At 29.8% G+C, this 57,671-nt stretch carries 65 protein-coding genes (2 of these 65 only partly in view); 59 read left to right on the plus strand and 6 right to left on the minus strand.

All coding sequences use genetic code 11. From position 1 onward, the window contains the following. The 32 genes from dapF to spo0A form a co-directional block, all read left to right on the plus strand. Nucleotides 1-404 carry the final stretch of a diaminopimelate epimerase gene (dapF, locus tag ACWJJT_RS00825; RefSeq protein WP_462956715.1) on the plus strand. 418 nt of this gene lie to the left of the window's left edge, so 404 of the gene's 822 nt are visible here — the last part of the coding sequence; the start codon falls outside the window, past its left edge; it ends in the stop codon at nucleotides 402-404. 148 nt (nucleotides 405-552) lie between these two features. Further along, a complete protein-coding gene (locus ACWJJT_RS00830; RefSeq protein WP_462955696.1) occupies nucleotides 553-2,232 on the plus strand; it encodes a GspE/PulE family protein in 1,680 nt (559 codons plus the stop codon). 54 nt (nucleotides 2,233-2,286) lie between these two features. Then, nucleotides 2,287-3,483, plus strand: coding sequence for a type II secretion system F family protein (locus ACWJJT_RS00835; RefSeq protein WP_462955697.1), 1,197 nt, complete (start codon nucleotides 2,287-2,289; stop codon nucleotides 3,481-3,483). Between the two features lie 145 nt (nucleotides 3,484-3,628). Then, the gene (locus ACWJJT_RS00840; protein ID WP_216302493.1) at nucleotides 3,629-4,072 is read left to right on the plus strand and encodes a prepilin-type N-terminal cleavage/methylation domain-containing protein; all 444 of its coding nucleotides are present in this window, start codon (nucleotides 3,629-3,631) and stop codon (nucleotides 4,070-4,072) included. Next, nucleotides 4,065-4,499, plus strand: coding sequence for a prepilin-type N-terminal cleavage/methylation domain-containing protein (locus tag ACWJJT_RS00845; protein ID WP_462955698.1), 435 nt, complete (start codon nucleotides 4,065-4,067; stop codon nucleotides 4,497-4,499). The genes ACWJJT_RS00840 and ACWJJT_RS00845 overlap by 8 nt, the downstream gene beginning before the upstream one ends. Then, nucleotides 4,496-4,939, plus strand: coding sequence for a prepilin-type N-terminal cleavage/methylation domain-containing protein (locus ACWJJT_RS00850; RefSeq protein ID WP_462955699.1), 444 nt, complete (start codon nucleotides 4,496-4,498; stop codon nucleotides 4,937-4,939). The genes ACWJJT_RS00845 and ACWJJT_RS00850 overlap by 4 nt, the downstream gene beginning before the upstream one ends. 13 nt (nucleotides 4,940-4,952) lie before the next feature. Further along, nucleotides 4,953-5,375 carry a hypothetical protein gene (locus tag ACWJJT_RS00855; protein WP_462955700.1) on the plus strand — a complete coding sequence of 141 codons (423 nt, stop codon included), beginning with the start codon at nucleotides 4,953-4,955 and terminating at the stop codon, nucleotides 5,373-5,375. A 27-nt stretch (nucleotides 5,376-5,402) separates the two neighbouring features. Then, on the plus strand, nucleotides 5,403-6,179 hold the full coding sequence (locus tag ACWJJT_RS00860) for a hypothetical protein (RefSeq protein ID WP_220285925.1): 777 nt from the start codon (nucleotides 5,403-5,405) through the stop codon (nucleotides 6,177-6,179). A gap of 6 nt (nucleotides 6,180-6,185) precedes the next feature. Then, the gene (locus tag ACWJJT_RS00865; protein WP_462955701.1) at nucleotides 6,186-6,635 is read left to right on the plus strand and encodes a hypothetical protein; all 450 of its coding nucleotides are present in this window, start codon (nucleotides 6,186-6,188) and stop codon (nucleotides 6,633-6,635) included. 2 nt (nucleotides 6,636-6,637) lie between these two features. Beyond that, nucleotides 6,638-7,060 carry a hypothetical protein gene (locus ACWJJT_RS00870; protein WP_462955702.1) on the plus strand — a complete coding sequence of 141 codons (423 nt, stop codon included), beginning with the start codon at nucleotides 6,638-6,640 and terminating at the stop codon, nucleotides 7,058-7,060. A gap of 275 nt (nucleotides 7,061-7,335) precedes the next feature. Beyond that, entirely contained in the window at nucleotides 7,336-7,893 is a 558-nt protein-coding gene (gene efp / locus ACWJJT_RS00875) for an elongation factor P (protein ID WP_165412085.1), read from the plus strand. A 265-nt stretch (nucleotides 7,894-8,158) separates the two neighbouring features. Further along, entirely contained in the window at nucleotides 8,159-9,076 is a 918-nt protein-coding gene (spoIIIAA, locus tag ACWJJT_RS00880; RefSeq protein WP_462956716.1) for a stage III sporulation protein AA, read from the plus strand. A 1-nt stretch (nucleotide 9,077) separates the two neighbouring features. After that, a complete protein-coding gene (gene spoIIIAB / locus ACWJJT_RS00885) occupies nucleotides 9,078-9,596 on the plus strand; it encodes a stage III sporulation protein SpoIIIAB (protein ID WP_216302500.1) in 519 nt (172 codons plus the stop codon). Between the two features lie 15 nt (nucleotides 9,597-9,611). Continuing rightward, nucleotides 9,612-9,809 carry a stage III sporulation protein AC gene (gene spoIIIAC / locus ACWJJT_RS00890; RefSeq protein ID WP_216302501.1) on the plus strand — a complete coding sequence of 66 codons (198 nt, stop codon included), beginning with the start codon at nucleotides 9,612-9,614 and terminating at the stop codon, nucleotides 9,807-9,809. Nucleotides 9,810-9,818: 9 nt separating this feature from the next. Then, complete coding sequence (gene spoIIIAD, locus ACWJJT_RS00895; protein ID WP_165412082.1) at nucleotides 9,819-10,202, plus strand: stage III sporulation protein AD; 384 nt, start codon at nucleotides 9,819-9,821, stop codon at nucleotides 10,200-10,202. A 48-nt stretch (nucleotides 10,203-10,250) separates the two neighbouring features. Next, nucleotides 10,251-11,396 (plus strand): stage III sporulation protein AE, encoded by a 1,146-nt coding sequence (spoIIIAE, locus tag ACWJJT_RS00900; RefSeq protein ID WP_462955703.1) that lies wholly within the window; start codon nucleotides 10,251-10,253, stop codon nucleotides 11,394-11,396. Nucleotides 11,397-11,463: 67 nt separating this feature from the next. Next, entirely contained in the window at nucleotides 11,464-12,057 is a 594-nt protein-coding gene (spoIIIAF, locus tag ACWJJT_RS00905) for a stage III sporulation protein AF (protein WP_462955704.1), read from the plus strand. 50 nt (nucleotides 12,058-12,107) lie between these two features. Next, entirely contained in the window at nucleotides 12,108-12,761 is a 654-nt protein-coding gene (spoIIIAG, locus tag ACWJJT_RS00910; protein ID WP_216302505.1) for a stage III sporulation protein AG, read from the plus strand. Between the two features lie 38 nt (nucleotides 12,762-12,799). Continuing rightward, nucleotides 12,800-13,303, plus strand: coding sequence for a SpoIIIAH-like family protein (locus tag ACWJJT_RS00915; protein WP_165412079.1), 504 nt, complete (start codon nucleotides 12,800-12,802; stop codon nucleotides 13,301-13,303). Between the two features lie 81 nt (nucleotides 13,304-13,384). Then, a complete protein-coding gene (locus ACWJJT_RS00920; protein ID WP_165412078.1) occupies nucleotides 13,385-13,774 on the plus strand; it encodes an Asp23/Gls24 family envelope stress response protein in 390 nt (129 codons plus the stop codon). A 96-nt stretch (nucleotides 13,775-13,870) separates the two neighbouring features. Beyond that, nucleotides 13,871-14,266, plus strand: coding sequence for a transcription antitermination factor NusB (gene nusB / locus ACWJJT_RS00925; RefSeq protein ID WP_462955705.1), 396 nt, complete (start codon nucleotides 13,871-13,873; stop codon nucleotides 14,264-14,266). 145 nt (nucleotides 14,267-14,411) lie between these two features. After that, nucleotides 14,412-15,260: a bifunctional 5,10-methylenetetrahydrofolate dehydrogenase/5,10-methenyltetrahydrofolate cyclohydrolase gene (locus ACWJJT_RS00930; protein ID WP_462955706.1), complete on the plus strand. Its 849-nt coding sequence runs from the start codon at nucleotides 14,412-14,414 to the stop codon at nucleotides 15,258-15,260. Further along, complete coding sequence (gene xseA / locus ACWJJT_RS00935; RefSeq protein ID WP_462955707.1) at nucleotides 15,250-16,455, plus strand: exodeoxyribonuclease VII large subunit; 1,206 nt, start codon at nucleotides 15,250-15,252, stop codon at nucleotides 16,453-16,455. Before ACWJJT_RS00930 ends, xseA begins: the two co-directional genes overlap by 11 nt. Then, nucleotides 16,455-16,688, plus strand: coding sequence for an exodeoxyribonuclease VII small subunit (locus tag ACWJJT_RS00940; RefSeq protein WP_462955708.1), 234 nt, complete (start codon nucleotides 16,455-16,457; stop codon nucleotides 16,686-16,688). Before xseA ends, ACWJJT_RS00940 begins: the two co-directional genes overlap by 1 nt. A gap of 44 nt (nucleotides 16,689-16,732) precedes the next feature. Continuing rightward, entirely contained in the window at nucleotides 16,733-17,605 is an 873-nt protein-coding gene (locus ACWJJT_RS00945) for a polyprenyl synthetase family protein (RefSeq protein WP_462956717.1), read from the plus strand. A gap of 157 nt (nucleotides 17,606-17,762) precedes the next feature. Continuing rightward, nucleotides 17,763-19,625 carry a 1-deoxy-D-xylulose-5-phosphate synthase gene (dxs, locus tag ACWJJT_RS00950; RefSeq protein ID WP_462955709.1) on the plus strand — a complete coding sequence of 621 codons (1,863 nt, stop codon included), beginning with the start codon at nucleotides 17,763-17,765 and terminating at the stop codon, nucleotides 19,623-19,625. Between the two features lie 35 nt (nucleotides 19,626-19,660). Further along, the gene (locus ACWJJT_RS00955; RefSeq protein ID WP_462955710.1) at nucleotides 19,661-20,500 is read left to right on the plus strand and encodes a TlyA family RNA methyltransferase; all 840 of its coding nucleotides are present in this window, start codon (nucleotides 19,661-19,663) and stop codon (nucleotides 20,498-20,500) included. Nucleotides 20,501-20,531: 31 nt separating this feature from the next. Next, nucleotides 20,532-21,413 carry an NAD(+)/NADH kinase gene (locus ACWJJT_RS00960; protein ID WP_462955711.1) on the plus strand — a complete coding sequence of 294 codons (882 nt, stop codon included), beginning with the start codon at nucleotides 20,532-20,534 and terminating at the stop codon, nucleotides 21,411-21,413. After that, nucleotides 21,382-21,834: an arginine repressor gene (locus tag ACWJJT_RS00965; protein ID WP_165412069.1), complete on the plus strand. Its 453-nt coding sequence runs from the start codon at nucleotides 21,382-21,384 to the stop codon at nucleotides 21,832-21,834. Before ACWJJT_RS00960 ends, ACWJJT_RS00965 begins: the two co-directional genes overlap by 32 nt. 11 nt (nucleotides 21,835-21,845) lie before the next feature. Next, the gene (gene recN / locus ACWJJT_RS00970) at nucleotides 21,846-23,534 is read left to right on the plus strand and encodes a DNA repair protein RecN (RefSeq protein WP_462955712.1); all 1,689 of its coding nucleotides are present in this window, start codon (nucleotides 21,846-21,848) and stop codon (nucleotides 23,532-23,534) included. Nucleotides 23,535-23,823: 289 nt separating this feature from the next. After that, the gene (spoIVB, locus tag ACWJJT_RS00975; RefSeq protein ID WP_462955713.1) at nucleotides 23,824-25,053 is read left to right on the plus strand and encodes a SpoIVB peptidase; all 1,230 of its coding nucleotides are present in this window, start codon (nucleotides 23,824-23,826) and stop codon (nucleotides 25,051-25,053) included. A 205-nt stretch (nucleotides 25,054-25,258) separates the two neighbouring features. Further along, entirely contained in the window at nucleotides 25,259-26,074 is an 816-nt protein-coding gene (gene spo0A, locus ACWJJT_RS00980; protein ID WP_165412066.1) for a sporulation transcription factor Spo0A, read from the plus strand. 207 nt (nucleotides 26,075-26,281) lie between these two features. On the opposite strand, the gene ACWJJT_RS00985 is transcribed toward spo0A, so the two are convergent. Next, nucleotides 26,282-27,094 (minus strand): YncE family protein, encoded by an 813-nt coding sequence (locus tag ACWJJT_RS00985; RefSeq protein WP_462955714.1) that lies wholly within the window; start codon nucleotides 27,092-27,094, stop codon nucleotides 26,282-26,284. 293 nt (nucleotides 27,095-27,387) lie between these two features. Between ACWJJT_RS00985 and spoIIM the strand changes: the two genes are divergently transcribed. The 5 genes from spoIIM (at nucleotide 27,388) to scpB (ending at nucleotide 32,231) form a co-directional block, all read left to right on the plus strand. Beyond that, entirely contained in the window at nucleotides 27,388-28,038 is a 651-nt protein-coding gene (spoIIM, locus tag ACWJJT_RS00990; protein ID WP_462955715.1) for a stage II sporulation protein M, read from the plus strand. Between the two features lie 267 nt (nucleotides 28,039-28,305). Continuing rightward, complete coding sequence (locus tag ACWJJT_RS00995; RefSeq protein WP_462955716.1) at nucleotides 28,306-29,184, plus strand: tyrosine recombinase; 879 nt, start codon at nucleotides 28,306-28,308, stop codon at nucleotides 29,182-29,184. Nucleotides 29,185-29,409: 225 nt separating this feature from the next. After that, nucleotides 29,410-30,591, plus strand: coding sequence for a serine hydrolase (locus ACWJJT_RS01000; protein ID WP_462955717.1), 1,182 nt, complete (start codon nucleotides 29,410-29,412; stop codon nucleotides 30,589-30,591). Between the two features lie 301 nt (nucleotides 30,592-30,892). Beyond that, entirely contained in the window at nucleotides 30,893-31,630 is a 738-nt protein-coding gene (locus ACWJJT_RS01005; protein ID WP_462955718.1) for a segregation/condensation protein A, read from the plus strand. Nucleotide 31,631: 1 nt separating this feature from the next. Beyond that, nucleotides 31,632-32,231: an SMC-Scp complex subunit ScpB gene (gene scpB / locus ACWJJT_RS01010; protein WP_462955719.1), complete on the plus strand. Its 600-nt coding sequence runs from the start codon at nucleotides 31,632-31,634 to the stop codon at nucleotides 32,229-32,231. A gap of 133 nt (nucleotides 32,232-32,364) precedes the next feature. Here the strand turns inward: scpB and ytfJ are convergent, their stop codons facing one another. Together ytfJ and ACWJJT_RS01020 are read right to left on the minus strand one after the other, a co-directional pair. Then, on the minus strand, nucleotides 32,365-32,787 hold the full coding sequence (ytfJ, locus tag ACWJJT_RS01015; protein ID WP_462955720.1) for a GerW family sporulation protein: 423 nt from the start codon (nucleotides 32,785-32,787) through the stop codon (nucleotides 32,365-32,367). Beyond that, nucleotides 32,780-33,352: a DUF2953 domain-containing protein gene (locus ACWJJT_RS01020; protein WP_462955721.1), complete on the minus strand. Its 573-nt coding sequence runs from the start codon at nucleotides 33,350-33,352 to the stop codon at nucleotides 32,780-32,782. The genes ytfJ and ACWJJT_RS01020 overlap by 8 nt, the downstream gene beginning before the upstream one ends. 99 nt (nucleotides 33,353-33,451) lie before the next feature. On the opposite strand from ACWJJT_RS01020, the gene ACWJJT_RS01025 reads away from it, so the two are divergent. After that, nucleotides 33,452-34,582 carry a D-alanyl-D-alanine carboxypeptidase family protein gene (locus ACWJJT_RS01025; protein WP_462955722.1) on the plus strand — a complete coding sequence of 377 codons (1,131 nt, stop codon included), beginning with the start codon at nucleotides 33,452-33,454 and terminating at the stop codon, nucleotides 34,580-34,582. Between the two features lie 291 nt (nucleotides 34,583-34,873). Here the strand turns inward: ACWJJT_RS01025 and ACWJJT_RS01030 are convergent, their stop codons facing one another. Beyond that, nucleotides 34,874-36,466: a recombinase family protein gene (locus tag ACWJJT_RS01030; protein ID WP_462955723.1), complete on the minus strand. Its 1,593-nt coding sequence runs from the start codon at nucleotides 36,464-36,466 to the stop codon at nucleotides 34,874-34,876. A 207-nt stretch (nucleotides 36,467-36,673) separates the two neighbouring features. Between ACWJJT_RS01030 and ACWJJT_RS01035 the strand changes: the two genes are divergently transcribed. Both ACWJJT_RS01035 and ACWJJT_RS01040 read left to right on the plus strand, forming a co-directional pair. Next, the gene (locus tag ACWJJT_RS01035) at nucleotides 36,674-36,826 is read left to right on the plus strand and encodes a hypothetical protein (protein WP_462955724.1); all 153 of its coding nucleotides are present in this window, start codon (nucleotides 36,674-36,676) and stop codon (nucleotides 36,824-36,826) included. 212 nt (nucleotides 36,827-37,038) lie between these two features. Continuing rightward, a complete protein-coding gene (locus ACWJJT_RS01040) occupies nucleotides 37,039-39,357 on the plus strand; it encodes an ATP-dependent Clp protease ATP-binding subunit (RefSeq protein WP_462955725.1) in 2,319 nt (772 codons plus the stop codon). A 48-nt stretch (nucleotides 39,358-39,405) separates the two neighbouring features. Here ACWJJT_RS01040 and ACWJJT_RS01045 read toward each other — a convergent pair whose 3' ends face one another. Then, a complete protein-coding gene (locus ACWJJT_RS01045; RefSeq protein ID WP_462956718.1) occupies nucleotides 39,406-40,092 on the minus strand; it encodes a phosphatase PAP2 family protein in 687 nt (228 codons plus the stop codon). A 127-nt stretch (nucleotides 40,093-40,219) separates the two neighbouring features. Between ACWJJT_RS01045 and ACWJJT_RS01050 the strand changes: the two genes are divergently transcribed. The 3 genes from ACWJJT_RS01050 to ACWJJT_RS01060 are packed head-to-tail and all read left to right on the plus strand — an operon-like array spanning nucleotide 40,220 to nucleotide 42,926. Continuing rightward, nucleotides 40,220-41,182, plus strand: coding sequence for a sulfide/dihydroorotate dehydrogenase-like FAD/NAD-binding protein (locus ACWJJT_RS01050; RefSeq protein ID WP_462955726.1), 963 nt, complete (start codon nucleotides 40,220-40,222; stop codon nucleotides 41,180-41,182). Beyond that, entirely contained in the window at nucleotides 41,179-42,456 is a 1,278-nt protein-coding gene (locus ACWJJT_RS01055; protein WP_220285915.1) for an FAD-dependent oxidoreductase, read from the plus strand. The genes ACWJJT_RS01050 and ACWJJT_RS01055 overlap by 4 nt, the downstream gene beginning before the upstream one ends. Before the next feature lie 47 nt (nucleotides 42,457-42,503). Further along, a complete protein-coding gene (locus ACWJJT_RS01060; RefSeq protein WP_462955727.1) occupies nucleotides 42,504-42,926 on the plus strand; it encodes a putative ABC transporter permease in 423 nt (140 codons plus the stop codon). Nucleotides 42,927-43,054: 128 nt separating this feature from the next. Here the strand turns inward: ACWJJT_RS01060 and ACWJJT_RS01065 are convergent, their stop codons facing one another. Next, nucleotides 43,055-43,240 carry a hypothetical protein gene (locus ACWJJT_RS01065; protein WP_462955728.1) on the minus strand — a complete coding sequence of 62 codons (186 nt, stop codon included), beginning with the start codon at nucleotides 43,238-43,240 and terminating at the stop codon, nucleotides 43,055-43,057. A 320-nt stretch (nucleotides 43,241-43,560) separates the two neighbouring features. On the opposite strand from ACWJJT_RS01065, the gene ACWJJT_RS01070 reads away from it, so the two are divergent. The 16 genes from ACWJJT_RS01070 to rlmN all read left to right on the plus strand — a co-directional run. Then, complete coding sequence (locus ACWJJT_RS01070; RefSeq protein ID WP_165413676.1) at nucleotides 43,561-43,704, plus strand: hypothetical protein; 144 nt, start codon at nucleotides 43,561-43,563, stop codon at nucleotides 43,702-43,704. A gap of 276 nt (nucleotides 43,705-43,980) precedes the next feature. After that, nucleotides 43,981-44,181 carry a hypothetical protein gene (locus ACWJJT_RS01075; RefSeq protein WP_165413677.1) on the plus strand — a complete coding sequence of 67 codons (201 nt, stop codon included), beginning with the start codon at nucleotides 43,981-43,983 and terminating at the stop codon, nucleotides 44,179-44,181. A 257-nt stretch (nucleotides 44,182-44,438) separates the two neighbouring features. Continuing rightward, on the plus strand, nucleotides 44,439-45,434 hold the full coding sequence (locus tag ACWJJT_RS01080; RefSeq protein ID WP_462955729.1) for an asparaginase: 996 nt from the start codon (nucleotides 44,439-44,441) through the stop codon (nucleotides 45,432-45,434). Nucleotides 45,435-45,583: 149 nt separating this feature from the next. Next, nucleotides 45,584-46,939, plus strand: coding sequence for an NCS2 family permease (locus ACWJJT_RS01085; protein ID WP_462955730.1), 1,356 nt, complete (start codon nucleotides 45,584-45,586; stop codon nucleotides 46,937-46,939). Nucleotides 46,940-47,172: 233 nt separating this feature from the next. Beyond that, nucleotides 47,173-48,327 carry an aminotransferase class I/II-fold pyridoxal phosphate-dependent enzyme gene (locus ACWJJT_RS01090; RefSeq protein ID WP_462955731.1) on the plus strand — a complete coding sequence of 385 codons (1,155 nt, stop codon included), beginning with the start codon at nucleotides 47,173-47,175 and terminating at the stop codon, nucleotides 48,325-48,327. Between the two features lie 340 nt (nucleotides 48,328-48,667). Continuing rightward, entirely contained in the window at nucleotides 48,668-49,546 is an 879-nt protein-coding gene (locus ACWJJT_RS01095) for a YicC/YloC family endoribonuclease (RefSeq protein ID WP_462955732.1), read from the plus strand. 14 nt (nucleotides 49,547-49,560) lie between these two features. Continuing rightward, nucleotides 49,561-49,833, plus strand: a complete 273-nt coding sequence (remA, locus tag ACWJJT_RS01100) for an extracellular matrix/biofilm regulator RemA (protein WP_165413681.1) — start codon at nucleotides 49,561-49,563, stop codon at nucleotides 49,831-49,833. Further along, complete coding sequence (gene gmk, locus ACWJJT_RS01105) at nucleotides 49,833-50,444, plus strand: guanylate kinase (protein WP_462955733.1); 612 nt, start codon at nucleotides 49,833-49,835, stop codon at nucleotides 50,442-50,444. Before remA ends, gmk begins: the two co-directional genes overlap by 1 nt. Further along, nucleotides 50,437-50,655 carry a DNA-directed RNA polymerase subunit omega gene (gene rpoZ, locus ACWJJT_RS01110; protein ID WP_165413683.1) on the plus strand — a complete coding sequence of 73 codons (219 nt, stop codon included), beginning with the start codon at nucleotides 50,437-50,439 and terminating at the stop codon, nucleotides 50,653-50,655. The genes gmk and rpoZ overlap by 8 nt, the downstream gene beginning before the upstream one ends. Before the next feature lies 1 nt (nucleotide 50,656). Beyond that, nucleotides 50,657-51,847 carry a bifunctional phosphopantothenoylcysteine decarboxylase/phosphopantothenate--cysteine ligase CoaBC gene (gene coaBC / locus ACWJJT_RS01115; RefSeq protein WP_462955734.1) on the plus strand — a complete coding sequence of 397 codons (1,191 nt, stop codon included), beginning with the start codon at nucleotides 50,657-50,659 and terminating at the stop codon, nucleotides 51,845-51,847. A 48-nt stretch (nucleotides 51,848-51,895) separates the two neighbouring features. After that, a complete protein-coding gene (priA, locus tag ACWJJT_RS01120) occupies nucleotides 51,896-54,097 on the plus strand; it encodes a primosomal protein N' (protein WP_462955735.1) in 2,202 nt (733 codons plus the stop codon). A 40-nt stretch (nucleotides 54,098-54,137) separates the two neighbouring features. Next, entirely contained in the window at nucleotides 54,138-54,590 is a 453-nt protein-coding gene (gene def, locus ACWJJT_RS01125) for a peptide deformylase (protein WP_462955736.1), read from the plus strand. A 1-nt stretch (nucleotide 54,591) separates the two neighbouring features. Next, on the plus strand, nucleotides 54,592-55,521 hold the full coding sequence (fmt, locus tag ACWJJT_RS01130) for a methionyl-tRNA formyltransferase (protein ID WP_462955737.1): 930 nt from the start codon (nucleotides 54,592-54,594) through the stop codon (nucleotides 55,519-55,521). A 15-nt stretch (nucleotides 55,522-55,536) separates the two neighbouring features. Further along, a complete protein-coding gene (locus ACWJJT_RS01135) occupies nucleotides 55,537-56,214 on the plus strand; it encodes a zinc metallopeptidase (protein ID WP_462955738.1) in 678 nt (225 codons plus the stop codon). A 27-nt stretch (nucleotides 56,215-56,241) separates the two neighbouring features. Next, the gene (gene rsmB / locus ACWJJT_RS01140) at nucleotides 56,242-57,570 is read left to right on the plus strand and encodes a 16S rRNA (cytosine(967)-C(5))-methyltransferase RsmB (protein ID WP_462955739.1); all 1,329 of its coding nucleotides are present in this window, start codon (nucleotides 56,242-56,244) and stop codon (nucleotides 57,568-57,570) included. Nucleotides 57,571-57,582: 12 nt separating this feature from the next. Continuing rightward, a protein-coding gene (rlmN, locus tag ACWJJT_RS01145; protein WP_462955740.1) for a dual-specificity RNA methyltransferase RlmN crosses the window boundary here: on the plus strand, nucleotides 57,583-57,671 show its beginning. The gene runs 958 nt beyond the window's last position; 89 of the gene's 1,047 nt are visible here — the first part of the coding sequence; its start codon is at nucleotides 57,583-57,585; its stop codon lies beyond the right edge, outside the window.

The following is a 57,671-nucleotide window of genomic DNA, read 5'->3' on the forward strand; positions in this document are numbered from 1 at the left end:
ATAAAAAGTTAGAGATTAACAATAAGGAGTACTATATTACGTCATTGCTTATGGGTGTACCACATACTATTGTTTTTGGGAAACATGAAGATTATAAGGTAGAGGAAGGGAAATTAATTGAGAATTACGGTTTATTTCCTGAAAAAACAAATGTAAACTTTTGTGAAATAGTATCTAAAAACATGATAAAGGTTAAAACTTGGGAAAGAGGTGCAGGGCCAACTCTCGCCTGTGGCACGGGTAGTTGTGCATCAGTGGTAGCAGCCAATAGATTAGGGTATATAGAGAAAAAAGTATCGGTACAGGTTCCAGGTGGATTACTTAATATAGAGATTGTTAAAGAAGAGGTTCTAATGGAAGGGCCTGCAGAAATTACATTCGACGGAAAATTTTTTCTAAATTAATTTGCATACAACTGTCTATTTACTAATAGCGCAGTTGTTTTTTTATTTTATTTGTTTTTTTAAAAGTGAATATAATTTCTAAAAGTGACAATCATTACAAATGTGATACGCTTTATAAAGTTTACATATTAAGGAAAGGTAAAATAACATGAAAAAAAATTTACTAAAGTTATTATTAGATAAAAACCTAATTACCGCAGAGAGTTATAAAGAGGTAAAGGAGATTTCACTTAAGAAAAATTGTAGTGAAGAACAAATAATACTGTATGACATTAAGATAGATTTAAATGATCTTATTTCAATAGTAGAGAATGATTTTAGCATACCATATGTTGATTTAGAATCTATTTGCACAAAGAATAGAGCATTTAATCTAGTTTCAAAAGAAATAGCAAAAAGATATTGTTTAATACCTTTTTATGATAAGAACAATGAAGTATATGTGGCTTTTTCAAATCCCTTTGAAATAAAAGTTCTTGATGAACTAAAATTTATAACGAATAAAAAGATTAAAATATTCTTTGGCCGAGCTAGCCAAATCTCGGATGCTATCGAAAATTGTTATGGAAAACAAATTGTCGATGTTGCAATTGAAGAAATGAAACAAGAATATATGCTAGAAGCCAAGCAAAAAAATGAAGATGGTAATTCAACATTTTCTATTGAAAACGCACCTGTTATAAGGATAACAAAATCCTTGCTAAAACAGGCTGTAAATGAAGAAGCAAGCGATATTCATCTGGAGCCTTTTAAGAATTTCACTATAATCCGAATGAGAGTAGATGGAATATTAAATGAAATAAACCAAATTCCTAGTAATGTATATAAATCCTTATGTACAAGAGTGAAAATAATGGCGAATATGGATATAGCCACTAAGTTAATCCCATTAGATGGAAAGATAACTGAAAATATAGATGGAGTAGACTACGATTTTAGGGTGTCCTCGTTGCCAACAATGTATGGAGAAAAACTAGTTATAAGGGTTTTATATAAAGCGGAAAGATTCATTAATTTGGACTCACTAGGATTTAGCCCTGATAAAGTTATGATCTTAAGGGATACATTAAAACTTTCTCATGGAATGATAGTGGTAGCGGGACCTACAGGAAGCGGGAAATCAACAACATTATATGCGCTGCTAAATGAAATCAATAGTAAAAGTAAAAATATTATTACTATAGAGGATCCTATAGAATATAATATGCCTAGAATTAATCAAGTAAATGTAAATAATAAAGCGGGTCTTACTTTCTCAAATGGGCTCAGAAGCATATTAAGGCAAGATCCAGATGTAATAATGATTGGAGAAATACGAGATGAAGAAACAGCACAAATAGCTGTGAGGGCATCAATAACGGGACATTTAGTTTTATCAACGCTACACACGAATAATGCCAATGCTTCAATATCTAGGCTTATAGACATGGGTATTCCATCATATTTGGTTGCGGATTCATTAGTTGTGGTAGTAGCTCAGAGATTAGTAAGAAAATTATGCCCTTTTTGTAAAATCGAATATGAGATTGCTTATGAGAAATCTAAGCATTTAGGATTTAAGGGCGGAGAAAAAGCATATACTGCTTTAGGATGTAATAAGTGCAATGAGACTGGATATAAAGGGAGAACTGTGATATATGAATTATTAAAATTAGATAGTAATCATAAATCTATTATAGCAAGAAGTGGAATAAATGATGAGCTTTGGAAATATTGCAATGAAAAAAAATCAAGTTCGTTTATGGAGAGTTGTAAAGAGCTAGTGATTAATGGTGTAACCTCAATAGAAGAATTTGTAAATGCTACTTATAGCTATAATTTAAAATAAGGTAGCTGAAACTAATAACAAGTCAAGTATGACAAGTGATAGGTGAAATATAATATGAGATATAAATACACAGCTAAAACATCAAATGGAACTTTAATAAAGGGCAGTACTGAAAGCGACAGTGCTTACGAATTAGCATTAAGCTTACGTGAAAAAGAAATATTTTTAATAAAAAGTAAGAGGATAAAAAAAATAACTCGTATCTCAAGTAAACCTAATTTGAAAATGATATCTATATTTTGCAAGCAATTCTCAATATGTATTAAATCGGGTATACCAATATGTGATATTCTTAATTTGCTTTACGAGCAAATGATTCATAAATCCATAAAAAAGAGTCTTATTAGCATTAGAGAAAATGTACAAAAAGGTAATTCACTATTTGTAAGTATGAAGAAGACTGTAAATGTATACCCTGAGTTTATGTTAAACATGATTTATTTGGGTGAGGAGAGTGGAAAACTGGATACAATTCTAGGGGAATTGTCTAAGTATTATGAAAAGGAGTATAAGCTCTTAAAAAAGTTTACTAATTCTATGATTTATCCCTGCACAGTATTCCTAACATTAATGGTTGTATCATTGTTTTTGATTCTAAAGATAATCCCAGTATTTATATCAAACTTAAATTCTCTTGATGCAGATATTCCACTAATAACTAGACTTGTTTTAGAATTCAGTAATTTTGTGCGTAGCAATTCATTAGGGATTTTAATAACTTTTTTAATTCTTATTTTTGTTTTTATCGAATGTCTTAAAACTGAAAGTGGAAAGGTTATTTTTGACAAATTTAAATTTATGTGTCCAATAGTAGGTCCGGTGCATAAAAGGATTATTTATACAAAGTTTTCTAGAGGACTTAATATTTTATTAAGCAGTGGAGTGGGGTTACTTAAAGCGTTTGAAATAATTGATGATGTTATTGGTGATAGATATTTTAAGTTAAAGCTTAAAACAGTTTTTAATGATATAAAAAAAGGAGAAAGTTTATCGAATTCATTAGATGCAATGAACCTATTCCCACAATTTTTTGTGGCTATGATAAAAATAGGCGAAGAAACGGGGAATTTAGATGAAATGTTTTTAACAGCTGCCGATATATTCTATGAAGATGCTCAGGAAAATGTAGAGAAAGCCACAGTACTATTAGAGCCAATTCTAATAATATTTTTAGGAATTATGATTGGCACAATAATACTCGCTGTTATGCTACCTATGCTTAATGCTATGGACTCTGCGGGTAAATTTTAACGACTTCAGAAGGAAAGTCTCCCACTTCTATAAGTGAGAGTTACATACTATAATAAAGAGAAAACTTCAGTGAGAGTATAAATTTCCTTCTGAAGTCGTTAATTCATCTTCTAAGAAGATGAGCAGCTCCACAGGAGATGATTTAATGATGAAAAAGAGTGGATTTACATTAATTGAGACGATAATAGTTATATCGATTATGAGTATAATTGGTGGATGTAGCGCTATTTCTGTTAGGTATTATAAAACAATAAGAAACAAAATAGATGCGGATTATTATTGTAATGCTGTAGTAGGTTTTATTAATAATTCAAAAATGTATTGCAAAGAAAATTCTTGTAGTGCCGTTATAACTTTTGATATACCAGGAAATCAAATGATGTTACATGCTGATGGTGTGCCGATAAACAATCTAGCATTATCAAATAAGATAGTATTAGATAATGTAAATGTGGACCAAAGTAAAATGGGTATAGATAATGAGGGCTATATTAAGGAGGCGTACACAATAACCTTAAAGGAAAATAATTTAGTGAAACATAAAATTACAGTGAGAGTAGGTACGGAATATATTAAAATTATTGAGTAAAAGGGGATTTACATTAGTGGAGGTATTGTGTAGCCTCGCAGTATTCTCCATCATTTTCATTTGCATGATGTCCTATGAAATAGCTTCTTTAAATATAAAAAAGGATATTAAAACTATGAATAATAATGTGCTTCTAATGGAAAGTTTAAAAAACAATATTATATACTCTATGACATATGAAGAATTAGAGCAGTTAAAGACAGATAAGAAATTTTTCGTAAACAAAGAAAATCTAAGCTTTTATAAGAGTGAAACTGATGTAAGGAATGTGTTTTCAAATCAGCGGCCTGTTTCGAGTCCGTATATGGAATTAACATTTTCAGGTCCAGATAAGAATGTTTATAAGCTAAATCTTTCATTATATTCTGGAAAGCTAAACAATGTTTCAGAATTACAGTGCAGTTTCTATAAAGGTGACCATAAATGAAGAAAAAGGGATTTACACTTATAGAAATAGTAGTTGTTATGGCATTGGCATTTCTAATGATAGGGGTAATAGGTAGTTTGCTTATATCTTATGTGAAAAGCTATAAAAATAGTATATTACAAAACAGGGGGTTTAATTATTTGAATGATGCCATATGTATAATAGAAAAAGGAGTAAATCAGAATGTCAGAGAAGTAGAAACATCTAGAAATATTATTACGATAAATTATTACAAAGGAAGTAGTCCCAAATATATAAAACTGCTTAATGAGAAACTTGTTGTTTCTTCTAACAAAACGAGTAATTTGCGCAATAATACAATTATTGATGATGTGAAAGAATTTGTGGCTATAAAATCCGGGAAAATTCTTTATATTAAAGTGGTTTGGTACAATGGGCAAAGTATTGAGAGGTGTTTAGCGATAGAAAATGCAAACTAAAAAGGGGTTTATATTGATTTATACGATTTTGTTAGGGATTATCTGCTTAACTATCATGATGTATATATTTGATATTCAAATGTCAGAAGTGGAGTATTCTGCAAGTAATAAAAAACATATATTAAAAGAGGATAATTATCAAAGAGACAAAGAATATTTAATGACTTTATTTTTTACTTATATTAATGAAAATAAGGAGAAAATAAAAACAGATGGAACAACTAAGGTTTTTAGTGATTCTACAGGCGACATACCAGAGTATAAAATAATAGAGTATGATACAGCTAAGGCGATTTACTCTAAAAAAACAAATGAATTAATTATTAAAACAGTTGACCAATATAGAACAACTAGAAATGATTATTTTAAATTAGAAATTATTGATGAAAAATTTCAGATTATATTTATAGAAACTGAATATATTTATAAAATCTGATTATTTTGTAAATAAAGGAGGTAAAAAATGAAATTTAGAAAAAATATGATTTTAGAAGTTTCAAAGCAAAGAGTATCAGGTATAGAATTTTCTAAAAGATCTATATTAAATAAAGCTGTAAAGATTGCTTGTGAAAATACATATTATAAGGATACGCTAAATATAAAAGATTTCAAAATTGATATAAAAGATAAAAATTTATATGTTCTTGTTGAAGGAGAGACAGTATATATTAAGCTGGTAAAATTGCCTTTAGTTAAAAAATATCTAATTAATGATATGATTAAAAATGAATTAAGATATTATTATAAGGACATAGATCATATTGCATATACTTATAAGTTGATTAAACAAGACAAATTCAATATGGAAATATTAGTTTTTTGCCTAAATGGAAATAGATTAGATATCTTAGAAGACAGCATTAATAATAATATTAATCTGAAAAAAGTAAACTTAATTCAGTTTTGCTTTAAAAACTATTATTCTAACCAAATGAATATGGAAAACTATGTTCTAGTTTTCTATTATAATTCCAATTTGTATTTTTTAATATGTCATAATGATGAAATCGTGGTTAATAATATTATAGGGGTTAAGGACTTACTATTATTTAAATTTTCAAATGTAATGAACAAATTTTTAGAAAAGTACAATGACTACGCAAAACTATGTGAGAAGATATATTATGCAAATATTGAGGAATTGAATATTGATGAATTTAAATATTTAGGATTAAATCATCAAATATTAGGTGAGTTAAATCGAGAAGAATTGCTGAAATATATAGTAATAAGAGGGTAGAAATGTATGGTAAAAAGAACATTCATTCCAAATTGGTACATAGATAAAAAAGATAAAATAAGGAATAAAAAAATAAAAGTATGTATTATAATAACTTTAGTAGCAGATGTTTTTTTAACATTCCGTATACTAAATATTTCCAATAAAATAAAGATTATAGAGCAAGAGCAAGTTAAAGAAAATAAAAATAACATTAGTGTTGTAGAAACTGCTGAGACTGATATAATTACTAGAGAAAAATACAAAGAACTCAGTGATTTTTTTGGGGAAAACAAGTTTAGTTACAAAAATATTATTATAACTAAAGCTGGTTTGGAAATAGATATTGAAGTTAAGAGTTATGAGGAATATGTTGATGTGATAAGATATATAGAAAATAAGTATTCAATAAAAAATTTAACTCCAAATAATAAAGATGAAGGGGATTTTAACTTCAAAGTTATATTAGAGGTATAAAAATGTGTAAAACTAGAAAATTCAAGGGAATATTAGCTATGTTATTAATGTTAATGGCAATGTTATCTTTTAAACTTATGTTTGTGAAGGATAAATTTATTGCATATAAAAAACAGGTCATATCTAATGTTGCAAAAAATGGAAATGTTACGAAGGACGAAAATGATAATAATGTAGAGAAATATGGATACAGTGATATTTTGGAATGTCTAATAGAAAACAAAGATTTTGAAATGAAATCCATTAATATGTTGGAAAATGAGAAATGTAATGTTGAAGTGAATTACAACGGAGATATAAAATTATTGAGAAGTTCTTTATCTGCTTTAAATGAAAGTGAAAATTTTTTAGGGGTTAAGAGTATTAGTATTAATAAAGATACTAATACTACAAATATAAGTATTGATTTTAAAAAGAATAAGTAAGTTATAAACATATCTAATTTTTTTATAAAAAGAATTGGATATGTTTGTTTTTATGAAGCTATATGGAATTAAAATGGTGTTTTTATAAAAAAGATGCAACATTTTCAAATAATATATAATTATATTTGCAAATGTCATTAAGTTTTGATAAAATAACATTGTTCCACTGTAATGTTTTTATCTAGAGTGGTTATAGAAATTGGTATTAATTTATCGAGTAAGGTTATAATATAAATGGTTAATTGAATTACTAATGAATTTTGGAGGGATACACAATGATATCAGCGGGAGACATAAGAAAAGGAACTACATTTGATGAAGGTGGACAAGTTTACACCGTAATAGATTTTTTACATGTAAAACCAGGTAAGGGAGCTGCATTTGTTAGAACTAAATTAAGAAACGTTATTAATCAAGGGGTTACGGAAAAAACGTTTAACCCAACTACAAAATTACAAGAAGCAGTTATAGAAAGAAAAGAAATGCAATATTTATATGCATCAGAAGGATTATACTACTTTATGGATCAAGAAACATTTGAACAAATACCACTTAATTATGAAAAAGTAGAAGATGCCATAAAATACTTAAAAGAAAATATGTTTGCTATAATAAAATTTTATAAGGATGATGCTTTTTCAGTAGAAGCTCCAAACTTTGTAGAACTAGTTATAACTAGCACTGAACCTGGGGTTAGAGGTAACACATCTTCAAGTGTAACAAAACCCGCTACTGTGGAAACAGGAGCAATAATTCAAGTTCCAATGTTCGTTAATGAAGGTGAAACTATTAGAATAGACACTAGAAATGGCGACTACATGCTAAGAGTTTAAATTATATATTTAAAAAGAACCAATTTGGTTCTTTTTTTTTGTTCTTTTTTTGAGCGGGAAGACATATATTTTTTTCATATGACTAAATTATTTTAAATCACATTAGATCATCTCCTGGGTCGCTGCACATCTTTTAGGAGATTTATATTCCTCCTTATAGAAGTGGGAGACTTTCCTTCTGGAATGTCATTAAAAAAATTCGATTATATGGAATATTTTACGAGGTGGTAAAATACAAATTATATATGAGAGGGTGAGAAAAATGTTGGCTACAAAAGATTTATTTGAAATATTACCTAAGACTATTAGAAGTAAATTGGAACAGATTGATAATTTGCAGCAACTTGAAGAAATTAGAATAAAAGTAAACAAGCCTCTGTTTATTCACATTGGCAGTAAAGAAGAAATCTGGAATTATATCGCAACTCCAGAAGATATAAAATACATAATGCAGAGGATAAGCAATTACTCAATATATGCTTTTGAAGATGAGATTAGACAAGGATATATAACTATAAAAGGTGGACATAGAGTTGGACTATGTGGGATTTGTGTTATTGAAAACAATAGCATTAAAACTATTAAAGACATTTCATCTATAAACATAAGAGCATGTAAAGAAATTGTCGGTTGTGCTGATAAAGTAATGCCTTATATTACTTATAATAATTCAGTACACAATACAATTATTATATCTCCTCCTAAATGTGGTAAAACAACTTTACTTAGAGATATTTCGAGGCAAATATCACAGGGGGATAAAAACAGAAACTTTAACGGTAAAAATGTTTCTATAATTGATGAACGATCAGAAATAGCTGGTTCGTTTAAAGGAATACCGCAAATGGACGTGGGAGTGCGTTCGGATGTGTTAGATAATTGTCCAAAGAGCCAAGGAATTATGATGGCAATTAGAAGCATGTCACCTGATGTTATAGTTTGTGATGAAATTGGAACCCAAAATGATATGGAGAGTATTTTAATGGCATTAAATTCTGGAATTAGTTTAATTACAACTATTCATGGTTTTGGAATTGAGGATTTGTATAAAAGATTAGTGTTTAAGGAGATTGTGGAAAATTACGTGTTTTCAAGAGCTATAGTTCTTAGTAATAAAAAAGGAATTGGAACAATAGAGTGTATTTATGATTTTACTAAGGGTAAAGATATATGGAGGTCATAATATGATTAAAATAATTGGATGTGCTGTAATATTATGTGCTTCAACTATGGCAGGATTTATATACAGTGAAAGATTAAAGTATAGAGTTTTTCAGTTAAATGAAGTTCAAAGGGCAGTTTATCAACTACAAAATGAAATAACTTATGTACATGCTCTTTTGCCGGATGCTTTTAAAAATATAGCACATAAAAGTAAAGAGCCTATAAGGGAACTTTTTAATAAAACCAGTGAATTACTATCTGACAATGAATATGAGAATGTATATGAGGCCACGAATAGTGCAGTAAACTTAATGAAAAACAGATTATATTTAAACTCTGATGACATAAATGTTATTTTAGATTTAACAAAAACCTTAGGGGAATCTGATATTGAAGGGCAAAATAATATTTTTTCTTTGACTATAGCAAATTTAAAAAAACAAATTAAAATATCAGAAGAATTTATGAACAAAAATATAAAAATGTACAGATATTTAGGATTTTCTTTTGGAGCGATGCTGGTAATAGTACTAATATAGGGAGGAGGTTTTTAAGTGTTAGATGTTAGTTTGCTGTTCAAAATAGGGGCAACAGGTATTCTGATCATTATTATTGATAAGGTTTTAAAAAGTGGCGGCAAGGAGGACATTGCTGTAGTTGCAAATCTAGCAGGAGTAATACTACTTCTTATAATGGTGATAAATTTAGTAAACAAGCTATTTGATTCTGTAAAAACTTTGTTTCAGTTTTAGGAGGATATAATGGAAATAATTAAAATTGTTGCATTTGCTTTCACAGCATTATTTATCGTACTTATATTTAAAGGTAGAAGGGATGATTTAGCTATTCAAGTTAGCATTGCAGCCGGAATATTAATTTTTTTATTTATGATAAACAAACTTACAATAATAATGGGTTTTTTGCAAACATTAGCAAATAAGGCCAATATTGATGTTGTGTATTTAAACACAGTTTTTAAAATACTGGGCATTGCCTATTTAGCTTCCTTTTGTAGTGAAATTTGCAGGGATGCTGGTGAGAATAGCATTGCAACTAAAGTGGAATTTTCTGGAAAAATACTAATTTTAGTTTTGGCAATTCCTATTTTGATGGCAGTAATGCAATCTATTTTGAAAATAATGTAGAGGTATAGTATGAAAAAAATATTACTAATTTTAATACAGAGGTATAATATGAAAAAAATAATAATAATTTTACTATTTTTAATATGTTTGCCTATTAGTGTACAAGCCACACAACCAGGTAAACTAGGAGAAAAAGAAGAAAAAGAAATAAGCAATTTATATGATTATATTACTAACATAAAAACAAAATATGAAATATTTAATGATATGGACCCACGAACTTTTGTAGAACAATTTATAAAAACTGGTGAAAATGGTTTTAGTTTTAAAGAAACCTCTAATTACGTTATTAGATTCACATTTAAAGAGGTAGTTGCATCAATGGAGTTAATAGGTAGTCTTATGATTATTGCGATTATTTGTGCGTTACTTAATAATCTTCAAAGTGCCTTTAATAAAGAGGGTTTATCTAATATCGCTTATTTTGCGTGTTACGGTGTAATGATCGTGATGATAACTAAAAGCTTTTATATAGTAGCAGAACTTGCTAAAAGTACTATTCTTAATATGACAGATTTTATGGCGGCACTTATGCCAGTACTAATGATGCTCCTAGCTAGTGTGGGAGGATTTGCAGAAGCGACCTTACTAGACCCTATAATAATGGGTTTTGCTACTCTAAGTTCTAGAATTTATGTAGATATGATCATTCCTATAATATTTATGAGCTTCGTACTTCAATTTGTTAAGAATATATCCAGTGATTATAAGATAAATAATTTAACAAAGCTTTTTAAGCAAATTGCTATTTGGTCACAAGGAATAGTGATGACAGTATTTATTGCGGTAATTACTTTAAGAAGCATAGCAGCAAAAACCATAGATCAAGTTACTATAAAAACAGCAAAGTTTGCAGTAGATAATTTTATACCTGTAGTTGGAAAATGTTTATCTGATGCAATTTCAACAGTAGCCGGATACTCACTTCTTTTAAAAAATGCTATAAGTGGGTTAGGATTAGTTATTATTATAGTAATTGTTTTATTCCCTATTATAAAACTGTTAATTATGGCTTTTTTATATAAAGTAGCTGCTGCATTAATTGAACCAATAAGTGACAGCCGTACAGTAGATTGCATGAATTCAGTAGGTGATTCTATTCTTCTTTTAATGTCCTGTGTAATATCAGTAAGTGTAATGTTTTTCATAATGGTTGCAATAGTAGCTTCAACTGGCAAAGGCATAATAAGCTAATAATCTAATAATCTAGAAAGTGGTTACTATCCTATATAAATTTATTCATAAAGGAGGTGGTGATAATTTGATAGAAGGATTAAAAGTCTGGGTAACAAACATTACCATTGCTATATTTTTTATTACTGCAGTGGAGATGATTTTGCCAGACAATAGCATGAAAAAATATGCTAAATTTGTATTAGGACTGATGTTAATCGTGGTAATTATAAATCCCATAATGAAGATTTTTGATAAGGACTTTGATTTTAACTCTTATTCAAGTAAAGCAACAACTTACATGGAGGGTAGTAATCCCCAAAAGGGTATTAAAAAGTATAAAGATATTAACATACTTAATACAACAGAAAATTTTAAAAAAAATTTAGAGAATGAATGCATTATAAACTTAGAAGAGGAATATCCAGAGAATAAGTATAATGCTGATATAGAAATTGTTTACGATAGTAAAAATCAAACATTTAATATTAATTCGGTTGAAGTTGGAATTGTGGAAAAAGGTGTTAAAAAAATAGAAAGCATAGAAATTAATACAAAAAGTGTAAATGCATCTAAAAAAAATATTATGCAAGGTGAACAAGGAAATAAAATAAAGAAGTTCCTAAGTAGTAAATTCAAGATATCTGGTGATGCTATTACTGTTTATAAATTAAATTCATAAAACCTATAATTGTTAATCAGATATAAAAATAAGAAAGGAGGGGGGATTCTATGAACAATGATAATTTGCTTAGCAAATTTACTGAGTATATTAAAACAGAATTATTAAATAGTGGTCAAGGCAACAATAAAAACAATAAAATCAAAAAATCTGACAAGTTATTGGGAAACTTGGTATTAGTGATTTTAGTGGCAGTTGTAATAATTTTAGCAAGTAGTTTTTTTAAATCTCCAAAGCAAACTTCAGCTGTCGCAGGCGATGCACAAAATGATAAAATTGTTAAGGAAAATAAAGCACTGCAGTTAAATGATTATGAAGCACAATTAGAAAGCAAACTTAAATCAACACTTGAAGGAATTCAAGGAGTTGGAAAGGTACAGCTTATGATCTATTTTGAGAGCGGAGAGGAGAGTGTTCCAGCAGTAAATGTTAATGATTCTAAAAGTCTTACACAAGAAAATGATACAACAGGTGGAAAAAGAAATATCACTCAAGAAAATAACGGAAGTGCTGTTGTTATGTCCAATAATGGGAACGAAAATGCACCATTAATTGTAAAAAAAATCAAACCTATTATTACTGGTGTATGCGTAGTGGCAGAAGGATCAAATGAAAAAGTTACTGAACTTAGAATTAGGCAGGCGGTAATTGATTTATTTAATTTACCTAAAAACAAAGTTAATGTATATCCTATGAATAAGTAGCATATAATTTCAAAGAAAGGTAGATGGGGGGGAATATTATGAATAAAAAACAGTCTGGTATAATTGTTGCGTTGGTAGTACTTATTGTGTTTGCAGGGTATCTTGCGGCAAAGGTGAATGGACCATTATATGTAAATGATGGTGATTTTAGTAGTGAGAAGAGTGCAATATCTTTAAAGGAAACTAAAAGTAATTCATCCTATTTTGAAGAAGCAAAATTATCAAGAGATCAAGAAAATGTAAGTACTCTTCAATCGATTAAAGCTTTAATTGATGATACTAATACTCCAAAAGCACAAAAGGCAACTGCGTCTGAGCAATATCTAAACATATCAATGGCTTCACAGAATGAATCAGACATAGAACTTGCACTAAAAGCTCTAGGGTTTGAAGAAGCAATGTGCAGTATAGTAGATGATAAGGTACAGATATTAGTTAAAAGTGATAAAAAACAACTTTCAGAGGAAGAACTTCGTAGCATTAATGATGTTGTAATGAACAAAACAAAATTAGAAAAAATTGAAGTTAAAATCAAACAATAATAATTGTAAATGCTATATTTTTCTGATATAATAAATATAGCATTCTCATGTTTTACCTAAGCTAAATAAGGGGGTACTAATATGGAAGATAAAATTTTAAATGAAACAGAAATGGGCACTGTTAAGATATCCGAGGATGTGGTTAGTGTAATAGCAGGACTCGCTGTTGCTGAAATACAGGGAATCGTTGGTATGAGTGCTAGTCTCGTTGGTGGAATAACTCAAATATTAAGCGGAAAGAAGAATTTATCTAAGGGCGTTAAAGTCAATGTAGGAGAAAGTAGTGCAGTAATTGATTTACACGTTGTAGTTGAATATGGTATTAAAATTCCGGAAGTTACTGAAAAAGCACAAATAAATGTGAAAAAATCTGTAGAGCTTATGACAGGTCTTACAGTAACAGCCGTAAATGTGTATGTACAAAATGTTGTATTATCTAAAACAGAAAAGCTAGAGGAAATAGAAGCATAGTAATAAACACCCTCTGTAATCAGAGGGTGTTTATTACTATGCTTGTTATTTTAATTAAAAGCATAGTTTAAGATGAGAAAATTAGGAGGATTACTAATGAATAGAAGAAAGTCAAGAGAAATAGCAATGAAATTACTTTTTGAAATGTCAATAAATAAAGAAAACTATGAGTATATAATTGAAAATTTTAAAGAGAACACAGATGTTGATTTAAATGAAATTGATATGTCGTATATTACTAAGATGCTAGCTGGGATTCATGAAAATAGCAAGGAGATAGATGAAAATATTGAAAAGAACTTAATTAAGTGGAAGTTGGCTAGACTATCAAAAATGAATCTAGCTATTTTAAGAGTAGGTGCATATGAAATATTATTCGAGGAAGAAATACCAGGTAAGGTTTCTGTAAATGAGGCAATAGAACTTGCGAAGAAATATGGGGAAGATAGTTCCCCAGCTTTTATAAATGGTATCTTAGCGAAGATGATTTAAAAAATGCTAGATAATTAAATAACAATAAAATAACTAGGGCATATTTGACTAGTTATTTTTTTTGATAAAAGAGGGATTTTTAAAGAGTGTTAGAACTGTATTATAATAACTAGTATTTAAAAACACATAACAAGGAGAGGATAATATGGGAATTAAGGTTAATGGAAAGGTGATAGTTGAAAAGTACAGAGATGAAATTAAATCAGTTATAAAAGGCGGTATTAGTAAGGGACTTAGGGTGCCATCAATTAAAACCGTATTAGTAGGTGACGATGGAGGCAGCACGTCATATGTAAAAAGTCAGAATAACCTTTGCAATAAACTAGGTATATCTTATACTTGTATTCACTTGGATAAAGACGTTGATCAAAAAGAAATTGTAGATATTATTGAAAAATTGAATGAAGATAATACTGTGGATGGTGTAATCATTCAATTGCCTTTACCGAAAAAGTTTAATGAGAAGGAAATCACTTCTAAAATTTCATATAAAAAGGATATTGATGGATTAAGTGATGTAAATATGGGCAGATTTTATAAGGGCGAGAAAAGTTTTATACCTTGCACTGCTTTAGGTGTCATTGAAATGATTAAAAGTACTGGATGCGTTATTAAAGGGAAACATGCTGTTGTTATTGGTAGAAGCAATATTGTTGGAAAACCAGGGGCGCAATTGCTACTTAATGAAGATGCAACAGTAACAATATGTCATTCTAAAACAACAAACTTAAAGGAAATTTGCAAAACAGCAGATATAATAGTTGCCGCAATAGGTAAACCAGGTTTTGTAACAAGTGATTTTATTAAAGAAGGAGCAGTTGTTATAGATGTTGGGACTACAATGGTGAACAATAAAGTAACTGGGGATGTATCTTTTGATGATGTTATTAATCATGCAAGTTATGTTACCCCAGTACCAGGTGGAACGGGACTAATGACTACGACAATGCTTATAAAAAATGCTTGTATGGCATGGAGGGATAATGTTTATTAAAGTATTAACAGTAACTGCTCTTAATGGATATATTAAGAAAGTAATAGATAGTGATTTCATATTGAAAAATTCTAATGTTAAAGGAGAATTATCTAATGTAAAATTGCATTCTAGCGGGCACATATATTTTTCATTAAAAGATGAATTTGGAAAGATAAATTGTGTAATGTTTAAGTCACAGGCTTTAAAACTTAAAATTATACCTAGAGATGGCATGAATGTAATCATCAGTGGTAGGGTTTCTGTTTATGAAAAAGAGGGGTCATATCAGCTTTATTGTGACTCCATGGAGCCAGATGGAGAAGGGCAGTTATATTTAGCTTTTCAAAATCTAAAAGAGAAATTAGAGAAAAAAGGATTATTTGATAAAGAACACAAGAAAAGTATACCTTTATTTCCTACTAGAATAGGAGTAATTACATCCCCAACAGGTGCTGCAGTTAAAGATATTATTAATGTTGCCACAAGACGTAACACAAAGGTTAACATGATTATATACCCAACGGTTGTTCAAGGTGTAAATGCTAGCGAGAATGTTGCACAAGGTGTAAAATATTTTAATGAATTAAAAAATGTTGATTTAATCATTATTGCAAGAGGAGGAGGATCAATAGAGGAGTTATGGGCATTCAATGAAGAAAATTTAGCAGTCGTTATCTATAATTCTAAAATACCTATAATTACTGGAATTGGTCACGAAACGGATTTTACTATAGCAGATTTCGCATGCGACCTTAGGGCGCCGACTCCATCCTCCGCGGCAGAAATTGCTGTGAGAAATTTAAAAGAGTTAAATAATGCAATTAAATCACTTAGAGATCTGTTGCTAAAGTCTGTGGAATTTAAGGTTAACAAAGAATATAATAAAGTTAATTTATTAAATAAAACTTTGAAAATAAATAATCCTTTAAATTTTATAGTTAATCAATATATCCATATAGATAATTTAAAAGAAAATCTAAGTTACAAGTTTAATGCGAAAATTTCACTAGAAAAGCAGAAACTTTCCAAGTTCAATGCTCTTTTGCATGCTCATAACCCCTTAAATGTATTGAATAAGGGATATGCGGTACTTCAAAACAATGAAAATGAAGTTATTAGTGAAATTAGTGATTTGAAAAATATAAAAGAGGTGAAAATTACATTAAAGGACGGTAGTGGTAGATTTAATGTAAGAAATTTGGAGGAGTTCTAATGGCAAAGAAAAAAAAATCTTATGAAAATATGATGGTTCGTCTTCAAGAAATTGTAGACCTGATGAATGGGAATGAAGTTACGTTAGAACAAACTATGATTAATTATGAAGAAGGTATAAAAATCTGCAACAGTTTATACAAAATTTTAAATGATACAGAAGGTAAAATAAAGATATTAACAGCTGAAGGTGAAAGGGATTTTATGACTCTTGCGGAGGTCGTTAAAGATTAGATTACACTATATTATTTTTACAACCTATCATGAAAAGAAGGGATATAATGAATATAAAATTGCTAAAAGATGTAGTAGAACACTGGATAAATGATTATTTTGATAGTAAACCAGAAATTGACAATAGAAATTTCGAATCGATGATTTATAGTATAAAAGTCGGTGGAAAAAGAGTCAGACCGATTTTAATGCTTCTTACATATAATATGTACAAGGAAGATTATAGAGATATTTTACCTTTTGCAGCGGCCCTTGAAATGATTCATACATATTCCCTTATTCATGACGATCTGCCCAGTATGGATAACGACGATTTGCGCAGAGGAAAGCCTACAAATCACAAAATTTATGGAGAGGCAATTGCAATACTCGCAGGAGATGGATTATTAAATGAAGCTATGATAATAATGCTAAATCAATGTTTAGATGGAAGTTTAAATAAAATTAAGGCAAGTGCCTTCATAGCAAAAGCTTCTGGAGCTCAGGGGATGATAGCTGGACAAATCTGTGATATTTTAAGTGAAGGCATTGCAATATCAGAGGAAGAACTTCTGTATATGCATAGAAATAAAACTGGAGAATTAATTAAAGTAGCAATAATATGTGGTGCTATCTTAGGCAATGCCAGTGAAGATGAGTTAAGTGAATTAGAAGAGTATGGTGATAAATTAGGTTTGGCATTTCAAATTAAGGATGATATATTAGATGTAATTGGGGATGTTGGTGTTTTGGGTAAAAATGTAAAAAGTGACGAGTGTAATAATAAAACTACTTTTATAACCATGTATGGTTTGAAAAAATGTAAGGAAAAGTGTAATGATTTAAGCGAAGAGTGTTTTAAGATATTAAAAAATCTTAAGGTGAATACAAAGTATTTAGAAGAAATGACGGAATTTTTATTAAAAAGGGAATATTGAAAATTTACTAATATTCTTTGATTAATTAACTACATCTTAAATGTCATTAAATTGTATAATAAGTCGAAACAGCTTTTGAATTAAATATTATTATATGATATAATATCCCCATAAATGTGGGTATGATAACATAATTAATAAAAGAGGATAGATGGATATGGGTAAAATTTTAGATGATTTTAATGACATAAATTCAGTGAAAAAAATGTCTATACAAGAGTTGAATGTTTTTGCAGGAGAAATTAGAAGTTTTCTAATTGAAAAAGTATCTAAAACTGGAGGACATTTAGCTTCTAATTTAGGTGTAGTAGAATTAACATTAAGTTTATACAATGTTTTTAATTTGGATAAAGACAAATTAATATGGGATGTAGGTCACCAATCTTATGTACATAAAATTCTTACAGGAAGAAAAGATAAATTTGATGCACTTAGAAATTTTGGTGGATTAAGTGGTTTTCCTAAAAAAGAAGAAAGCAAATATGATATATTTGAATCAGGACATAGTAGTACTTCTATTTCTGCAGGGCTGGGAATTGCAAGGGCTAGAGATTTACAAAAGGAAGATTATAACGTTATTTCGGTAATAGGTGATGGTGCACTTACAGGAGGTATGTCTTTTGAGGCATTAAATGATATAGGATTTAGGAAAACTAAAATGATTATTGTGCTTAATGATAATCAAATGTCTATTTCTAAAAATGTTGGAGGCATGTCTAAGTACCTAAGCCAATTTAGAATTGACCCAACTTATAATAGAATAAAAAAAGAAATAAATTCTACGCTTAGAAAAATTCCTAGCGTAGGAGACGGTATGGTTAGTTCAATTCAAAAGATTAAAAATGGAATTAAGCAGGTTATTGTGCCAGGGATGCTCTTTGAGCATATGGGTATTAAATATTTAGGACCTATAGATGGACATGATATTAAAGAAGTAAGCAAGGTATTGAAGCTAGCTAAAGAAATAGACGGACCAGTGATTATTCATGTTATAACTAAAAAGGGAAAGGGTTATAAATTTGCTGAAAACCAGCCACGTAAATATCATAGCGTAGGTCCATTTAACCCCTTAATTGGAGAGCTATGTGGTAGTTCTAAGAAAAGTTACTCTGATGGATTTGGGGAGCAGATTGTAAGCCTTGCAAAGGAGAACAAAAATATAGTGGCAATAACAGCTGCCATGCCTGAGGGTACTGGGCTAGAAATGTTTTCAAAACAGTTTCCTAATAGATTTTTTGATGTAGGAATTGCGGAGCAACATGCAGTTACTATGGCAGCAGGAATGGCATCGCAAGGTTTAAAACCTATTTTTGCGGTTTACTCAACTTTTCTTCAGAGAGCTTATGACCAAATTGTACATGATGTATGCATTCAAAAGTTACCTGTTATTTTTGCTATAGATAGAGCAGGCATTGTTGGAGCCGATGGAGAAACACATCAAGGAGTATTTGATTTATCATATTTATCTCATATTCCCAATATGACAATTATGGCTCCAAAATGTATAAGTGAATTGAAGTCAATGCTCACTTTTGCAGTTAAACAAGATTACCCAATTGCTATAAGATACCCAAGGGGTGGGGATAATCGCAATGTTAAAATGTCTCCTATTGAAAACTTTAAGAGGGGGAAATGGGAAACCCTTTTAGGCGGAGGGAAAATAGCCTTTATAGCTACAGGCAAAATGGTTCAAAATGCTATTTTGGTTAGAGAAAAATTAAACAATATAGGAATAGAAGCTACTGTAATTAATGCGTGTTTTATTAAACCTATTGATAAAGAGCTACTTTTAGAGCTAGTGAATAAAAAATATTCTTTAGTAACTATAGAGGATAATCTTGTGCATGGGGGATTAGGTTCTTTAGTGCTAGAATATGTGAATTCACTTACGACAAAAACAAGGGTCATTAATTTAGGATTTAAAGATGAGTTTATTCCTCACGGAACAGTTGACATACTGTATAAATTACATAAACTAGATGTAGATGGAATTTTTGAAAGTATTTTAGAGTTAGTTTAAATAATGCACTTTAGTGGAGTCTTAAGGAGTTTTTTATGTTAGAAGATAAACAAAGATTAGATGTTCTTGTAGTTAAAAGGGGAGTTTTATTTTCAAGAGAAAGAGCAAAGGAAAATATAATTTCCGGAAATATATTCGTGGATGGTATTATGACTACTAAATGCGGAAAAAAAGTAGATATATCATCTAGTATTGAATTCATAGGAGAAGATATTCCTTATGTAAGCAGGGGTGGATTAAAGCTTCAAAAGGCTATAAATTCTTTTGATATTGAACTTAAAGCTAAAGTTTGCCTAGATATAGGTGCATCTACAGGCGGGTTTACAGATTGCATGCTTCAACATGGAGCATGCAAGGTATACTCTATAGATGTTGGAACAAATCAGTTAGATGATAAATTGAGAGGCAACGTACGGGTAGTATCCATGGAAAATACAAACATAAGATATTTAAGTGCAGATAGTATAGGAGAACTTGCCGATTTTGCAAGTATTGATGTATCATTTATATCCCTAGAAAAAGTTATTCCCAATTTACTTAACCTATTAAAAAATGATGGTAGCGTTGTAGCACTATTAAAACCACAATTTGAAGTAGGTGTAGGCATCGTAAATAAAAAAGGTGTGGTTAAAAAACCTAGTGAACATGTAAAGGTAATAGTTAGAGTTTTAAACTTTCTGAGATGTCTAGAGGTAAAGGTTATTAATGTTAATTACTCATCAACAAAAGGACCTAATGGGAATATTGAATATTTAATTTATTTTACAAAATCTAAAGAGAACTATGTGAGTTATATTGAAGATAATATAACTCACATAGTTAGTGAAGCTCATAAAGATTTAAATAGGGTAAGCGAGGATAAAAATAATAGTTGATATATGATATAGAAGGCGGCAAGGAGGGAATATGAAAAAAATTGGTATTAATATAAATACAACTAAGGATGAAGATGGGGAAATAAGTAAGTATGTAAAAAATATTATTAGTAAGTATATAGATGATACTAACATATTTATATTTAAAGATTCCATTGGCCTTGAAAATATAAAATATAACGATTTAGATATTATTATTGCTTTAGGTGGAGATGGAACTATTTTAAGAACATCGCGAAATTTAAACAATTCTAATATCCCAATTTTAGGTGTGAATATAGGTAATTTGGGATTCCTTTCCAGTGTGGAGTTGCTAGAGTTTGAAAATGCCATGAAAAGATTTAGTGAAGATGATTATTATGTAGAAGATAGAATGATGCTTAATTGCACTTTGCCATATCGAGATAAAACTGAAGAATATACTGCTTTAAATGATATAATTGTATCAAAGGGAACACTAGCGAGAGTTGTTAAATATGAATTACACATAGACAATAAGTTTTACATTGAGTTTACAGGGGATGGACTTATAATATCTACGCCAACAGGGTCTACAGCATATTCATTATCTGCAGGAGGGCCTATAATTTATCCTAACTTAGATGTTATAGCTGTAACTCCTATTTGTCCATTATCCTTATATATGAGAACTATAGTGTTGGACTGTAAAAGTGAAATATCTATAAGTATAAAAAGTGAGCATGAAAGCATATTTTTGACATTAGATGGACAACGGGCAATAAAGCTAAATAACTATGAGAAAATATTAGTAAGTGTTTCAAATAAGAAGTGTAGATTGGTTAAATTTAATGATTATAACTATTTTAAAATTTTGAGAAAAAAAATAATTTCTAGAACAATGGATTGCGAGGGAGAAAAAAATGAAGATTTCACGTCATGCAAAAGTAATTGAAATTATTCAAGCTAATGAGATTGAAACTCAGGAGCAGTTAGCAGAAGAACTAAAAAACAATGGATTTGATATTACTCAAGCAACTGTATCGAGAGACATAAAGGAATTGAAATTAATTAAGGTTATGAATGCACATGGAAGTCACAAGTATGCAACTAGTTCTCCGGCGGATACCTTTTTATCAAATAAATTGGTTAATATTTTTTCTCAAACAGTTCTTTATGTAGACCATGTAGATAATTTTATAGTATTAAAAACTATATCTGGAGCTGGAGCTGCTGCTGCTGAAGCTTTAGATTCTTTAAAATTCAATGGTATTGTAGGAACTATAGCTGGAGATAATACTATATTTATTTTAGTTAGAAAAGAAGAAGAGACAAAAGAGATAATCCAGAAAATTAAAAAAATGATTAGTGAATAGGAGGAGGTAGTATGCTCCTACAATTAAATATTATGAATTTTGCCCTAATTGAAAAGTTAAGTATTAATTTTGAAAAAGGATTTAATGTCCTTTCTGGTGAAACAGGAGCAGGAAAATCAATTTTAATTGATGCTATAAATTATGTATTAGGTGGTAAATTCAATAAGAACTTAATCAGGACAGGTGAAAATAAAACTTATGTTGAGGCAATATTTAGCATTGATACTAAAAATAACAAAAATGCTTTAGATGAGATGGATATTGATTATGAGGACATGGTATTTATAAGTCGCGAAACTTTTCAATCTGGAAAAAGTATTGCTAAAGTTAATGGTAAATCATTGCTACTTTCAAAGGTTAAATATATTAGTAAAAATTTATTGGATATTCATGGTCAACATGATAATCATAACTTATTAGATAAAGTCAATCATATATTTTATGTGGATTCCTTTGGAACTGATAAAATTAATAAGATTCTTGTTGGGTATAATGAGAAATATGTAAGAATGACTACAATAAAAAATAGAATTAATAAACTTGAAGGAAATGAAGGTCAGCGTGAAAAAAGAATCGATTTCTTGAATTACCAGTTAGAAGAAATTAAAAGCGCCAATCTCAAAATTGGTGAAGATCAGGATCTTTTAGAAAAATATGCAATCATTAGCAATGCAGAAAATTTGGAAAAACATTTATCAAAAAGTTATGCATTATTAGATACCAGTGATGAAGAAAATACTTCGGTTTTTTATAATTTAGCTATGGCTATTAGGGAATTAAGAAGTATAGAAAAGCACATGGAAAAAATAAAATTAATTGCAGACTCTATAGAAGAAAGCTACTTTAATATAGAGGAAAATATTACAGATTTAAGAAACTTAAAAGAGACAATTTATTATGATGAAAAAGAATTAGAGTATATGAATAGTCGAATAAGCCTGATTAACACTTGTAAGAAGAAGTATGCACCTACCATTGAGGAAATTTATGAGTATAAAGAAAAAATTCAGGTTGAATATGAAGAATTAATTAATAGTAGTGATATAATCATTGTTCTTAAAAAAGAAAAAATAGCTCTTGAGCGTGAAATGAAAATTATAGCTGAGCAGATTCATGAAATTAGATCTGATACAGCAAAAAAACTCCAAGGTAAAATAAAAAATGAATTAAATTATATTGGCCTTGAAAAAAGTGAGTTCTACATAGAAGTAAAACTCGTGAATGAATTTTATGAAAATGGCTGTGATAAAGTTCAATTTTGTATATCTACTAATCCTGGAGAACCTCTAAATCCATTAGAAAATATTGTGTCAGGTGGAGAGTTATCACGTATAATGCTTGCACTCAAAACTGTATTCGTTAATAAGGATGAAATACCTACTGTTATATTTGATGAAATAGACACTGGTATTAGTGGTAGAATTGCGCAATGTGTTGCAGAAAAGATGTATTCAATATCATTAAACCATCAAATCCTTTGTGTAACACATTTGCCCCAAATAGCTAGTATGGCAGATACAAATTATTTAATATCTAAAAATGTTTTAAAAAATAAAACTTATACCGATGTTATGAAAATGAATGATGAAGAAAAGCAACAAGAGATAGCTAGAATGATTGGTGGTACACAGGTTACTAAATTAACATTGGAAAATTCTAAAGAAATGATAAATATGGCAAAGAAACAAAAAAAACATTAATTTTGCTTTTTAGGTTAGCATAGTTATAAAAATAAGTTAATAGGGAAAAGTAAAGTCATAATTTTATGGCTTTATTTTTTTCGTTTTTTTAAATTAAGTATAAATAATCTTAGTTTGTATAATTTAAAAAATGTAAAAATAATTGAAATATAGGGTAATTTTTTTAATTTAGTATAAATTAGTTTTGAATCTATGTCTTTGACTATTTTTGAATTAATGTTATAGCATAATATGGAGAATTCGCGGGTAACTTAAAGTTATAAATATAAGAGAAAAGGAGGTAAAGCTTATGAAGAAAAGGTTAAATATAATATGTTGGATTATGACACCTTTAGTAGTAATAATTGCTTTAAGTGCGTATCTTAAAGTCCAAAATAAAATTGTTGCAGCATATGATAGACCAATGGAAACATTATATTCTAACAAACTTGTAAAAATAAAAGACGATAAGGACATTATTCTTAATAAACCAGATATAAATAATAAAAAGAAAATTAAGAAAAAAGTTAATTTAGAAGGTAGCTTAGAAGTTGAATCAACATTTATAAAAGACAAATCAGATATAATGGTTTATCCAGGAGGACAACCAATTGGGGTTAAACTGAATACTAAAGGTGTTTTAGTAGTAGCTTTATCTGATATACAAGGTGTGAATGGCAAAACACCAAGTCCTGCCGCAAATGCAGGTGTACAAATAGGTGATAGTATAATAAGTATAAATGATGTTGAAATAAATCATGCAGAAGATGTAATAAGGTTTATAAATAAAGAAAAAAATTCGGAACTCACTCTTAAATTACAACGTAAAAATGATTTGACATATTTTCAAGTTAAGATTAAACCAACTATTGATTCAGAAGATGGAAAACAAAAAATTGGTTTATGGGTACGAGACTCAACTGCTGGTGTAGGAACTTTAACTTTATATGATGATAAAACTAAAAAATTTGCTGCGTTAGGTCATCCAATTACAGATGCTGATGCCGGAACAATATTAAGTGTTAATAATGGCGTAATTATATCATCTAATATTGTATCAGTAAAAAAAGGAACAAGAGGAACTCCAGGAGAGTTAAGAGGACTTTTCATAGATGAAGGTAAAATAAAAGGTCAAATAACTAAAAATACTGAATGTGGTATATTTGGAGAAGGAACTAAAAGCCTTATAAATAATAAATTTAATAAACCTATGAAAATAGGACTAAGGAATGAAATTAAAGAAGGAAAGGCTCAAATTTTAACCACTATAAACGGTAGCGAACCACAATTGTTCCAAATAGAAATTCAGAAATTATTACCTCAAAATAAATCTGGATCGAAAAGTATGGTTATTAAAATTACAGATCCAAGGCTTCTAGAAAAAACTGGTGGCATAGTGCAAGGTATGAGTGGTAGTCCAATAATTCAAAATGATAAGATTATTGGTGCGGTAACCCATGTTTTAATTAATAAACCTGATTTAGGATATGGAATATATATAGAATGGATGTTGAAAGATGCAGGTATTTTATCAAATTAACTAGCATTATTTAAAAAAAGGGGTTAAAATAGATATTAAGCAATAAAGGATAGCGGATGCTATCCTTTATTTTATAAAAAATGATAAATAATGATAAATAATTATTTATTTGTAAATTTTCTTAATATAAGAAGGAATTGTAATTCTTTTGTCGAATTAATATTTGTTAAGATATGGGAATTTATTTATAAAGGGGAGTTATAATATGGAAGAAGCTAGAATTAGTGTGCTTATTGCAGATGATAATAAAGAATTTTGCAATATATTAAATGATTATTTATTAAGCCAAAGAGATATTATGGTTACAGGTATTGCAAAAGATGGAATAGAAGCTCTTAAGCTAATAAAAGAGAGAAAGCCTGATTTGGTAGTATTAGATATAATAATGCCACATTTAGATGGTCTTGGAGTATTAGAGAGATTGGGTAGTATGGATCTTGAACCAATTCCAAAAATAATAGTATTATCTGCAGTTGGGCAAGATAAAATTACACAAAGAGCTATTGCATTGGGAGCAGATTATTATGTAGTAAAACCATTTGATATGGAAGTTTTTACAAAAAGAATAAGACAAATGTTTAATAATACAATTTCTAGTGATAACAGCAAAAAATCAATATCTTTTATTGATACATCTGAAACTAGAAAAAGTAATCATAATGAACCAATGGATTTAGAAGCTGAAATTACAAATATAATTCATGAAATTGGTGTTCCAGCTCATATTAAGGGATACATGTATTTAAGAGAAGCAATCACTATGGTAGTTAATGATATTGAACTTCTATCCGCAGTAACAAAGGAATTATATCCATCTATTGCTAAAAAATTCAACACAACTGCTAGTAGGGTAGAAAGAGCAATAAGGCATGCTATAGAAGTAGCATGGGGACGTGGTCAAGTTGAAACAATAAATAAAATATTTGGTTATACCATACATAATGCTAAAGGGAAACCAACCAATAGTGAATTTATAGCTATGGTAGCCGATAAGTTAAGATTACAAAACAGGGTTTCTTAGCCTTATATAACAACGGATCCAGATCGGTTTAGTTTTTATCGAAGTTAAGTATTTAATTAATATTGAGTTATAAAACAAAAACTAATAGATTTATTCATTTATTAAGTAAATGAATAAGTCTATTTTTTATGGAAATAATTATTACTTATAAATGTATTAAATTAGCCAATATTGTTTCATAGGAAATTTCGATATAGAGATATGAGCTTATTTTTTTAAAATCATACTTCTTATTATATAAATTCTATTTGGAGAAGCGTATCCCATAGCTAAATAGGACTTTCCATATTCTAAAGCAAAAGTTAAACCCTCACTTTCTCCTGGGTTATTAAAATGATAAGTAGCAATTATTATGCCTTCATAATTTAATATTGTAATCTTATTATTCGTATATAAATAAATGTATTTGCCATCTGTTTCTAAGCCTTGTGGAATACCTTGCGTAGCAATATTAAAAGTTTTTATTACATTCATGTTGGCTAAATTTATAATAGTAAAAGTTGGATTACCAATATCGGCTCCACTTGAAATGGTGTGGAGTATTAAATAATCATGGACATTATCTATAGCAAGTAAGGCTGATGTTCCCAAACGTTCATAGCTTAAATTACTTAATATTGCACTTGTAGTATAATCAATAACATAAATATGAGTTAAATTAGTTCCTCCACCATTAGCAATATAAATTTTGTTTGTTTTGGTTCTATATCCAAGTTCAGCACAATGGCCTACAGACATAGATGTTGTTTCACAAATTTTCTTTCCCGACATATCATATTTAATTATTTTCCCGTTTCCATCTCCTAAATCAAAGCCACAATAAAAATGTCCATCAAAAAATGTTAATCCTTGAAAATTTTTAGTGTATGGAATACGAAATAGTAATTCATATTTAAATTTATCCGCTTTGTTATTCGAAGATATTCTGTCATTTTTAATAGCGAATGCTAAATTATTATCGAAAGTATTAATAGATAAGGCCAAGGCACACACGCATAAGTATCTTCTATAAGTTTTCAATTTAATAACACCTGCCTTTTATCTTATAGTATGTTTATAATTATAAATTTTAATGCTAGCGATTTCTGGGACATGGCAAAAAAATATTCACTTATGTAGCAAAGTAAATTAAATATGCATATAACCATCTTTGTTATCATAAATATGAATTAAGTTATAATATTGCAGCACGGCAGGTGATAATTTAATTCATATAATTAGAATTTTAGCATACATATAACGTAAGTGAATTTTAACAATATATTATGAATAGCTAAAAAATAAGCAGAATGATCAACAAAAGGGGGAAAATTATGTCATCTAATACTTTAATGGGGAATATAAACAAACATATACAAGAAAATTTTTGGCTATATATTATAAGTATTCTTTGCGTATTTACAGGTATAATTTTAGGAATCTACAGTGTGAAGTACATGGGTGATTTTGAACGAAATGATTTAGTAAATTACTTGATGAATTTTATTGATCCTTCAAATACAAGTGGGATTAGTTATAAATTAATATTTTTACAATCGATTAAAAATAATCTGCCTGTGATTATTTTTCTTTGGTTTTTAGGTTTAACTATTGTCGGGATACCAATAATTATAATTATTGATTTATTGAAAGGATTTACAGTTGGATTTACCTTTAGCTTTATGATTAGCGGCCTAGGAAAGAATGGCATTGGTATAGCAATACTAGGGGTGCTACCTCAGAATTTAATTTATATTCCATGCATTATTTTTGCATCTGTAGTATCAATGGAATTTTCTATAATGCTACTTAAGAGTAAGTTTAATAAACAATGGACAAGTAGTTTATCTAGTAGAATAATATACTATAGCGTAATATTCATTGTAATTATAGTTTTCTTGTTTATAGGGATAATTATAGAATCTTATATTGCACCGCATTTTGTTAAAAATCTTATTAATAATTTGGGAACTGTAAGCAAATGAAGCATAAGGATGTATTGCACTTTGTAATGTTAACAATAAAATGTTTTATTATTTTACTAGTAATTGGAATTTGCTTGCCTAAAGCTGTGGATTACTTGCTTCAAAATTTAATCAATAATACAAAAATATACAAAAATAGTGTTGTAGTTTACAAATTAGTTGATAATAATTATAAATTAATTTATAATTATATTCTTACATTTTATTTATTCTTTAGAGTATAATGTATGTATATATTAATATTCTCTATAATATGGGAGATACATTATGAATGATTTATTAAAAATCTATAGCGATAATTTGAAAAACAATAAACTAACAAGAAATACTATTGAAGCTTACACTAGAGATGTTAAACGTTTCATTGGATTTATGGAATATAAAAATGAAAGTGTAAAAACGGTTGATTGCATAACTATAATGGCATACTCTGAGTATCTTAGAAAAGAAGGTCGTGCAAATAGTTCCATAGCAAGAAGTATAGTTTCCATTAGAAATTACTATAAATATCTTATTAAAAACGATTTTGCAGAGCAAGACCCAACAGCATATTTTTCAATTGCAAAAATTAAACGAAATATACCTCAAATTCTATCTATCGAGGAGATAGATGAATTATTAAATCAACCGGAAGAGTCAACGATTAAAGGATGTAGAGATAAAGCAATGCTAGAATTAATGTATGCTACAGGTATAAAGGTTTCAGAACTTTTAAGTTTAACAACTTATGATATTAATTTAGAATTGCTATACATAAGGTGCAATAATGGTAAGAAAAATGAAAGAATAATTCCTATTGGTACCCAGGCGGTTAGATGTCTATCGCAGTATTTAAAGACAAGATCTATTATGAACTTAAATAATTTAAGTTTACTCTTTTTAAATATAAAAGGTGATAAAATGACAAGGCAAGGCTATTGGAAAATTATTAAAGAGTATGCTAAAAAGACTAATATTAAAAAAGCGATAAATTCTTATACAATAAGACACTCATTTGCTGTGCATTTATTGCAAAATGGCGCTGGTATAGCTTCAGTTCAAGAACTATTAGGTCATAATAGTATGTCTACAACTCAAATTTATTCAACTATAGTTAAAAAGAGTAAAATAGCTGAAATTTATAAAAATGCTCATCCTAGAGCATAAGATGAACGATTTAATTACAATGTAGAATTATAAATAGAGTATGGAAAAACCCGCTTTCACTAATTATGAAGGCGGGTTTTATTTTTGTTTACAACTATAATAAATTTTTTATTTTATTATAAATAAATAGTGATAATATTAATGCAAATTGGTAAAAATAATGTTATGAATTTTAAACAACGCAGACATTTTTGTCTAGCGCAAAGTAATAAGAGGAGGATACATATGAAAAGGAACTTTAGAAATGTATTATGTTTAATTTTAACGTTGATTTTTACAACACAGTTTTTCTGTCTGCCAGCTAAGGCAGAAGGAGAAAATAAGGATGATAAAGGAATTGCAGTAGAAGCAAAGTCAGCACTACTAATGGAACCATCCACTGGCAAAATAATATATGAAAAAAATTCTCATGAGAGATTTGCACCAGCATCAGTAACTAAAATAATGACTATGTTATTAGCTATGGAGGCCATAGATTCTGGTAAAATTAAATTACAAGATAAAATAACCGTAAGTGAAAACTCGAAAAAAATGGGTGGAAGTAGTATGATACTTGAAACTGGTGAAATTAGAACCGTGGAAGAAATTTTAAAGGGTATTGCCATTGCATCAGGAAATGATGCAGCAGTGGCAATGGCAGAGTATCTAGGTGGCAGTGAAGATGCTTTTGTAAATATGATGAATGAAAGAGCAAAAAGTCTTAATATGAAAGATACTGCTTTCAAAAACTGCACTGGTCTAAGTGCAGTAGGGCATTTTACAACTGCCTATGATATTTCAATTATGTCTAGAGCCCTATTAAAACATCCTAAAATATTAAAATATTCAGGAACCTACATGGAAACTATTTCTGAGGGCAGAAAGGCACCTATAGGTCTTGTAAATCATAATAAGCTTGTCAGATTCTTTGCTGGATGTGATGGACTCAAGACTGGATTTACAAATGAGGCAATGTATTGTATGTCTGCGACTGCAACACGAAGCAATGTAAGGATGCTTGCGATAATTATGGGTGCGCCAACTTACACAAAAAGAAATAGAGATGCTAGCATGTTAATGAATTACGGATTTACAAAATTTGAGACGAAAAAAGTAATAGCAAAAGATCAAGAATTAGAAAAAGTAATTTTAAATAAAAAAGGGGATAAGTTCCTAATAGCTAAAGCACATAAAGATTTTCTTATAACCCTCGAAAAAGGTAATAAAAATAAAATCACTAAAAAATTTGTTATGAAGGAAGGTTTGAAAGAGTATAAAAAGGATGTCGCAATTGGAGATTGTGAAATATATGTTGATAATAAGTTAAGTGGTAAAATTGTTATTTACAGTGATAGGGATATAAAAAAATCTAGAGTGTGGGATAATATTAAAAATAACTTTACAGACTTATTTGATAAGGCGATTTAACAAAACTTTATGTAGTGTTATAGATTTATGTAAATATAAAAATATAGCTTCTGGGCAATAAATTTTTTGCTTAGAAGCTAAGTTTTTATAAAATATTATACTTTAGGATTTAAAATGTCAGACTTAATTGGGAATATTACGAATATAAATGGACTTGAAAAGCGTAATATGAAGCAAAACATGCTAGTGAATTTACTAGTTATTTTTCCAAAGATGCATTATACTTAGAATAGACTTGACATAAAGAAATCATAATAAATCTTATATTTCTTTATAATTATTTATTTAGGAGAGAGTGTACATGCCATTAAGTATAAAGGTAACTAATTTTGAAGGCCCATTTGACTTGTTATTACATCTTATTAAGAAAAATGAGATGAACATATATGATATCAATATTGTTGAAATCACAAATCAGTATTTGGGGTGTCTTAAAAGTATGAAGGAAATGGATTTAGAGGTGACATCAGAATTCATAGTTATAGCCGCAACTTTAATTGAAATTAAATCCAAATATTTGTTGCCTAAAAATAAGGAGGAGCATAGCGAAGAAGAAATTGATGTAGAAAAGGAATTGCTAAATAAATTGATAGAATATAGAAAATATAAAACTATAGCTGAAAATTTAAAGATGTTGGAACAGGGTACAGGTATAATGATTAGTAAAAAACCTGAAATAATTGAAGAGGATAATGAGAACATAAAGGAAATGGATTTTTTGAAAAATATTACAATGCTTGATTTGTACAATTCATACATTAATTTAATGCAAGTATATATGAATAAAATGAATACTGATAATATTATAAATAAAAAAATCCTATTAGATGAATATAAAATAGAAGATAAAATGGAAGAATTAAAAAGAGAGCTTGAATCTCTTGGAAAAATCCATTTTACAAAGTTAATATATGGATATTCATCAAAATTAGAAATTATTGTTACGTTTCTAGCATTACTTGAGCTTATAAAGATTAGAAGTGTGATAGTAATTCAAGAAAGCAATTTTAAAGATATATATTTAGAAAGGGTAAATTAATATGAATGAATTTAACGCTAAACAATTAGAGATTGAAGAGGTTTCTACTAAAAATATATATTTTTCTATTATAGAATCCCTGTTGTTTGTTGCTGGTGAATCATTAAAGCTAACTGAAATAGCAAATATATTAGAATGTAGCATTGGTTTCACAAGAGAATTAACAAATGAATTAAGAGCAAAATATGAAGAAGAGCAAAGAGGTATTAAAATTATAGTAACTAATGATGAATACCAATTTGTTACAAAATCTTGTAATAGTGAATATGTACAAAAGCTATTAAAGACAAGTATTAGACAATCTTTATCTCAAGCGTCTATTGAAACTTTAGCAATAATTGCGTACAAGCAACCCATAACCAGAGTGGAAATCGAGGAGATAAGAGGAGTTAAGAGCGATAGAGCAATTTATACATTGTCAGATAAAAAATTAATTAAAGAAACTGGACGAAAAAATGTTCCGGGAAGACCAATTATTTATGCAACCACGGATGAATTTCTTAAACATTTTGATTTTCAGAGTCTAAATGAAATGCCTTCTTTAGAGGAGCTTAGCAAAGAAAAAGTACAACAAAATATTGATAGCAATCAAACTGAGTAGATATTTTTTGAAGGCAACTGATGTATACACTTATTAACACTTATTAACCCCACTATAATAAAATTTCCAGTGGAAAATTCTTATGATGGTGGGGTTAATATTTTTAATATATAATTTGAACAATTAAGAGAAGTTATTTAGCATACTTATCGCTATCTTCGCATTCTGTATTCTTATCACAACTATCTTTAAACATACCCTTAATAATATCGATAACCTGTGGTACAGTATCAACGATTTTATCATATGTATTTTGCTGATCTACAGGCAATAGTCTTACTGAATCGTTTTTAACAACTAAAAATGCAACGGGCTTAACAGTGACTCCAGCTCCAGAACCACCACCAAAAGGATAGTTATTACTTGAGTCAGAAGACGTAACACTATTGAATTCACTACCTCCAGATGCAAAACCAAAACATACTCTTGAAATAGGGATAATTGTAGTCCCATCTAATGATTGGATAGGTTCTCCTACAATTGTATTAACATCTATCATATCTTTTATGCTTTCCATCGTGCTCCTCATCAAATTTTCAATTGGATGATTATCCATGTATATTTCCTCCCTTATATTTTTTTATATTCATTTTGTTATGTTTTATGGTTATAAGGCAAATTAACATAATAAATGCTATATAAGTAATTTTTGCTAAATTGACGTAAATTATACTCGAAATTTCCATAACAAAATCATTTTTTTTAAAATGAGGGTTAACTTTAAGATTAATATTTTTAACTTTTACAAAATCTGTTAATATTAAATGCAAAAAACTATAAGTTGAATGAATTAAGCCAAATAAAATAGCAACCAATGCAGCATCATCAAATCCATATTCTAGTTTAGTATTTAAAGTTAATGTTGGTTTGAATTTTAATTTCTTAATTTTATAGGTAATTAATTTTATATCGCTTAAAATTAAGGACTTAAAGAAATTTTCTTTTGGGCTACATTTTAAATCATTTTTATTACCATTTTTTGAAACTTTTTTAACCTTTAATTTCTTATTATATATGTAAATTCCCAAAATTTTGTTTGAGTATTTAAGGGTTATTTTTAAATGGATTGGAAATAATATAATTATTAGAGTTAAAAGAAATATTATTATATATTTAAACATCTCAACCTCCCAATCTATATAATAACTGGTATTATGCCCAATAATTTATAAAAATATCAACTTGTGTATATAATACTCAAATTTAAGAGAGGTGAAATAATGAGAAAAAATTTTAAAGTATATTTATCATTATGTTTAAGTTTGTTTTTTCTATTTTCGTCATTTGTTGAAAATGTTTTTGCAGAGGATTTATATGTTAATGCTATAAGTGCTATAGCAATAGATGCTGATTCGAAAATTGTTTTATATGAAAAAAATGCATATACACCAATTGAAATTGCAAGTACTACAAAAATACTAACGGCACTTGTAGCAATAAAATGTGGAGATTTAAACAAGAAAATAATTGTATCAGAGAAAGCAGCATCTATACGCGGTTCAGAAATAGGATTAAAAAAAGGCGAGGAAGTAACCTTAAAAGAATTGTTGTATGGACTCTTGTTGAGATCTGGAAATGACGCCGCAATTGCAATTGCTGAAGGAATTAGTGGAAGTGTTGATGAGTTTTCAAAGCTTATGAATGAGTATGCCTTAGAAATTGGATTATTGAATAGCAACTTTGAGTCTCCTCACGGGTTAGACAGTGCAAATCACTATTCTACAGCGTATGATTTAGCCTTAGTTACTGCAAAGGCAAAAGAAATTAAATTTTTTAATGATATAGTCGGATCTAAAGATGTGGATGGTAAACAGAATAACTTTACTAGAAGTTACCACAATATAAATAAAATTTTATATCTTTTACCAAATTCAACAGGAGTAAAAACAGGATCTACTGGAAAGGCAGGTAAATGTTTAGTAACTTCTGTTAAAATTCAAAATAGAGATGTTATTATAATTACACTAAATTGTACACCAAGATGGAAGGAAACTGAAAAAATAAATAAGTATGTTGAAAAAAATTATGAATACAAAAAAATAATCGGTAAAAATGACATTTTAGAACATCTTAGCGTAAAAGACGGAGTGGGTAATGTTGAAATAGTAAGTAAAAGAGATATTATAATTCCAGTAAAAAACAATCAAAAAATAGAAGTCAAAATTAGAAAGCCACTAAATGAGATTTATGCCCCAATACATGAAGGGGAAGAGATTGGTAGGATAGATGTATATGCAAATAATAAACTCTTATTTACAGAAGCCTTAGTGGCTAAAAATTCTATAAAAAAGAAAAATAAGATTATACAAGAATTTGATAAAATTAAAGATTTAATTATACCTAACAAATAAGAGAGAATATAAGTCTCTCTCTTATTTGTTAGAAAACTTTAACAGTACACAAATACAATTTCTAGTTATTTTTCAAGGTGATTCATTAATAATAATGATTTATATAATTTGATTGTTTGAATATGTGGGAATGATTAATTATAAATATTAAATTTAACTTGTAACAAATTCCACAATTTCAAATATTTTAATAGTATAGTACTTTAGGAGGTTAGAATGATGAGTTATGAACCCTACGATTGCATTGATGTAGGAAGTGAATTTTGTCCTTGCCACACTAAACTGCGATAATCAGTTTAGTGTTTTAATTTTTACAATGCCTCTAGCGCCATCCCAGTATATTGAGCTTACAACATTATTAATTAATAAACGTTTGTTATTAAAATCTAAGATATCCATTATTGATGAAAAGCTATTTGATGAATTTAAAAATTTATCTACAATCGGATTGTTATTTTTAAATTTATAAGCAGTAGAGGCTAAGTCTTTATATTTAACACTTAATTTTTCTAATTCAATTCCTAATTTGTAAATTTGAGGCCTTATATATTTGGATATTTCATTGTCCAAAGATAATTGATTTACTAGAATATCTATTTGATCTTGTTTTATATTTATTTGTGATGATAAACTCTCTATTTCAGATTGTACCAAATTAGTTTTTGATAGTTCGGATTTTATTTTATTTAACTCCTCTAATAAAATATTTCTTGAAATTGTGATATTTTTTAAATTATCTATAACTACCTTTTCGAGTTCATCTACGCGAACATTAGGATTATTACATCGCGCGCCTTTTGAATAATCTTTAGTACTACAAACATAATACTGAATTTTTTTATTAGTTGTTGCACTAATATGACCATGTTTAACAATCATACTTTTACCACATTTAGAACATTTTAAAATTCCGGTAAGTAATGCTGCTGCAGAGGTTCCGAGCCGTGGTGCCTTGTTTTTATTATCATCTAATATTTGTTGAACCTTAAGCCAATTGAAAGCATCAATAATTCCTTCGTGTTTAGAAATAGCAGCTATCCATTCAGTTATATCTCGTTTAATCCTAGCACCTTTACTCTTATTATAAGTTATAATACCTTGTTTATCATTAGCTTTTCCCATTACATTCATGCCAATAAGCTGAAGGTGATTCATAACAGCTTCATTTGCTCTAACGTAAAGGGGATTTCTTAATATAAGTTGAATCCTTTTCTTATTAAAGTCAGCGCCGTTTTTTGTTTTAATATTCTTTTTAAAGATGAAAATAAAAACTTGGCTAATAGATTTATACTGTAGATATTTATCATAAATAATTTTTACTACATCTAATTCCTTTTTTATGGGTGATAATGTATACATAGCTTTTTCTCTAAATTCATCATCCAAATAGGATAACTTTCTACTTTCATACCCCAAAGGGGTTTGACCTCCTAACCATCTTCCACTTTTAGCGAGTTCTAACATATTGTCACGAACCCTTTCACCAATAGTTTCACGTTCTAGCTGCGCAAAAACAGATGCAATATACATCATGGCACGGCCCATAGGGGTTGATGTATCAAACTGTTCATTAACACTTATAAAGCTAATGTGTAAACTATCTAATTCATTTATAAGAGTAGTAAAATCAGAGATATTCCTACTAATTCTATCTAGTCTATAACAAATTAGTACATGAAATTTTTTTTCCCTTGCATCAATGAGCATTTTTTGAAACTGAGGCCTTTTGATATTTTTTCCTGAAAAACCTTCGTCCTCATATATTATAAATTTTTCGATTTCTAAATGATTACATTCATGTTTACATAATTCAATTTGGTTAATTATCGATTCACCTTTTCCTGTGATTTTTGATTTTCTGGAGTATATAGCGGCAATTTTCAATTTATTACTCCTTAATAATTGATTTATAAATAATTATGATATATTCTATAAACTATAATTTCTTCACAAAATAAAGATATGTATTTTAGAAAAATAATATTACGTAATCATGTATATAATTAAATATATATAGGTATATACATGATTACGTAACACTAAGGTTAAAGGTGCATACTATAATATAATAGTTTATTTGGAGGATTATAAATGAAAGTTAATTCTACAATTGTTTTAGAATTAAATAAAAAAGAAGTAGAACTCTTGGATGAGCAGTATACAAGGGCTGTTGCGAAAATAATAGCTTCAGAGCTTACGTTACAAGAAATGAACGAATTAATAGAAAAGTTAATTATTAACTAAGGTATTTCAAATTGCAGGAAAAATAGCACTATAATAAAGAGGAATATATGTATAATAGTAGAATAAAATAGAAAAGTAAAAGAGTTAAAACAATAAGGAGCAGTTATTATATTAATGAGAAATAAACAATCAGAGTATATCGAACAAATTCTATTGAAAGATGATATACTGTTATAATATTGTATACAACATAAAATATGGAGATGATTTATATGAAGTTATGTGAAATATGTAAAAAAAATATTGCAATGATATTAACATCAAGAATTGAGAATGGAAAAACCGAAACTATAGGATTATGCATAGAGTGTGCTAAAAAAAGGGGTATTCCAGTTATGGATCAATTAGTGCAACAAGCTGGATTATCCTCAGAGGATATTGAAAACTTAAATGAACAAATGGGTAATATGTTCAAAAATATGAATTTAGAGGATATAGATCTTGAGGATTTAAATGCTCCCAATATGGATATTGAGAATGGTGATAAAAAAAAGACCATTGGTAATATTTTTAATGGATTATTTTCACCTGTTGATGAAAATAGTGATTTTATAGAGGATGAAGGTCAAATGTCATCAAAGATTAAAGAAACAGCTGAAGATAAATCAAAAAAGAATTGGTTTAAAAAGAAGCGAAAGAATTTAGATACATATGGTATAAATCTAACTAACAAAGCAAATCAAAATGGCGTTGACAAGGTTGTTGGACGGGATAAAGAAATCGATAGAGTGGTACAGATTTTAAATAGGAGAAGTAAAAATAATCCAATATTAATTGGAGAAGCAGGTGTTGGTAAAACAGCTATTGCAGAAGGGTTAGCTGTAAGAATTGTAGAAAAACAAGTTCCAGAAAAATTATTTAATGCGGAAGTTTACCTGCTTGATTTAACTGCGGTGGTTGCAGGTACACAATTTAGAGGGCAATTTGAAAGCCGCATGAAGTCAATTATTGAAGAGGCTAAGGAAAATGGAAATATAATATTAGTTATTGATGAGGTGCACAATATTATGGGTGCTGGTGAGGTTCAGGGGGGCGCGATGAATGCAGCAAATATTTTGAAGCCAGCTTTGGCCAAGGGGGAAATACAAGTTATTGGAGTTACTACATTGGAGGAATATAGAAAATATATAGAAAAAGACGCAGCACTCGCGAGAAGATTTCAGCCAGTCCTAGTTGAGGAACCTAGTATAGCTGAGACAATAGAAATTTTAAAAGGAATAAGAGGCTACTATGAAGAATATCATAAAGTTAAAATATCTGATGAAGTAATTGAAGAAGTTGTAAATTTATCTGAAAGATACATAACAGAAAGATTTCTTCCAGATAAAGCCATTGATGTTATTGATGAAGCAGGTTCTAGAGCTAATTTAAAAAATAAAGGTCTTGTCGAACTTGCAGAATTAAAAGAGGAATCAGAAAAAATTCAAAATGGAAAGAAGGAAGCTGAGGTTGCCGGAAATTTTGAAAAGGCTGCAGAATATAGGATGAAGCTATGCAAAGTAAAAGAAAATATTAACGAAACTCAAGAAAAATATAGTGATGTTCAAATTACTCTAGAGGATATTGCTTTTGTGATTGAGTCATGGACTAGAATTCCAATAAAAAAAATTACAGAAAAAGAAGCGAAAAAGCTATTAAATTTGGAAGGTAGGCTACATAAACGAGTTATAGGTCAAAATGAAGCTATTATAAGTTTATCTAGAGCAATTAGGCGGAATCGTTCCGGATTTAGAAAAAAGAAAAAGCCATCTTCTTTTATTTTTGTAGGACCAACAGGGGTTGGAAAAACAGAGCTAGTTAAAGCACTATCTTGTGAGCTTTTTGGAAGTGAGGAATCATTAATTCGTATAGATATGTCTGAATACATGGAAAAACATACAGTTTCGAAGCTAATTGGTGCACCACCAGGGTATATAGGATATGATCAGGGTGGACAATTAACTGAAAAAGTCAGAAGAAAGCCATATTCAGTGATTCTTTTAGATGAAATTGAAAAGGCTCATCCAGATGTATTTAATATGCTGCTTCAAATTCTTGAAGATGGAATACTAACAGATAGTCAAGGCAGAACTGTTTCCTTTGAAAACACTGTAATAATAATGACGTCTAATGCAGGTACTAAGTTTAATTCAGGTAATATTGGTTTTGTTCAAGGTGATTATGATATCTTAGAATCACGTGTAAAGGACGCTTTAAAAGAAACATTTAGACCGGAATTTTTAAATAGAGTAGATGAGATTATTGTATTTACCACTCTTAAAAAGGAAGAGCTACGTAAAATAGTAGATTTAATGATGATGGAAGTAGTAGGAGAGGTAAAGGAAAAGAAAATTACAGTGCATGTTTCAGAAGATGTAAAGGACTTTATATTAGAAAAAGGATACGATGATAAATACGGTGCAAGGCCACTTCGAAGAACTATTCAAAAATACATTGAAGATGAAATTGCAGAGCATTATCTTGAAAATAAATTTAGTGAAGGATCAAATATATCCATAGAATTAAAAGATGACAAAGTTGTTATAATATAAAGTTAAAAAGCTGCTGAAAATTATTCAGCAGCTTTTGATTTAGCAGTATTATTGTTCAATATCTTGTTTTGTGAAGGTATAAACTTTTTTGGAATTATAAAGTTTGTAATGTTCTTCTACATAAATGATTGAAGTGAATATCACATTACATAAGAATATTGCGAAAAAAATATCCATTATTACGTGTTGTTTAACAAATTCAGTGGATATGATAATGAGAAATCCTAAGATATTAACTGGAATTTTAATACGTTTTCTAGCATTAGTAGCGTTAATACCTTTAACAGCTAGGTATGCAGTAATTACATGGATGCTTGGAAAACAATTATATGGTCCATCAGAATTATAGGTAAATAAAATCAGCTTCGAGAATATATCATCCCCTGTAACAATAGGCCTTGGAACAGTTGTTTGAAAAAAGTAATAAGTGACAAAAGCAACAACATAACATAGGACTAAAGTAAGCATAATCCTATAATAAACTTTTCTGTTCTTAAAGCATAAATAAATAAAACAAAATGCTAAGAAAAACCACAAAGTCATATAAGGTATTATAAAAATTTTTATAAGTGGTAAAGATCTATCTAAATCAGTAGTTAGATCATAAACTCCTCTTTGAGTATTATTTAATGTCCAATAGAATAAATTGGAAAAAGGAACAGAACCTATAAGTAATAATGGCAATAATTTTTTTAAAAAATCTTTCAAATAATCAGTCCTTTCTTCAATGACCATTTTAACGGAAAATAACAATAATTTCAATGATTTTTGTGAAAAGTTTTTATTAATATTATGTAATTAAAATGAAAATTAAGTAATTGTATGTATATAAGTATAGACTTGATTAAAAAAATATCGTAGTTTGGCGTCTCAACCATGTCCTTGCCATCTGGCAGAAACAGGGGACTGCATATTATGTTCACAGCTAGCAGGTAAAGATTTCTGCGACTGCTGCAACTTTAATGGGGTATGTATATATCAAGAATATGTTTCAAACAATTATAAAGCTAAAGAGGGTAGGAAATATTATCATTGTAAAATATTAGAAAAAAATAAATTAGAGGACAATGTTATTATACTTACAGTAGGTGCAAGTGATAAATTGGTAAGTGAATTAGTTTATGCGGGAAGTTATATTTTTGCACGAAGACCAGATACAGAAACGAGGTTTGATACGCCAATATCAATATTGGATACTGATACCAGAAATAATACTATAACTATTGCTATAGAACTTAAGGGGACTAAAACTAAAGCATTAGATTTGTTAAAGCTAGGGGAAGAGTTGCTTGTGAAAGGACCATTTTGGAATGGTACTTTAGGACTAAAAAACATATATAAAGTTAAAAATAGTATATGCTTAATTGTAGCACGAGGTATAGGGCAGGCACCTATGGTACCAGTACTTAAATATTTACATGCAAATAATAATGAAAATATAGTTGTGCTTGATAATTCGCCTTATAAAAATAGTTTTGTGAGTGAGTATTTAGAAAAGTATGCTTCAAAAGTTATACAGTGCAATACTATAGAGAATGGAAGAGTAACAGATGAATTTAATAATATATTAAATGATTTGATTAGTAATAATAATATTAGTTTAGTTCACTGCGATGCTGCAGATGTTTTAAATTATGAATTGATGAAGGTCGTAGAAGATATGGACAAAAACATTAAATATTCTTGTTGTAATAATGCCAAAATGTGCTGTGGAGAAGGTGTGTGCGGATGTTGCACAAGAATAAATAACGACCTTAAATTAAGACGGCTCTGCAAAATGCAGACAGAACCTAAATATGTATTAGAAGGGAGGAGAATATTTTGAAGGTTATCGTAATTGGTGGTGGGTGGTCTGGTTGCAGCGCGGCAATAATAGCAAAAAAAGCAGGAGCTACGGTTGCGTTATATGAAAAAACAGATATGCTCTTAGGACTTGGCAATGTAGGCGGTATAATGAGAAATAACGGAAGGTATACTGCGGCAGAAGAAATGATAGCGCTTGGGGCAGGAGATTTAATACATTTGACTGATGAAAACACTAGACATAAAAATATTGATTTTCCGGGGCATAAACATGCCTGGCTTTACGATGTAAACAAGATCGAACCAGCAGTGGTAAAATATTTAAAAGCTATGGATATAGAATTAAACATGATAACAAGAGTGGTAGATGTTGAAAAAGAAGGCAATAGAATAAAGGGAATATATCTATCAGACGGGGAATATGTTGAGGCAGATGTATTTATAGAAACTACAGGTTCAACAGGGCCAATGGGTAACTGCTTAAAATATGGAAATGGATGTTCAATGTGCATTTTAAGATGTCCAGCTTTTGGGCCAAGGGTAAGCATAAGCTACAGAGCAGGAGTTGAAGACTTAAAAGGAGAAAGACAAGAAGACGTTTATGGAGCTTTTAGCGGCTCGTGTAAACTAGCTAAGGATTCTTTAGCCGATGACGTTGTAAAACAACTAGATGAAGCAGGAGTGGTTGTTTTAAAGATTCCAGAAGAAGATATAAATTTAGAAAAACTTAAATTAAAGGTATGTCAGCAATATGCCCTTAAAGAATTTGCAGAAAATGTAATTTTGTTAGATACAGGACATGTAAAGCTTATGACTTCATATTATCCATTAGATAAGTTAAGAAAAATTAAAGGACTTGAAAATGCAAAATATATAGATCCATATGCAGGGGGAAAGGGAAACTCTATAAGGTATCTATCAGTAGCTCCAAGGACAAATAGTATGAAGGTTATAGGCCTGGATAATTTGTTCTGTGCAGGCGAGAAGTCTGGATTATTTGTAGGTCACACAGAAGCAATGATAACAGGGGCTTTAGCCGGACACAATGCCATAAGAAATTATATAGGAATGCCTCTTTTGATGTTGCCAAGGTCCCTTGCCGTTGGAGACATAATGGCCTATGCGAATGAAAAAATGAAATCTAAAGAAGGAAGAAGAAACAGATATACTTTTGCGGGTGCGGGGTATTTTAAGAGAATGCAAGAACTTGGACTTTATACTTTAGATATAGATGAAATTAAGGGGAAAGTAGAAAAACTAAATTTAACTAATATATTTAATGAAAAACTTATATAAAAGAGGGTTAGTAGTATATTTTACAAGGTAATACACACAATATTCTCATGTGGAAAAGATTTATTATATACGGATTTTTAGGGCTTTTAGCAGAGATTTTGTGGAATGGGTTTGGAGCAATGATTAAGGGCGATGTATTACTTAGGGGCACTACCTGTATCTGGATGTTTCCTATATATGGGCTTGCTGTATTTCTTGAACCTGTGCATTATAGGATAAAACATCTTCCGCTTATTGTGAGGGGAGGCATATATATGGTTCTTATATTTGCAGTAGAATTAATTAGCGGACTACTGCTTAGGGCGATTTTAGGTGAGTGTCCATGGAACTATGTAAATAAAAAAAATTCAATATGTGGAATAATTACATTAGGTTATGCACCGGTATGGATGGCCTACGGAATTATGTTTGAAAAAATACATGATGTTATAGTACGCATTGAAAACAGTCTCAGTGGTAATGCTAATTAGGTTTAGATTAAGTCTTAAAAATTATAAAAGCTTGATGACGTAGGTTTAATGCAACAAGTACATTAAACTTAATTCATCAAGTTTTCTTTTTTATTATGATTTTACTGTTAATATAATTTGAAATTGTTTTAAAAATAAATGGATAGCATTTTATAAGTATAGTAAAGTAATAACATAGCTAGAATACCTACTATAATCCAAAAAACAGCGAGTTTATAATCGTTTTTTTTTACCTTTGGAGTGAAAACATCAACAATATTATTAAGTGGTTTATTAATTTCTTCATGTATAATTTTTTTAAAGTCATTGTCCATTTAATACACCTCATTAATCAATTACTTATTTATATATATTATCTACATATAAATTAATATTCCATTTGTGAATAATTCTATGATTATTATAAATCTTACCATTCGATTGTGGAAATAAACTAAAATAATTGATCGTAAAACTAAAACTTTAACATATATGAAATAAATTCTAAGTAAAGATGCTGGGTATAATAAATATTATATTGAGGAAAATAATAAAGTGAATGTAAAGAATCTTAAAACAAATATCGTTATTGAGGTAAAAGTTTCAGACTTTATTTAAAAGCGGAACATAATTAAATTTGAAGGGAGTTTTAACGATGCCTGATCATCAACATGTTGGAGGTAGTAAAAATAGTAATATTGATGTTAAACGTGACGATATCAATAAACCTAAGAAAAGCAAAGGGGATAAGAAAAAACCACCTTTGTATGAAAATTTCAATGGAAAAACCCTTGATTAGATTATAAAACTAGGGCTAGTATAGCGCGCCTAAACCAAATGAATACATGTGGCTTAGATTATATTAGATATGTGAAGGAGGTTAATAATATGCAAAAAGGAAAAAAAACTGAAGTTAATGGTCAAGAAATTAATATTGGGACTAAAAGAACAGATGCTAGCGATAAGCAGAAAGGTGTGAAGAAAGAAAAAAGAAATTAAAATAAATTTTCATACTAAAAGCTACAGTTTTTTTTGTTTAAAGTCTTAACTATAAAAAGAAAAGGAGTGTGATTTAATGATAAGTAAAATAGAGGATTTTATAAGTGAAGGTTATAAAATAATGAAGTTTGAACGTGATATTGATAAAGTTACTGGTCAAGAGGTAGGGAAGATTGAAGTTAAGGCGTTAGACGGATATAGGCAGTATATAACCTTAGATGATAATTGTGCCGATGAAATAGAAAAAAAATTATTTGAATATTTAAAAAGTAAATAGTATGGTTCTCTATCCACCAAATCCATAAACGATTATGTAGTAATAAATTATGTATAATGAAAATGATGTTAATAAGATATGCTTATAATTGTAAGCATATCTTATTTTTTTTGTTAGGCCGGCAGGTGAGTATGCAAATACACGAAAAATTCATTTGCTAATATTTGTGTGATAAGCTATTTAAGGTTATAATTATTTTACAGTTTAAAAACAAACAAATAAATATCTGTTTTTAATAAGGGTAGGAGGAATTTTAATTGAAAAAAGTTGTGGTTATTTTTAATGGAGGAACAATCTCTATGACGGTTGACAAAAGAATAAAGGCTGCGGTTCCAACGCTCAGTGGAGAAGAAATAATGTCTATGGTTACGGGAATTGAAAATTATGCAGAAATAGAATCACATACTTTTTCAAATTTACCGGGACCTCATGTGACACCGGAACTAATGATGGATTTATCTAAATATATACAAAGTTTTTTATGTAGAGACGATATATGTGGGGTTGTAGTTACTCATGGTACAGATTCACTTGAGGAAACAGCGTATCTGTTACACCTAACTATTGATAATCCAAAGCCTGTAATTGTTACAGGGTCAATGAGAAATAGTTCGGAGCTTGGATATGATGGCCCAGCAAATTTATCAGCTTCCATCTGTACCGCTATTTCGGAAGATGCACGTAATAGGGGCGTATTAGTATGTTTAAATGACGAACTTAATTGTGCTGGAGAGGTTACTAAATCACATTCAATGCACTTAAATACTTTTCAGAGCCCAGAGTTTGGACCAATAGGGATTATAGATAATAATGAAGCAATATTCTATAGAGAAAGTTTAAAAAAAGAACATATTATAACAGAAAAAATAGAAACTAGAGTAGATTTAATAAAAGCTTGTGCTGGGATGGATTCGAAATTAATTGACTTTTGTGTGCAGCAAGGGGCAAGAGGGATTGTTATTGAAGCTATGGGACGCGGAAATATTCCACCTAAAATGGCGGATGGAGTAAAATCAGCTATAGAAAATGGAGTGACAGTAGTTATGGTATCTAGATGTTTTAAAGGACGAGTATTAGATTCTTATGGATATCCAGGTGGTGGAAAAGAACTTAGAAATGATGGTGTGATTTTTGGAGATAGCCTGCCAGGCCAAAAAGCTAGAATTAAACTTATGCTTGCACTTGCAAGTACAACAAGGAGAGAAGAAATTAAATGTATATTTGAAAGCGGTCGGTACAAAAGCCGAATTTAAGAAACAAATTAAGCTTAAATATTCGTGATGGTATTGACGTACATGCCTATTTTTGTTATTATGTTTGTATAAAAGTAAAATAACCACTATGGTTTATTAATAACCATAGTGGTTTTATTTTGTATTGCAAACACATGGAGGGAAACTAAATGGAATATTTTAAATTGAAAGAAAACGGAAGTGACGTAAAAAAGGAAGTTATTGGAGGGATAACTACATTTTTAACCATGGCATACATTATTGCGGTTAATGCAAACACATTAGGTAATCCTGGTGTAGGAATGCCTGTACCCGCTATAGTAACAGTAACTTGTTTAACAGCGGCTTTCGCTACTATATTTATGGGGTTATATGCTAACTTGCCCTTTGCTTTAGCACCAGGAATGGGATTAAATGCATTCTTTGCATATACTGTAGTAATAGGAATGAAAGTTCCATGGCAAGTAGCATTAGCAGCTGTCTTTGTAGAAGGAATTATTTTTATTATATTATCATTAACTAATGTTCGCGAAGCTGTAGTTAATGCTATACCAACAACTTTAAAATTGGCAGTTACCGCAGGTATTGGACTTTTCATTGCATTTATTGGTTTTGTAGATGCTGGTATTGTAATTACTAATAAAGCAACAAAGGTTTCTATGGGTAGTTTTAGAAGTCCTACAGTGTTAATAACTGTAATAGGAGTAATTATAATAGTGGTGTTGTCTAAAAAGAAAGTTAAAGGGGCTATATTATGGGGAATAGTTGCAAGTACAGTATTGGCTTGGTTATTTGCAATAATGTCACCAGAAGCTGCAGCAACTTATAAAATAGGTACACCACAAGGTATATTTAAATTTGAATCAATAAAACCAATTGCAGGTAAACTAGATTTTTCATACTTAACTGATACAACTAGAATATTGGGATTTATGACAATAGTCTTAACGTTTTTATTTGTTGACTTTTTTGATACTGTAGGAACTTTAGTAGGAGTTGCTTCAAAGGTTGGAATGCTTGATAAAGATGGTAAGGTAAAAAATGCTGGACGTGCGTTACTAGTAGATGCCGTTGGTACTACTGTGGGAGCTTTCCTTGGTACATCAACTGTAACCACTTTTGTAGAAAGCTCAGCGGGAGTTGCAGAAGGTGCTAGGACTGGACTCGCTTCCGTTGTAACAGGAATATTATTTTTAATAGCAATGTTCTTTTCACCTTTGTTCATTGCAATACCATCATGTGCAACTGCACCTGCTTTGATAATTGTAGGATTCTTTATGATGGAGAATATAGTTAAAATAGATTTCAGTGATTTTACAGAGGGAGTTCCTGCTTTCCTAACAATCGCATTAATGCCTTTAACTTATAGTATTGGAGATGGTTTAACTATAGGGATTCTTTCTTATGCGGTGTTAAACCTAGTAAACAATATATTTACTAGGGATGCTAGTAAAAAGAAGAAGGTTTCAGTTGTAATTTATATCTTAGCAGTATTGTTTATTATCAAATTAATTGTAACTGGTTAAATTATCTGTAAAGCAGTAATAATATGTGTATTATGAATATACTAGAGCATGATAGTATAACTTATCGTGCTTTAGTATATTTTTTAACGGAAATTTAGAAGTCATTAATATTGTAGTTTTGAATATGATAAATAACTCTGACAGTGATTTATCGCGGATAAGTAAAATAACTGTAACAAGGTTAGTGCCGCCCGAATAACATAATAAAAGAAATATATATAAAGGGTGATATTATGAAAATAAATAATAGACTATCCAATGTTTATGAATATCATTTTAAAAAGATTAACGATGAAAAAAATGAAGCTTTGCTGAACGGCAAAAAAATTATTGACCTTAGTATTGGAGATCCAGATTTAACAGTTCATTCAAAAATTACCGATGCCTTAATAGAGGGATTAAAGGATGATAGATACAATAATTACCCTCCCTACGATGGGTTAATGGAACTTAAAAAAGCAGTTATAAGGTACTATAATCAGGTTTACAGCGTAAGTCTAAGTTTGGATGAAGTAATAATTCTTATAGGATCAAAAGAAGGTATAAGCAATATAATACCAGCTGTATGTGATATAGGGGATTGTGTAATAGTGCCTGAGCCTGCATATCCTGTTTACAGTACTTGTTCAAAACTCTGGGGTTGCGTGCCATATACTGTAGCCCTAACACAAAACAATGGATATATGATGAATCTTGAGGTCATCCCCGAAGGAATTGTTAAAAAATGCAAGCTTATTTTTATAAATTATCCCAATAATCCAACAGGTGCAGTAGCGAGTTCTGAGTTCTATAAGAGGATTATAAAGTTTTCTTATGATAATAATATTGTTTTATGCAATGATTCAGCATATAATGAAATAATTCAAGTAAATAAAAAAAATATAAGTCTTATGCAATATGATTTAAAAAGGAAATGCGTGGAGTTTGGAACTTTATCTAAAACTTACAATATGACAGGGTATAGAATAGGGTATGCTGTAGGTAATGCTAAAGTAATAAACTCTCTTTTAAAGATAAAAAGCAATTGTGACTCTGGTCAATTTATTCCAATTCAAAAGGCTGCTATTGCTGCTCTTAATTTAGAACGTGATTATATTCATAATACAAGAAAAATATATGATGAAAGACGTGAAGTTGCTAAAAGTGTTTTGCTACAAAAGAATGTTGATTTTTTTGATGCAGAGGGCACTTTTTATTTGTGGTGCAAAACACCTAAAAACTATACAACTAATGAGTATTGTGAAGAATTATTAAAAAATTATGGGATTGTGGTTACGCCTGGAAATGTATTTGGAAAACTTGGATACGATTATTTCCGTATAGCATTGACTAAAGATAAGCTTATTATTGAAAAAGCTTTAAAATCTCTAAAAAAATGTGGTGATTAATATTATTATTGGTATAATATAAATTATATAGGAAATATTTTAATACAAGGATGAGCTGTTTTTAAAATAAGTCGATTTATAATTTGATAACATTTCAGAAGGAAAATATCCTACTTATATAAGTGGGGGGTACATACTATAACAAAGAGAAAACTTCAGTAGAAGTATAAATTCCATTCTGAATTCGTTAATATTGAATCACTTAAGTGAGAATTTAAAAGTATTTTTTTTATATGAAAATCGTAATAAAGTGAGAACTTATAATTTTAGCTTGAAACTTAGGTGATAGTTTATGTATAATTATAAAGATTCACAATGAACATTGGAAGGATGCGTTGTTATGATTAGGAGTATGACTGGGTTTGGAAGAGGAAGTTGTGAAAAAGATGGTAAAAGCTTTACCATAGAGATTAAAAGTGTCAATCATAGATATTTCGAAACTAATATAAGAATGCCTAGAGTATTAATAGCGTTTGAGGATAAAATTCGGAAGATAATTGGTGAAAAAGTAAAAAGGGGAAAGCTTGATGTTTTTGTAACTCAAGGAAATTATGATAAGGAAGATGTTGAGGCTTATTTGAATGAAAAATTAGCTGAAAGCTATATAAACTGCTTTCGAACATTAAAAGATAAATATAATTTGGATGGCGACATTCTAGTTGACACAATAGCTAGATTGCCGGAGGTAATAACTCTTAAACAAAAGGAAGAAGAGGGTTCAGAAACTTTTGATCAGATTGAACTATCACTAAAAAAAGCTCTTGAAGCTCTTATTTTTATGAGAGAAAGAGAAGGCCAAAAATTATTAGCGGATGTTATCATTAAATGTGATTTAATCAATGGATTAGTTGAAAAAGTCAAGGGAAGAGCACCGTTTATTGTTTGTGAGTATAAAGAAAAGCTAGTTCAAAAACTAAATGCTTTGCATAAAGAAGTAGGGTTTGATGAGAATAGAGTTGCCATGGAAGTTGCAATTTTTGCTGACAAAGCTGGAATTGATGAAGAAATTGTAAGATTAAATAGTCATATAGAGCAAATGAAGGAAACTTTAATTTTAGACGAACCAATTGGCAGAAAGCTTGATTTCATTATTCAAGAAATGAATAGAGAAACTAACACTATAGCATCAAAAGCAAATGATTTAGAAATTTTAAATACAGTAATTAATATGAAAAGCGAAATAGAAAAAATTAGAGAACAAATACAAAACATAGAATAAACAGGAGGCACACGATGAGTATAAAATTGATAAACATAGGTTTTGGGAACATTGTTTCAGCAAACAGATTAGTAGCAATAGTTAGTCCTGAATCGGCTCCAATTAAAAGAATAATTCAGGAAGCGAGAGATAGAGGTATGCTAATTGACGCCACTTATGGAAGAAGAACCAGAGCAGTTATTATAACTGATAGTGATCATGTTATTTTATCAGCTGTTCAACCTGAAACTGTTGCACATAGGTTATCTGTTAAAGATGATGAAAGGTTAGACGAGGTTGATGAATAATGAGGAGTAAAGGACAGCTAATTGTTATTTCAGGCCCTTCTGGTGCTGGTAAAGGGACTGTATGCAAGGCGCTTCTCGAAAAAAACAATTTTTGGATTTCGGTCTCTGCGACTACAAGAAGCCCAAGAAGCGATGAAATAGAAGGAATAAACTATTATTTCATAACTAAAGAGAAATTCCTAGAAAAAATCGCATTAGAAGATTTTCTTGAATACGCAGAGGTTTATGGAAATTGTTATGGTACTCCTAAATCTGAAGTTCTAAAAATATTAGATAGCGGTCGGGATGTAATACTAGAAATAGATATTCAAGGCGCACTTAAGGTGAAAAGGGCTTATCCAAGTGGTTTATTTATTTTCATTCTTCCACCGTCTATGGAGGAATTGAAAAATAGAATTACAAATAGGGGCAGTGAAACGCCAGAGTCCTTAATTACTAGATTTACATCGGCGCATGAAGAAATTAGTTTTGTATCAAAATATGATTATGCAGTTGTAAATGACACTGTAGATAATGCTTGTGAAAAAATTCAAAGCATTGTAATTGCAGAAAGATGTAGAGTCGATAGAATGAATGGAGATTTTCTAAAGGAGGAAATTAGTAATGAATAATTCAATGATTAACCCATCAATAGTAAATTTATTAGAAAAAGTAGATAATAGGTATTCGTTAGTTGTAGCAACATCAAAAAGAGCAAGACAAATAATAGAAGGTCAAAGCCCACTTGTACAGGTGGATTCCACAAAGCCAGTTACTATATCTATACATGAAATTTATGAAGGAGCTATTGTGGCGATGACAACAAAAGAAGGAATAAAATAGTATGGAAAACAAAAAGACAGTAGTTATTGGTGTAACAGGTGGGATAGCAGTATATAAGGCTTTAGATGTTATTAGTAGATTAAGAAAAGAAAATGTTTGCGTACATGTTATCATGACTAAAGCGGCGTCGGAGTTTGTAACCCCTCTAAGTTTTCAATCTATGAGTCAGAACATTGTCATTCATGATATGTTTGATGAGCCTAAAGCATGGGAACTACAACATATATCTCTTGCTAAAAAAGCAGATCTATTTGCTGTAATTCCAGCAACGTCCAATATAATTGGTAAAGTTGCAAATGGGATTGCAGATGATATGTTAACTACTACTATTATGGCAACAAAGGCGCCAGTGATTTTTGCTCTAGCAATGAATGTCAATATGTACAATAATCCAATACTGCAAGGTAATATTCAAAAGCTTAAGGCTTTTGGATATGATTTTATTGCGCCAACATCAGGAAGACTCGCCTGTGGGGATATAGGAGAAGGAAAGTTAGCACAAACTGATGATATTTTTGAAGAAATAATGAGCAATTTGTATCCAATAAAAGATATGAAAGGCACTAAAGTTTTAGTTACAGCTGGGCCTACAATTGCACCTATTGATCCTGTAAGATTTATAACAAATAGGTCAACAGGCAAAATGGGATATGCAATTGCGAGAGAAGCTAGAGATAGAGGGGCAGTTGTAACTTTAATATCTGGACCATCTGGTGAAAAAACACCTTTTGGTATAAGTGCCATAAAGGTTAATACTAATGAAGAGATGAGAACAGCTGTAATAGACAATTTTTACGATAGTGATATAGTTATAAAAGCAGCAGCTGTATCTGACTTTAAGCCTAAAACATACTGTAGTAGCAAAATCAAGAAAAGTGGAAATGGATTAAACTTAGAATTTGTACGTGATAATGATATTTTAAAAGAATTAGGATTGCTTAAGAAGAATCAAATATTAGTGGGTTTTGCAGCTGAGAGTAATGATTTGCTACAAAATGCGCAATCAAAACTTCTTAAGAAAAATTTAGATTACATAATTGCCAATGATATAACGGGAACAGATATTGGATTTGGAACTGAAGATAATAAAGTGGTTATTTTAAGCAAAGACAATAGTCCAATAACAATAGACAAAATGCCAAAAAAAGAAGTTGCTAGGGAATTGTTTGATTTAATAAATAAAAAGCGCTAATGCGCTTTTTTATGTTATATAAAATCATAAAATTAAAAGGGTGATTAAGTGTATCAGTATGCTGGAGTTGTTGTGAATAATGATTCGGTTCAAGTGGATAAGGTTTTTACATATAAAATACCTATTAGATTAATAGGCAGTGTCCATTTAGGATTTAGGGTTAAGGTTCCATTTGGTAGAGGAAATAGGACAGTGGACGCTTTTGTATTAGAACTTTATAAGCAATGTGAGAATGTGAAGAATATTAAGGAGATAACAACTATATGTGATGAAATGCCACTCCTTAAAATAACTGATATTGAACTTATAAAGATTATGAAAAAAAAATACCTTTGTACATATTTGGAGTGCATAAAAGTTATTATTCCAAGAGGTATAACAAAAGGTATAAAGAATAAGACGATGCAAGTATTAACTGCGAGCAAGGAACTAGAAGGCAAATTTTTAAACGAACCTTACAATAAAATTTATGAGCTAATACAATTAAATAATATGAAATATAATAAGACTGAGTTCAGTAAAAATTTTAATAAATCACTGTCATCAATAAATACAATGATTAAGCATGGATTCTTAACCACGCAAGAGGTTATAATTAATAGGTATAGTGAAAAAAACTATTCTAGGTATGAAGAAAAAACACTAAATGAAAGACAACAGCAGTCAGTTGATTTTATAATAAATTCTAAGGCGAAAAAATTCTTGATACATGGAGTTACAGGTAGTGGAAAGACTGAGATATACATGAATTTAGTTAGTTATATGTTAAATGAGAATAAGCAGTCTATAATACTTATACCAGAAATATCGTTAACCCCACAAATGGTTGAAAGGTTCAAAGGTAGATTTGGGCGTGATATAGCAGTTTTTCATAGTAGGCTATCAGATGGTGAGCGATATGATGAATGGATGAGAGTAAAGCTCGGAAATGTTAAAATTGCTATTGGGGCAAGGTCTGCTATATTTTTACCTTTTGAAAACTTAGGATTAATTGTTATAGATGAGGAACATGAAGCGAGTTATAAATCTGATAGTAATCCAAAATTTGATGCCCGTGAAATAGCTTATATGAAATGTGAACTAGAAAATTGCAAATTAATATTGGGGTCAGCTACGCCGTCTATTGAAAGCTATTATAGGTCTACCATCAAGGAATTAGAATTAATCACTATAAATGATAGGGCAGATGGTGCTGCCATGCCAAAAGTAGAAATCGTTGACATGCGCGAAGAGTTAATGAATAACAATCGTTCAATATTTAGTAAGCCGCTGCATGAGGGTATTATTGAATCTTTAAGCAGAAACGAGCAGGTGATTTTGTTTTTAAATAGAAGAGGGTTTTCAACCTTCGTATCCTGTAGGAAATGTGGTTATGTTTTCAAATGCAAGAAATGTGATATATCATTAACATACCATAACTCAAGTGAATACCTAACTTGCCATTATTGTGGAGAAAAAGAAAAAATCAGTAAAACGTGTCCTAATTGTGGAAGTAGTTATGTTAAATATTTTGGAGTTGGGACAGAAAAAATTGAGCAAGAAATTAATAGAATTTTTCCAAGTGCAAAAACTCTAAGAATGGATTTTGACACAACCCGGAAAAAAAATTCTTATGAATATATATATAACACCTTTAAGAATAAGCAGGCAGATATTTTAATCGGAACTCAAATGGTTGCTAAAGGATTAGATTTTAAAAATGTTACATTAGTAGGAATAATAGCTGCGGATTTATCATTGAATTTACCGGATTTTAGGGCTTTTGAGCGGACGTTTCAACTACTTACTCAAGTCTCAGGAAGATCAGGTAGAGGTAAGAAAGAAGGCAAGGTAGTTATCCAAACATATAATGCTGACAATTTAACCATACAGTATGCAGCGGAGAATGACTATAATAGTTTCTATAAAGATGAAATCATGATGAGAAAAGTTATGGACTATCCACCTTTTACAAGTATTCTAGTCATAACTATGAGTTCTGAGGATGAAAATTTGTTAATAAAAAATACACAAAATGTTGGTGAAAATTTAAAATATAAGATTAAAAACAATGATAAAATTACATTGCTAGGTCCATGCCCTTGTGGAGTTTCAAAAATTAAAAATTTCTATAGATGGCAAATTATAATTAAAGGAAATATTGAACAAACAATTGCAGAGGAAATAAAAAAAACAGTTTATGAATTGCTTAAGAATGTTTATACTAGTATACGAGTTAGTATAGATATTAATCCAAGTAACATGATCTAACAGCACCTTTAGTGATAATTAATGACAAGGAGGTTTTCGTATGGCTATAAGAACGATTAGAACCTATGCCGACGACATATTAAGGAGAAAAAGTAGAGTGGTAGATGAACTTAACCCTAGGATTCTATTATTAGTAAAAGATATGAAAGAAACTATGTATAAGTCTAAGGGAGTAGGTCTTGCTGCACCGCAGGTTGGCATTTTAAAGAGGATAGTAGTTATTGATGTTGGGAATGGACCTATGACAATTATTAACCCACAGATTGTAGAAATGCAAGGTTCACAAATAGATAATGAAGGTTGTTTAAGCATGCCAGGAGTACAAAAAAATGTAGATAGACCAGAAATAGTAAAAGTGAAGGCGTTAAATGAAAATGGAGAAGGGATAATAATAGATGGAGAGGGTCTTCTTGCAAGAGCACTCTGCCATGAAATTGATCATTTAGATGGGATATTATTTATAGATAAAGCAATAGAGGGTGAGGAAAAATAATATGAAGATAATTTTTATGGGTACGCCAGAATTTTCAGTGCCATCTCTTTCACAACTTATAAATGAATTTGAAGTTTCTGCCGTTTTTACCCAGCCTGATAGACCAAAAGGAAGAGGAAAAAATTTAGCAATGTCCCCAGTTAAACAGTTAGCTGTGACTTATAATATACCGGTATATCAGCCTTTAAGACTCAGAAATAATGAAGAAATGATAGAAATAATAAAAAACTTAAAACCGGATTTTATTGTAGTAGTAGCGTTTGGACAAATCCTTCCAAAGGAAGTGCTTAGTATTCCTAAATATGGATGTATAAATCTACATGCATCTTTATTACCCAAATATAGAGGCGCAGCTCCTATAAATTGGTGTGTTATTAATGGTGAGAGTAAAAGTGGAAATACAACAATGCTTATGGATGTTGGTCTTGATACAGGTGATATACTTTTAACAGAGGAAATGGAACTGCCAGGTGTTATGTCTGCGGGGGAATTGCACGATATTCTTATGAATAGCGGAGCAAAACTTTTAGTTAAAACAATAAATGGTATAGTAAGTAACGAAATAGAGCCAGTTAAACAGGAAAATGAATTTAGTTCATATGCTTCTAAGTTAGGCAAAGAAATGGCCAAGATAAATTGGGAATGTAGTAATGTTAATATTCATAATTTTATAAGAGGATTAAATCCATGGCCAATTGCATATACTCATTATGAGAATACAGTAATGAAAATATATAAGTCAAAAGTAATAAACGAACAATCAAATAATATGATTGGAAGTATTATAGAGGTTTCAAAAGAAGGATTAAAGGTAGCGACCGGTAGTGGTGTTTTACTTATCGAAGAGATACAATTTCCAGGTAAGAAGCCTTTAAAAGTAAGGGATTATATAATAGGAAATAAGATAAATGAAGGTTCGATTTTGAAATAAGAAGGGGTGAATAATATGCTTTTTTATGATAATACTATGGTTGTATTATTGCCAGCTATAATTATATCAGGCTTAGCACAACTTAAAATTAAGTCTTCATTTAGTAAATACTCAAAGGTGAATAGTGCAAATGGATATACAGGGGAGAAGGTAGCTAGAATGCTACTTGATGATGGGGGGCTTTTTGATATACCAGTGGAAATAGTAGGTGGAAAGCTTACTGACCATTACGACCCTTCTAAACGAGTTATGAGGCTCTCCAAGGAGGTTTATAATGGGACAACAGTTGCAGCTATAGGGGTTGCGGCTCATGAAACTGGGCATGCGCTTCAAGACAAAGAAAAATATGCGCCTTTAAAAATAAGGAACGCTATAGTGCCAGCAGTTAATTTTAGTTCTAATGCATCCTGGTTACTATTTTTAATAGGAATAATTTTAAGTGTACCTTCTCTAGTGAATATTGGAATTATATTATTTTCAGCAGTGGTAGTATTCCAGTTAATTACCTTGCCAGTTGAATTTAATGCATCTAGTAGAGCACTTACAATTTTAGAATCCAAAAGTATACTTTATGGAGATGAAATAAAAGGAGCTAAAGCAGTATTAAGTGCAGCTGCTATGACATACGTTGCGGCAACACTTATGGCAGTTTCTCAGCTTATACGTCTTGTTATTTTAAGTCGCGATAGATAAAATCAAATAGAAAATTGAGGTAATAACATGAACAATAGTAGGTTAGTATCAATTGTAGTTATAGAAAAAGTAATAAATGAAAACGCTTATTCTAATATAGTTTTAGGCCTAGAACTTAATAAATCCGATTTAAATGATAAGGATAAAGCGTTAGTTACAGAAATAGTTTACGGTACTTTAAAATATAAATACACAATAGATAAAATATTGAGCAGTTTTTTAAAAAAAGGCTTTGAAAAGGTAGATAGTTTTGTTTTAAACATATTAAGAATATCAATATATCAAATTAGGTTTTTGGATAAAATACCAAGTTTTGCTGTGGTTAATGAAGCTGTAAACTTAACAAAAAAGATGAGTAATGTAGGAGCGGCACAATTTGTTAATGGAGTACTTAGAAACTATCTAAGGGGCGACACTGCGGTGTATTATAATGAAAAAAATGATATTGAAAGATTATGCTTCGAGTATTCCTTCACTAAGGCTTTAGTTAAACTCTTTATTAAGCAATATGGGGTTGAAAGCGCTGAGAAAATTCTAAGTGGCTTAAATCAAAAACCTGATGTTACAGTTAGAGTTAATACTCTGAAATTAACTTATGAGGAAATATGGGGAAAACTTATAGAAAATGGGTATAATATAGAAAAAGGCTATGCGTGTTCTGAGGCAATACGGATTATTAAAGGGAAAAATATAGAAAATAACCTTTTATTTAATGAAGGAAGTATAACAGTCCAGGATGAAAGCGCAATGCTTACAGCTCTTTCTATGGACCTTTTGCCAAATTTAGAAGTATTAGATCTATGTAGTGCGCCAGGCGGAAAGACAACGCACATTGCAGAAATTATGAAAAACACAGGACATATTTTTGCATTTGATTTACATGAAAATAAGTTATCATTAATAAAACAAAATTTAAATAGAATAGGAATTGTAAATACAACTTGTGATGTTATGGACGCTACAATTTATGATCCAAGGTTGCTTCAATCTGCAGATAGGGTGCTTATTGATGTACCTTGCTCTGGTCTTGGAATTATTAGAAAAAAACCTGAGATAAAGTGGAGTAAACATATAAAAGACATAGAAAATATAATTCACACACAAAGAAAAATAATGGAGAATGCTTCAAAATACGTAAAAAAAGGTGGAGTACTTGTATATTCAACATGTACCCTTAATAAGGAAGAAAATGAAAGCAATATTGAATGGTTCCTAGAGTCTCATTCAGAATTTAAGATTGAACCAGTATTTTACGGTGAATTTGATAATATAAAATATAGTGATAAAGGGTATGTTACTATATTACCGAATGAATACATGGATGGATTTTTCATAGCCAAAATTATAAAATCATAGTAGGTGTATAAAATGATAAATATATTAGATATGAATTTAGTAGAGTTAAAGCAATGGATGAAAAGTAATGGAGAAAGCGAATTTAGAGCTAAGCAAGTATT

Source organism: Clostridium sp. CM041, from assembly GCF_055081035.1.

Excerpts from the sequence above, each read along its gene's own strand:
- ACWJJT_RS00830 (WP_462955696.1), top strand. The coding sequence starts at position 553 with ATGAAAAAAAATTTACTAAAGTTATTATTAGATAAAAACCTAATTACC.
- ACWJJT_RS00835 (WP_462955697.1), top strand. The coding sequence starts at position 2,287 with ATGAGATATAAATACACAGCTAAAACATCAAATGGAACTTTAATAAAG.
- ACWJJT_RS00840 (WP_216302493.1), top strand. The coding sequence starts at position 3,629 with ATGATGAAAAAGAGTGGATTTACATTAATTGAGACGATAATAGTTATA.
- ACWJJT_RS00850 (WP_462955699.1), top strand. The coding sequence starts at position 4,496 with ATGAAGAAAAAGGGATTTACACTTATAGAAATAGTAGTTGTTATGGCA.
- ACWJJT_RS00860 (WP_220285925.1), top strand. The coding sequence starts at position 5,403 with ATGAAATTTAGAAAAAATATGATTTTAGAAGTTTCAAAGCAAAGAGTA.
- ACWJJT_RS00865 (WP_462955701.1), top strand. The coding sequence starts at position 6,186 with ATGGTAAAAAGAACATTCATTCCAAATTGGTACATAGATAAAAAAGAT.
- ACWJJT_RS00870 (WP_462955702.1), top strand. The coding sequence starts at position 6,638 with ATGTGTAAAACTAGAAAATTCAAGGGAATATTAGCTATGTTATTAATG.
- efp (WP_165412085.1), top strand. The coding sequence starts at position 7,336 with ATGATATCAGCGGGAGACATAAGAAAAGGAACTACATTTGATGAAGGT.
- spoIIIAB (WP_216302500.1), top strand. The coding sequence starts at position 9,078 with ATGATTAAAATAATTGGATGTGCTGTAATATTATGTGCTTCAACTATG.
- spoIIIAD (WP_165412082.1), top strand. The coding sequence starts at position 9,819 with ATGGAAATAATTAAAATTGTTGCATTTGCTTTCACAGCATTATTTATC.
- spoIIIAE (WP_462955703.1), top strand. The coding sequence starts at position 10,251 with ATGAAAAAAATAATAATAATTTTACTATTTTTAATATGTTTGCCTATT.
- spoIIIAG (WP_216302505.1), top strand. The coding sequence starts at position 12,108 with ATGAACAATGATAATTTGCTTAGCAAATTTACTGAGTATATTAAAACA.
- ACWJJT_RS00915 (WP_165412079.1), top strand. The coding sequence starts at position 12,800 with ATGAATAAAAAACAGTCTGGTATAATTGTTGCGTTGGTAGTACTTATT.
- ACWJJT_RS00920 (WP_165412078.1), top strand. The coding sequence starts at position 13,385 with ATGGAAGATAAAATTTTAAATGAAACAGAAATGGGCACTGTTAAGATA.
- nusB (WP_462955705.1), top strand. The coding sequence starts at position 13,871 with ATGAATAGAAGAAAGTCAAGAGAAATAGCAATGAAATTACTTTTTGAA.
- ACWJJT_RS00930 (WP_462955706.1), top strand. The coding sequence starts at position 14,412 with ATGGGAATTAAGGTTAATGGAAAGGTGATAGTTGAAAAGTACAGAGAT.
- xseA (WP_462955707.1), top strand. The coding sequence starts at position 15,250 with ATGTTTATTAAAGTATTAACAGTAACTGCTCTTAATGGATATATTAAG.
- ACWJJT_RS00940 (WP_462955708.1), top strand. The coding sequence starts at position 16,455 with ATGGCAAAGAAAAAAAAATCTTATGAAAATATGATGGTTCGTCTTCAA.
- dxs (WP_462955709.1), top strand. The coding sequence starts at position 17,763 with ATGGGTAAAATTTTAGATGATTTTAATGACATAAATTCAGTGAAAAAA.
- ACWJJT_RS00955 (WP_462955710.1), top strand. The coding sequence starts at position 19,661 with ATGTTAGAAGATAAACAAAGATTAGATGTTCTTGTAGTTAAAAGGGGA.
- ACWJJT_RS00960 (WP_462955711.1), top strand. The coding sequence starts at position 20,532 with ATGAAAAAAATTGGTATTAATATAAATACAACTAAGGATGAAGATGGG.
- ACWJJT_RS00965 (WP_165412069.1), top strand. The coding sequence starts at position 21,382 with ATGAAGATTTCACGTCATGCAAAAGTAATTGAAATTATTCAAGCTAAT.
- recN (WP_462955712.1), top strand. The coding sequence starts at position 21,846 with ATGCTCCTACAATTAAATATTATGAATTTTGCCCTAATTGAAAAGTTA.
- spoIVB (WP_462955713.1), top strand. The coding sequence starts at position 23,824 with ATGAAGAAAAGGTTAAATATAATATGTTGGATTATGACACCTTTAGTA.
- spo0A (WP_165412066.1), top strand. The coding sequence starts at position 25,259 with ATGGAAGAAGCTAGAATTAGTGTGCTTATTGCAGATGATAATAAAGAA.
- spoIIM (WP_462955715.1), top strand. The coding sequence starts at position 27,388 with ATGTCATCTAATACTTTAATGGGGAATATAAACAAACATATACAAGAA.
- ACWJJT_RS00995 (WP_462955716.1), top strand. The coding sequence starts at position 28,306 with ATGAATGATTTATTAAAAATCTATAGCGATAATTTGAAAAACAATAAA.
- ACWJJT_RS01000 (WP_462955717.1), top strand. The coding sequence starts at position 29,410 with ATGAAAAGGAACTTTAGAAATGTATTATGTTTAATTTTAACGTTGATT.
- ACWJJT_RS01005 (WP_462955718.1), top strand. The coding sequence starts at position 30,893 with ATGCCATTAAGTATAAAGGTAACTAATTTTGAAGGCCCATTTGACTTG.
- scpB (WP_462955719.1), top strand. The coding sequence starts at position 31,632 with ATGAATGAATTTAACGCTAAACAATTAGAGATTGAAGAGGTTTCTACT.
- ytfJ (WP_462955720.1), bottom strand. The coding sequence starts at position 32,787 with ATGGATAATCATCCAATTGAAAATTTGATGAGGAGCACGATGGAAAGC.
- ACWJJT_RS01020 (WP_462955721.1), bottom strand. The coding sequence starts at position 33,352 with ATGTTTAAATATATAATAATATTTCTTTTAACTCTAATAATTATATTA.
- ACWJJT_RS01025 (WP_462955722.1), top strand. The coding sequence starts at position 33,452 with ATGAGAAAAAATTTTAAAGTATATTTATCATTATGTTTAAGTTTGTTT.
- ACWJJT_RS01035 (WP_462955724.1), top strand. The coding sequence starts at position 36,674 with ATGAAAGTTAATTCTACAATTGTTTTAGAATTAAATAAAAAAGAAGTA.
- ACWJJT_RS01040 (WP_462955725.1), top strand. The coding sequence starts at position 37,039 with ATGAAGTTATGTGAAATATGTAAAAAAAATATTGCAATGATATTAACA.
- ACWJJT_RS01045 (WP_462956718.1), bottom strand. The coding sequence starts at position 40,092 with ATGGTCATTGAAGAAAGGACTGATTATTTGAAAGATTTTTTAAAAAAA.
- ACWJJT_RS01060 (WP_462955727.1), top strand. The coding sequence starts at position 42,504 with ATGTGGAAAAGATTTATTATATACGGATTTTTAGGGCTTTTAGCAGAG.
- ACWJJT_RS01065 (WP_462955728.1), bottom strand. The coding sequence starts at position 43,240 with ATGGACAATGACTTTAAAAAAATTATACATGAAGAAATTAATAAACCA.
- ACWJJT_RS01070 (WP_165413676.1), top strand. The coding sequence starts at position 43,561 with ATGCCTGATCATCAACATGTTGGAGGTAGTAAAAATAGTAATATTGAT.
- ACWJJT_RS01075 (WP_165413677.1), top strand. The coding sequence starts at position 43,981 with ATGATAAGTAAAATAGAGGATTTTATAAGTGAAGGTTATAAAATAATG.
- ACWJJT_RS01085 (WP_462955730.1), top strand. The coding sequence starts at position 45,584 with ATGGAATATTTTAAATTGAAAGAAAACGGAAGTGACGTAAAAAAGGAA.
- ACWJJT_RS01090 (WP_462955731.1), top strand. The coding sequence starts at position 47,173 with ATGAAAATAAATAATAGACTATCCAATGTTTATGAATATCATTTTAAA.
- ACWJJT_RS01095 (WP_462955732.1), top strand. The coding sequence starts at position 48,668 with ATGATTAGGAGTATGACTGGGTTTGGAAGAGGAAGTTGTGAAAAAGAT.
- remA (WP_165413681.1), top strand. The coding sequence starts at position 49,561 with ATGAGTATAAAATTGATAAACATAGGTTTTGGGAACATTGTTTCAGCA.
- gmk (WP_462955733.1), top strand. The coding sequence starts at position 49,833 with ATGAGGAGTAAAGGACAGCTAATTGTTATTTCAGGCCCTTCTGGTGCT.
- rpoZ (WP_165413683.1), top strand. The coding sequence starts at position 50,437 with ATGAATAATTCAATGATTAACCCATCAATAGTAAATTTATTAGAAAAA.
- coaBC (WP_462955734.1), top strand. The coding sequence starts at position 50,657 with ATGGAAAACAAAAAGACAGTAGTTATTGGTGTAACAGGTGGGATAGCA.
- def (WP_462955736.1), top strand. The coding sequence starts at position 54,138 with ATGGCTATAAGAACGATTAGAACCTATGCCGACGACATATTAAGGAGA.
- fmt (WP_462955737.1), top strand. The coding sequence starts at position 54,592 with ATGAAGATAATTTTTATGGGTACGCCAGAATTTTCAGTGCCATCTCTT.
- ACWJJT_RS01135 (WP_462955738.1), top strand. The coding sequence starts at position 55,537 with ATGCTTTTTTATGATAATACTATGGTTGTATTATTGCCAGCTATAATT.
- rsmB (WP_462955739.1), top strand. The coding sequence starts at position 56,242 with ATGAACAATAGTAGGTTAGTATCAATTGTAGTTATAGAAAAAGTAATA.